Here is a 57671-nt window from a genome sequence, read left to right on the forward strand (position 1 = left end):
GGTAAAACGTGGATAAGTGACCTTCACCACCAGCAACTCATGCAACTCGCGCAAACGCAACGCTGCCATATCCATCAGGGCCCGGTTCCCACCATGTCCATTGAACATGACGAGGCGTCGAATACCGGTACGCGCAACACTTTCCCCCAGGGACTCGATCCAGCTCATCGCCACTTCCGGTGTCAGACTCAAAGTTCCCGGAAAACGGTTGTGCTCGGGACTCAGCGCGACGGTCATGGTGGGCAGTTGCAATACCGGGCCGCTGCCGGGCGACAGCTTTTCCAGCGCGGCATGCAGAATCCCTTCGGTGATATCGACATCCGTGGAGAGCGGCAGGTGCGCCCCATGCTGCTCGATGGCTGCCATGGGCAGTACCGCTACGCTATCGTCATTCACCAGTTGCCCGAGTTCGATACTGGTCAATGACGACCAGCTCTTCCAGCGTTCGATCATGAAAGTGCCTTCCCGTTGTGCCGCATCAGCTCAAGGGTGGAAAACCGCAGCTTGGCTGCCATTCCTTTACTACTCTTGTACAGAGAACGCTCTTCATATCGCAGATCGGCTCGTTGAAGGGTTGCATCACGCATCGCTCACGGAGGAGAGATCGTCATGTCCAGCAACGAAATCACCCTTGTACGCAATACTCCCCTGACGGCCATTCATCATCTTCCCGATGAACTGCTCGACCGCTATCTGGCCATCTGTTCGCCTGCAGTCCGTGAACCGTTACGCAGGCTCATGACACATTGAATGCCATCTGACACTTCTGTCATGACGACAGTCCGGCTGCTGCCTGCAAGCGCTCGCGAATGTGGGAGGCTCGATGTACCCGCCGTGCCGTGGCATGCACCAGCGCCTCATCGAAGGCGCTGACCAACTGACAATGAGAGCGGGCGCGTGTTACAGCGGTATACACCAGCTCCCGTGTCAGAATGGGGTTGGGGCGATCGGGGAGTACGAACAGGATCCGCTCGAATTCGGAGCCCTGTGACTTGTGCACGGTCATGGCCCAGGCCGTTTCGACGCTATCCAGTCGCCCGGGCAATACTGCCCGTGCACGACGCCCCTTCTGATCATCGGCCACTTCGAAAAACACCCGCAGTCGCCCCTCGGCCCGAGAGTCCGGCAGAGTAATACCGATATCACCATTGTACAAAGCAAGCTGCGGATCATTGCGTGTAATCATGACCGGTCGCCCGGCGTACCAACCCGAGGTGGCCGCAATCAACCCTTCACGCTCCATTGCCTCGGCAATCCGCTCATTGAGCCCCTCGGTGCCCCATGGGCCACGTCGCAGTGCACAAAGCACCTGGAAGCGACCCAGGGCATCCAGAATCTCGAGTGGATCACCGCCTTGCTGCATCAATTCAAGGTAATTGCGATAACCCTCCATGATCAGGCCGATCAGTTGCCGGTCCCCGGGACCGGAGAGACGCTGCCACGCAATGTCTTCGTAACCTGCCGACCAGAGCCGCCGCACGCCGGCGGTATCGCCGGCATTGATACATTCGGCCAGACGCCCGATACCACTTCCCGCCTCGAAACGATAACTCTGCCGTAGTACTACGACGTGATCGCGCATGGGGTCGGTCGCAGACGCCGCAGGCTGTTCCCGCTCAAGACAGGTACCGGTCATTGTCTGTAGATAGGTCATCAGTTCATCGCTATAACCGACGCGTTCCGCCCCCTGGCAGAGATCCCCGAGTACTGCGCCAGCCTCGACCGATGCCAGCTGATCCTTGTCACCCAGCAGGATCAGCCTTGCCTGGTCCGGCAGCGCTGCCAGCAGCGCCGCCATCAGCTCGAGATCAACCATCGAAGCCTCATCCACCACCAACAGATCCAGGCTCAGGGGATGCTGCCGATCATGACGAAAATGTCGGCTGTCGGAACGCGCCCCCAGCAGGCGATGCAGTGTGGTGGCCTCTGCCGGCAGTGAACGGCGTATTTCAGGCGCCAGTGTCAGGCGCTCCAGAGCCCGACCAATGGATTCGGTCAGGCGCGCGGCAGCCTTGCCGGTCGGTGCCACCAGTCGAATGGCAAGCGGCTGGCCTTCACTGGCCAGCGCATTTTCCTGCAACAATGCCAGCAATCGAGTTACGGTAGTGGTCTTGCCGGTGCCGGGACCGCCGGAAATCACGGTCAAACGCTGATACAACGCCAGTGCACAGGCCAGTTGCTGCCAATCGGGCGTCACATGGTCTGCATTGCGCTGGAAAAGCTCTGCCAGTCGCGGTCCGAGCAGCGCAATATCCAACGAGTCGGAGATGTTCATACGGCGTCCGAGCTGCAATGCAACATCGCACTCACAGCGCCAGAAGCGATACAGATACAGCCGCTGCTGCTCCAGCACCAGCGGCGTACTCGCCCGGCCATCTCCGATCAGTGGCGAGGCAGCCAACTGCTCTGTCCAGAGACCCACACTGCTGACACCCAGACGCGCCAGGACATGAGCCGGCGTCTCGATAACACCCATGCCATCGGCCGCTCTCACACTCCGCTCCTGTGGCGGCAACGACAATACGGCATCGGCATCCGTCAGCGCCTGTTCGAGATCAAGGCAGACATGACCGCGCCCGAGCTGATGACTGACCAGAGCAATCGACAATCGCACCAGCGGGGACATGGTTGGCTCGTGCTCGGATAGAAAGCGCGCGAGATGGGCATCCAGCGGACGCAACCACTGCATCTCTACCCATTGATCGAGTAGCTCATCAATCGCCAGCGATCCCGTCACTTCAGTGGTTATGTCTGGCGGCGCCCCTTCTTCCTCGAGCAGAGAATCAAAAGAGAGCTGACCCGGGGAGATGCGGTGCTTCATGGCTCTCGCTCTGTGTAGAAGGTATCAATCCCCCCTGCCTCACGACCTGATACGTCACCCTCCAGCCAGCGATCAAGTGTCTCTATCAGTTCACGGGCAGGTCGTCGATAAAGAACACCGCGCCCATCACCTGCTCCATCCATACCTCTCACAAACGCATAGAAGACCCCACCGCAGTGGTCATCGTAGTCGTATTCCGCCAGTCGGGTACGCAGCAGGCGATGCAGTGCCAGGGTATACAGCACATATTGCAGATCATAACGATGTGCCCCGATGGCGCCCAGCATGGCGGATTCATCGTAATGCTCGGGTAAATCGCCGAGATGGTTGGATTTCCAGTCCAGCAGGTAGTAACGGCCGTTGTATTCGAACAGCAGATCAATATAGCCCTTGAGCATGCCGGTCAGCTCACGCTCTGGCAGTATCGGTCGAGGCACCGGCAGATACTCATGCTGGCGCACCAGGGCATCAAGGCGTTGGCTGTCAGCATGTCGCGCAGGCAGCCAGAATTCCAGCTCAATACGCCAGTGACCAGGATACGCCAGAGACAGGCCGGGGATCGCCGGATGCAGCGGCGCAGGCAGGACCTGCGCTATCCATGAAAGCAGAATATCTCTCCAGTGCGGCTCAAAGCCACGTCTTGCCAAACGTGCCGTGATCAACCCGGCCAGCGCGCGGCGATGAGTACTGTTCGGGTCATCCAGGGTAGCCAGTTGCCCGAAATCGATCTGTTCGAACAGGCCATGCAAAAAAGTACCGGCACGCGGCCCACGCGGGAAATCGATCAGACGCCGGGCAGATGGCAGCGGTACCGGATTGCGCTCGGCCAGCACCTCCAGATCAATGCCGGGCTGCTCGTCCATGGCACCGAAAGACTCTGTTTCCTCATCCCCTTCCTGCAGATGGGCGCCGCTCATCAATGCGGTATAGGAAGCAATCCACCAGTTGCGGTCGATTCGCCCGGTAAACCGGCGCGCCGGGGTGATTTCGCGATTTTCCACCGAACCAGGCAGCGACTCGGACGCCGGCTGTGGCGGAGGTGACAGTGTTATGACGTCACCATCACTCAGCTTCTCCAGTAGTGCGCGCAAGTGACCTGCTTCCAGCGATTTATCCGTATGGCCATTCATCAGGCTGCCGAACGCCGAGCGCAGGAGGGTGGTTGCTCCCTCGGGGGCCTCCTTTTTGCGAGCCCCCTTGTACAGCGGCGCAATACCCAGTCGACAGGCGTAGCGCGCGCGCGTCATGGCGACATACAGCAACCGCAGATCTTCGGCCAGACGCTCCCGATCAGCCTGTTGTCGCTGCGCCGTGGTCGGCGCCATGACAGTTGCCCTGCCTCGTTCGTCATCATGCAGGCGAAAATGTGTGGCCCGACCATCGATCTCCCGGTAGTCACAGGCAAACGGCAGATAGACCACGGCATACTCAAGCCCCTTGGACTTGTGAATGGTGATCACTCTGACCAGCGTTTCATCGCTCTCCAGCCGCTGGATCAACGACTCCGGATCGAGCCCGGCTTCAAAACGACCCGACAGGGCCTGATGGAGCCAACGCAGCAGTGCCTGCTCGCCATCAAGATGCACACTCGCCGCCTGGGCCAGCTCCCCGAGATGCAGCAGATCAGTCAGAGCGCGCTCCCCCTCATCGCGAATAATCAGCCGCTTGCCGATATCAAAGTGACGCATCACCGCGCGCAGCATCGGTAATACGCCATCACGCTGCCAGAGCCGATGGTACTCGCCAAAACGCTCGACCATTGTCTCCCAGGCCAGCTCATCAACCTCGAGCTCGGCCACGGTATCCAGCGAATCGGACAGCAGCCGGGTAGCCAGCGCGGCTCTTAGCCTGCGGTCGTTATCGGGCTGGGCAACCGCCTCGAGCAGCTGCAACAGGTGGAAAGCTTCCGGCGACTGAAACACCGAGGACTTCTGACTGAGATAGACGCTTCGGATCCCACCCCGTGCCAGCGCTTCGCGCACCAGTTCTGCCTCGCGTCCGGTGCGTACCAATACCGCCAGATCCGAGGGCCGCAGTGGTTCAAAATGGCCCCTGTCGTCACAAAACCCTGTCGTTCCATCGAGCCCACCTGTCAACAGACGCTGAATATCGGCTCGGGTCGCCTCTGCCATGCAACGGGCATAGGTCTCCCGTCCGACAGATACCTCTCCCGACATCAACCAACAGCTCAAGGCCGGCTCTTCACCATACTCTCCCACCAATCGTTGTTGCCGCCCCTGTGCTGCCACCGGCTCGAACGGAATTTCATCCAGCAGAAATGGCGCCGAACACTGACCGAAGAAGCGATTGACAGCACTCACCATCGCCTCGGTCGAGCGGAAATTGGTGGCCAGCGTATAGTGCGCCGTAACATCACGACGCGCGGCAAGGTAGGTATGGATATCAGCCCCACGAAAGCCATAAATGGCCTGCTTGGGATCACCGATCATCAGAAGGGTCGTGGCCATGTCATCGACTGGCACCGCAGGATAGATCGAGGAGAAGATACGGTACTGTACCGGGTCCGTGTCCTGAAACTCATCGATCATGGCTACCGGCAATTCACGGCGAATTCGGCCTGCCAGACGCTCGCCTGCAGGTCCCGATAGTGCCACATCAAGCCCGTTGAGCAGATCATCGAAATCCCAGAGTCCCCGCCGACGCTTCTCCTGCTCCAAAGCGGCAGAGACCGTATCCCGGGCATGCGCCAGAATGTACGGCTGTACCTCCGGCAGCGCCTGCCGAGCCTCGGCCAGCGCATCAAGCGCTGAAAAGAACGCGTGTTCGGGTGTATCAGCCCTCTTTTTCGTAGCAGCCTTCAATCGTTGCTGCCCACACCAGGGCTGGCCGGACACCAGCAAGCCAGACTCCAGCAGTGACTCACCACGTGCACACCACTGCGCCAGTCGATCAAGACGCTCGGCCAGCTCATCCCCCTTGAAACGATTGGCAGCCAGCCGGCCCTGCTCAATAGCATCACGTAGCAGTGTCGTGATCTCTTCACCCGAGGAATACCATAACTGGCGTACCCGCTCGGCCTGCTCATCAAGCCTCTGATGGGCTCGAGTCAGCGGTAGTAGCGCCTCGGCCAGTGTTCCCGGTGCTTCGATCGATTGTTCGTTCCAGATCAGCGGCTGGGGTCGACCGCCATGCAACAGTGCCTGTAGTGACCGGGCCAGTGCCGCCGGGGATTCCCAGTAATCAAGCAACATCCCCTGCTGTTCGGGCTCGAGCGGGTAGAAGTGACAACGCCAGTAATCTTCAACCAGGGTTTCAAACAAGCGCTCGGTTTCATTGGTCAACTCGGCAGCAAACAGCGTGCCGCTGTCAAAGGCATGGCGCTTGAGCATGCGCTGACAAAAGCCATGAATGGTAAAGATGGCGGCATCGTCCATGACACGTGCCGCTCCATCCAGTCGACTGGCCTGAATCAAGCGGTGTTCGGGCTCGACCTCCGCCAGCAACCGTTCCAGCACGACATCAACGGTTTCACGTCCCAGCAAGGCATCGCGCGCCTGACGCAACCTCAGTCGAATGCGTTCACGCAGCTCTTCCGTTGCGGCCTCGGTAAAGGTGACGACCAGGATCTCGGGCGGCATCAACGGCCGGGGAAAGGCACAGTCCGAACCGCCATGTCCGAGGATCAGTCGTACATAAAGTGCCGCCAGGGTGAAGGTCTTGCCGGTACCGGCACTGGCTTCGATCAGACGACGACCGATCAGTGGCAGGGTGGCGATATCGAGATGTTCGCTCATCGACGCATTAGATCACTGTTATCAGGTGAGCGGCAAAATCTGCCGATTGCGGCAAGGGACTCGACGCCAGCGCAAACGCCCGCCATGCTGTGAACAATACGCATGAGCACCAATCATCGAGGAGAGCGGCATGGTCAAGCACATCGATATCCAGGGGACGCACCATGAGATCGGCGAAGCGCACGGTCAACAGGCGGCCACGGAGATCGAGCGCAGTCTGGCGACCTATGAGCGTCTCTTCCGCGAGCTGGCCGGCCTCGAATGGGGCGATGCTCGCCATGAAGCGGAACGCTTCAAGGCTGCCATCGAACATGTCTGTCCCGAACTGCTCGAAGAAATGGCTGGTATCGCCCATGGTGCCGGCATTGATCCACTGGATGTGCTGGTACTCAATGCCCGCAGTGAAATCGCGCTGACGCACACCACCGCCGAGTCCGGCGAAGCCTCGCAAAGCGATGGCTGCTCGTCCTTGTCACAGCGCCACTCGGAAACCGGTGAACAGTGGCTGGCGCAGAACTGGGACTGGAAAGCCGAGCAACGCGATGCGCTTGTGCGCATGACCGTGCGAGCTCCGGACAAGCCCGCGATTCAGATGATTACTGAAGCCGGCATCATCGGCAAGATCGGCTTCAATGACAATGGCGTGGGGGTTTGCCTCAATGCCTTGCGCACAGCCATCTGCCGACCCAAACTGCCGGTCCACGTCATGCTCCGTCGGGTTCTGGAGAGCGACGGCGTCGAGCACGCGCTGGATATGATCGATGAAGTCGGTGTGGCCTCTCCGGCGCACTTTCTGATCGCCGATGGTCTGGGCAATGCAGCCGGTGTCGAAGTATCACCAATGGGTGATAGTGCCATGACGCCCCGGCATGGTCGCCTGTGCCATACCAACCACCTGATCGCCCGGCACCTCCCCCCGGGGCTGGAAGACTTCCCGCGGGAAGACTCCATTTCCCGACTGACCCGACTGCGCGAACTCATCGCCGACAGTGAACCTTCCTTCGAAACACTGCGTGCCCATCTCAGTGATGAGCAAGGGGCCCCTTCAGCCATCAATCGCCATGAAGACCCCGCTCAGCCTGAGGGAGAACGCATGGAAACCCTGTTTACCATCATCATGAATCTGAGCCGCAAGCAGGCACAGGTCAGTCTTGGTAAACCCTCGGATAATCCCGAAGTGTTCGAGATGCGTTTCTGAGCCGCTTTTTTTGCAACATCCATCACGCATTTGTAGCGATTAGTAGAGCGCTAAGTCTCTACTAAGCTATTCTCGGCATGCTCCGCCTGACCTGTTCAGGCAAGGCATGTCGCAGATGCTCGCACTCCATCGCAGTTATCGTTATTGCACCGAACGCTTCAGAGGTCTGAAGCGTTCCGATAGAAGGGAAACCCTTCGCCAGTTTCACAAACGCTTTGCGCATGTGCCCCATCTTGACCACCCGCGCTCCTTCAGTGAAAAGATCAACCGCTTCAAGCTAGAGGCAGATCGACCACTCTATCGGGAGTTGGCCGACAAACTGGCCGTACGGGACTTTGTCCATGATCGACTCGGCGAAGAGGCCCTGATTCCCCTGCTGGCCTCGGGGGACCGACTCACTCGCGAACTATATGCTGACCTGCCCTATCGCTTCGTGATGAAGGCAACACATGGCAGTGCCATGAACCGCCTGGTCTTTGATCGCGATGAGTGCCATTTCCAAACCCTGCGTCGTGAAAGCGATCGATGGTTATGTCGCAATTTCTATTATGGCTCCCGTGAACGCCAGTATCGTCGCATCAGGCCTCGCCTGGTATTTGAACAGCTGATGCTCGATGCCAATGGTCAGGTGCCCGCGGACTACAAGGTGCACTGTTTCCAGCGTAATGGGCAGCGGCATACTGTTATTCAGGTCGATAGCAACCGGTTTGGAGAACACACACGCGACTACTTCACTGCTGACTGGGAACGCCTGCCATTGGCAGTCAAATTTCCCAATACCTCATCAGGAGCAGAACCTGAGCGCCCGACTCGCCTGTCGGCTCTGATCGAGGCCGCCTGGCAGCTGGCAGAGGGGTTTGCCTATGTCCGTGTGGATCTTTATCTCATTGATGAAAAAATTTATTTCGGCGAGATGACTTTCACGCCCGGTAGTGGTTTTGAGCGTTTCCAACCGATTGACTTCGATCATCAATGGGGCAGCTGGTTCGACCTGGATCATCAGCTTTCGCTGTACAGCCGACGCGATCTCGAGGCGGTGCGTCGTGCCAGCTGATGCCATGTTCTGAGCTTCATCCTGCCTGTCAATTCAGCAAGCAGCCGGAAAGGCGGATTTGGCGCTGAAACCAGTCCCGGGCGCGTCGACTTTCGTCAACGCCCCGGGCCTGTTTGCTGTCATGATCTTTCAGAGATGGCCTGTCCGGTAGCCTTCGCTGAAGAGCGTGTAGTGGCCCCGGATGGCATAAGCGCATTGGCAGTAAACAAAAGCGATACCACCCGACTGCGATTATTGAGCCAGGCCAGCAGTGCGCTGATGCCAAGCACCACGGCAAAGTAGAAGGGAAACACCAGATCGGGATCGCTGTCGATAAAGCGGGTCATGAGAACAGGCGCCACCCAGGTAAAGGGGAAATGCACGAGGAAAATGGCCAGCGAGTTACGGCCGAACCATTGGAAAGGCCTCAGCAAAGGCGCCACCGCAGCGAGCATGGTCACCTTGAGCAATAGCGTGATCACGATGAAGGCCATGGACATCTGCAACAGATCATAGCCGTAGACATTATCGATCACGCCTTCGTGAACCAGCCATACCCATACGCCCATGACCCCTACTGGTAGCAACAGACTCCAGCCGGCACGCTCGATGAACTGCCTGAACGCTTGCAGCCTGATACCAAGCAGCCCTCCGACCATGAAAAACACCATGTAATAACCGAATTTCTCAAAACCGAAATAGTACATCGCCGTATAGCTGCTCATGACCAGAGCAAAACATAAAAGACGATTTGTTTTAAGAAGGAAAAAGGCAATTACATAATAGATCATTATGTAATAAATGAACCAGAGATGCATCATGGGGTGGAGAAAGAATGAGGACCAGAAGTCAACAGGCTCCTTTCCCAGATAATGAGCTCTCAAGATATATAAAACGTAACCGATCAGTGACCATATGATATAGGGATAAAGAATATTAACTGCCTTGCCACGAAAGTAACGGCGGCTTCCCTTCCCCATGGAACTGAAAACCAGCAGACCTGATAGAAACATCAGCGCCGGCATTCTGAATGGCGTCATGATGGCGTTGAACTGCAGGAAAGCTGATGATAACTCGGGAAATTTGATAGACATTGAATCTGCACTGTGCAGATAAACCACCATGAAAATCGCAATCCCGCGGAGCGCGTCCATCCACTCGAAACGACCGCTACTCGCACGCGTGACACTACTGGACATAAGCAATATCCATTTCGATTCGGGAAAAGTTGAACAGCCAATATAATATATAATTGCAGCGTTAATTCTGTGCTGATACACCCCGCAGCATGTTATTTTATTTCACAGCAGGCATATTTGATTATTAATCATTACCGAACACAAACTTTCAATCGAATCTGATACCAAAACCAGCTGAAAAAAGAATGACTCCCGATATTAAAAAAACAGGAAAAGTATTAATCTTTTAGCCAGAAAAAATTACCAGTAGTGAGAGTAGAAGCTTTTCAGCTCATACTCGTGCCAGCTCAGTGCCTGACAGAAAAGGCGACGAACCGTGCTCACAAAAGGCAGGGATGGTGAAGAAAGGGGTATAGTGCCTCCGGAGCTGGCAGTACTGCCAGCTCATATTCGAGCATTCACGTGTTATTGGAGCGTTTCAGCGCGTCTCGGCCGCCAGAGCCCGTTCAACCAGCGCCCGTGATCGCCCGGTCAGATGAATTTCGCCGGCCAGCTGATGACCTCGCTCGGACATCTTGCGCCAGGTCCGTCTGAGTATGGTAACGACCCTTTCATCCTCGTGCTTCGCTGCAAACGCATCGAATTCGTACTGAAGGAAGACAAGACAAGCCGTATCTTCCAGCGCACGGGTGTCAACGTCGTGCCGCAAATCCTCCTTGCGGACCAATGCCGCTACTCGTTCAGCGGTCTCACGGTCATAACCACATTCCAGCACTATTTCCTGTGCCAGGTCGGCCTGACGCTGTTTGAGCTCGGTTCGCCAGGCATGGTAACCGGGCCGATCCATGGGGTAGCGATCACGCGGAATCTCCCAGCGGCGCAGATGCTGGGCACAAACCGCCAGACGCAAATAATCCGGTGCCTCAGGGTGAACCCGCTCAAGCCAGGCACTCATGCGTTTGGCGTAAAGCAGTTCGTGAGGCACCGATTCCCCCTGTTCATTGACCGTCGAACGCGGATCGTCGGCGTGCTCGCGATTCAGACGCGCCATGGCATTTCGAAAACGATCACTGTCACTCATGTCTACCGATTTCCTCTGTTATCGTTCTGCCGTTTGCCGTCATGCTCTCATGAGTGCTCCAGGAGGCACCAATGCGTTCTTTTCCTACCAGCCGAGCCAGCTCAAAACTTGAAGAGCGCACCTTTCGGGCTATAACTGAAGGATCGCTTAATGCACATAGCGGCATTTATATCGTGATGATAACGAGGTGACATGTACCGCCAACTTTTCTATCTGTTAACCCCTCTCAGCCTGGCTTTGATCGCAGTGCTGTCCATATTCTGGCTACCGGCCCTCTGGCTGCTGATCATCTGGCTTCCGCTGGCATTGATCGGTCTGCATGACCTGCGTTGCCCGACCAATGTCCTCAACAACTATCCGGTTATCGGGCACCTGCGCTACATGCTGGAGTTCGTGCGGCCAGAACTGCGCCAGTACTTTTTCGAATCCGAAACCAGCGGCCGCCCCTTTTCACGCGAAAAGCGCAATCTCATCAATGCCCGCGCCGATGGCGGCTCCGATACTTCCCCTTTCGGCACCATTCGTGATGTTGAAGCGCCCGGCTACAATTTTTCCGGCCACTCCATTCAGCCCGGCGAAGTCTCCGAAGAGAATCGCCGTATTGTTGTCGGCGGTCCCCAGTGTCGCCGCCCTTACAATGCATCACGACTCAACATATCGGCCATGAGCTTCGGCTCACTTTCCGGCAGCGCCGTTGAGGCCATGAACCAGGGCGCTCGGATGGGCGGCTTTGCCCATGATACCGGGGAAGGCGCCATCAGCCCCTATCATGAAAAGCATGGTGGCGATCTGATCTGGGAACTGGGCACGGCCTATTTCGGCTGCCGTACCAAAGAGGGGCGCTTTGATCCGGATACCTTTCGCGACAAGGCGCAAGGCGATCAGGTCAAGATGATCGAGATCAAGATCTCCCAGGGGGCCAAACCCAGCCACGGCGGTCTGTTGCCCGCCGCCAAGGTCAATGAGGAAATCGCGCAAACCCGACAGATCGAAGCGGGGCAGGACTGTCCTTCACCAGCCTCGCATCCGGAATTTTCCAATCCACGCGAAATGCTCGAGTTCGTGACTCGCCTTCGTGAACTTTCCGATGGCAAACCGGTTGGCATCAAGCTCTGCATAGGCAAGCGCAGCGAGTTTCTGAGCATCTGCCGGGCGATGGTCGAAACCGGCACTCTGGTCGACTTCATCACCGTTGACGGTGCAGAGGGAGGTACTGGCGCAGCGCCCCAGGAGTTCTCCGACAGCCTTGGCGCCTATATCGATGAGGCACTGCCCTTTGTCGATAACGCCCTGCGTGGGACTGGGCTGCGCCAGCATATCCGCCTCATTGCCAGCGGCAAGGTGGCCCTGGGTTATGACATGGTGGTCAAGACAGCGCTGGGCGCCGATATGTGTAACGCAGCCCGAGCCTTCATGTTTGCAGTTGGCTGTATTCAGGCCCGGCGCTGTCATACCAACCGCTGCCCCACCGGAGTGACCACTCAGGATCCTAAACGGGCACGGGCCGTGCATGTGCCCACCAAGGCCGAACGTGTTCGGCAGTATCACAAGGCCACGCTCGACTCTTTTGCCGCCCTGACCGGCGCCATGGGGCTCTCACGATTCGAGGATCTGAGTGCCGAACATATTCAGCATCGCAGTGAATATGCGCCCTCACAGCCAGCCAGTCGCTTCAGCTGGCCGGCACTGAGCGATGGCCAGCTACTGGGAGATGAGATCCCCGCCCCCTGGCAGGAGTGCTGGCAGGCAGCCGGTGTGGATCGCTTCTAAAGCGGTATATTGTTGCTGGCAACAGCAGATCGCCCTGTCGTGATAAACGACAGGGCGATGGCATGCATTGCTCGGATTTGATACTCGAATCCGGGGTCAGTCCCAGATCTCATCAGCCAGTTCGACCACCAGGCCCAGCTTGGCCCACTGCTCATCTTCACTGAGCTGGTTGCCTTCTTCAGTCGAGGCAAAACCGCACTGTGGACTCAGGCAGAGCTGATCGAGTGGCGCATGGAGGCTGGCCTCCTGAAAGCGGCGCCTGATGTCCGACTTTGCCTCCAACTCGCCATTCTTGGTCGTAATCATGCCCAATACAGCCTGCTGATGCCCCCGGGGCAGAAAGCGCAGCGGTTCAAAGCCTCCGGCACGATCACTGTCGTATTCCAGGAAAAAGGCATCGACATCAACACCGCCCAGCAATGTTTCAGCCACCGGCTCATAGCCCCCTTCGCTGATCCAGGTCGAGCGGAAATTTCCCCGACAGACATGAAGGCTGACATGCATATCCGCAGGCCGGTCACGTAACGCCCGATTGAGGACCTCGGCATAGCGATACTGCAGTTGCTCGGGTTGCTCCTCACCTCGCTGGCGTGCGGCTTCCAGCTCCCTGTCCGAACACAGATAGGCCCAGACTGTATCATCGAGCTGCAGATAGCGGCAGCCAGCTGCGTGGAAGGCATGAATGGCTTCACGCCAGGCCTCGGCAACATCATCAAAGAAAGCATCCAGCTCAGGATAAACCTCGCGACTGATCCGGTTTCTGCCAACACGAAAATGCAGCACGCTGGGGCTGGGAATGGTCATCTTGGCGACCGAGTGCTGCGTGATCCCATCCAGAAAGCGAAAATCGTCCAGCATCGTATGATCGGGGTTGAAACGTACCCGATCCACTACACGAATGCCGCGAGAAGGCGTCTGGCGCCCCTGAAACTGAATGCCCTGCTCGGGTGTATACCCTTCCACACCATGAAGTTGTTCAAGAAAATCAAAGTGCCACCAGGCACGCCGGAACTCACCATCGGTCACGGCCTTTAATCCGAGCGACTCCTGATGCGCCACAACACGGCGAATCTCTTCATCCTCCACCCGACGCAGCTGATCGGCACTGATCTCATCTGCCTGATACTGTTTCCGGGCCGATTTAATGGCATCACTACGCAGCAGACTGCCCACCATGTCGGCCCGAAACGGAGGACGTAACGGTTCGGATTGACTCATGTTTTACTCCATCGTGGCTTATCGGGATGGACGCATATTCTGAAGACCTGTCATCCTGAAAACCATCGATTCACAATCAACATGATCATGAAAACCGCTCATGGCAAAACGAGGCATTACTCTTCGCCATTGACCGTACCTGGCGGGTGACCATACTTCGCCTCGAATTGCTCGATCATTTCCTGACAGCTGTTACGACGGTGATGGGCCACGGCATCATCGGCAGTTTCGCGGGTCTGTTGCTGGCACTGTCGAATCGACTGCAGCTCATTAACCTTCTGCTCATCGGTACGATGAGTCGTCATATAGGCAATGATGATCCCATAAACCAGTACAATGAATGCCAGCGCTGCCAGCATCAGGCCCAGGCACCCTTTCCTGCTCGTTTTCTGTTCGCCATGAATGGACGAATCCTGCTGCTTGTTGGCACTCAATGCGACCACTTCCCTTCCATCGTCAATCATCGGTCATCGCTGCGGTTCAAAAGCGATCGTAACAGCGGCATTGTGCCCATCAGGCCACCTTGCGCCTACCGGTTTTCACCGACCGCTCTCAAACTGGCAGGGTATGCCTGTAGAGGATGCTCAATGAATCACGCCAGGCCTGCTCCTCTATCACAAGAGCACTATGGTATATCATGGGCGCCGATTTCAGCGCTCGGCAGGAGAAGATCTACTCAGGTCAGTGTCCTGACCCGCTTGCCGTTCGGTAGCCGCGAGGCGGCGACTTTGCTGATAGAGCAGAAGACAGAGTGCGCCACCTGAACAGGCTGACAGGGCTGCACACAGAAAAATGGCCGAATACCCTGCATGTCCGGCGATGAAACCGGCAAGCGGCCCGGTAACACCTACGGCAGCATCCAGAAAGACCGAATAGGCGCCCAGTGCTGCACTACGACTCGCAGCATCAATGCGGTTGACCGCTACCACGCCCAGAGCCGGAAAGATCAGTGAGACACCCAGTCCGGTCAGGGACGCGCCAGCCATCGCCATCACCGCAGAATCCGCCAGCCATAGCAGCAACAATCCCAGCGACTCCACACCAAAGCACACCAGAGCGACAGGATAGCCACCAAAGCGCCCGATACTGCCGGCAAACAGCAGCCTGGCAATGATGAAGGAAATGCCGAAGACCGCCAGGCCCCAGGCTGCATGATCCCACTGCTCGGCTGCAAAATAGAGCGTGATAAAGGTCGCGATCACACCATAGCCGATCGAACTCAGTGCCAGCCCCAGGCCAAAGGGGGCAACCCGACCAAAGACCCGTGAGAAAGGCATACGCTTGCCTGCAATCACCGGCGATGCCGGCCGCCGCCAGGCCATGGCCAGCGAAGTCAGTGCCAATAAGGCGATCACGATACCCACACTACCGACACCGCCCAGATCGACAATCAACGCGCCCAGAGGTGCGCCAATCGCCAGTGCCCCGAAACCGGCAATACCGTTCCAGGAAATCACACGGCTCATGTGGACCGGGCCTACCAGGCCGATACCCCAGCTTAGCGAGCCGGTTCCGATCATGCCCTGGGCCACCCCCAGAATCAGTCGACTGAACAGCAGAATCAGCAGGCTGATCAGCGGCTGAGCCTGTAACGTTACTGCCAGCACTACCAGCAAACCATTCAGGGAGCAGCCCGCCATTCCAGCCATGACAATGCGCTTGGCACCCAGCCGATCGGCAAGCTGTCCCGCAAACGGCCGCGATAACAGCGTGGCCACGAATTGCGCACTGATGACCACGCCCACGGTCACAGCACTGAAGCCCTGCTTGCCGGCCAGCCAGGGAGGCAGCACCGTCAGTGTCATACCGATACAGAGCATGCTGACAAAGGTGGAACTGACGATGGTGATGATCTGGAGCTTGAGCTTCAACGAGGTACGGGATGGATCGGATTCAGAGGACATGGGCACCACGAATGGGCTAATAAAGACAACACATCATACAACTGTAACAGGAATACCAGTGCTCGGTCCCACTCAACCGGTACCCGGCTGCACACCGTTGCCTCCCCGAATAGCCATGTCGAGTGGCGATTGCCCCCGCAGCGAAACGCCGTTCAGACCGAGAAAATGTGCCAGTCGCTCCAGCTCCATACCCAATGCTGCACCGATCGCTTCGATATCTACCCCGGGTTCAGGATGCGCAGCGATTACCTCCAGCAGGCTTCTCATACGATCAGCACGTAAATCCAGCCTCGCCACCAGCTGCCCATCATGCAGAAAGGGCAACACATAGTAGCCATGCCGGCGCTGAGCGGCGGGCGTATAAATTTCAATGCGATAGTGGAAGTCGAACAATCGCGAAGCCCGATCACGATCCCACATCATGGGATCGAAGGGGGCCAATAACGCCTGTTGACCAGCCATGGAGGCTGGGCGAGCACGAACATGACGCCAGGCCTCACTCCGCCACCCTTCGACGCTGACCGGTTCCAGCAGGCGCTGCTCTACCAGTTCATCGATGCGCGCCCGCGTTTCACCGGCACCGAGGCGAAAATAGCGCTGAAGATCATGGCGAGTGGCAACACCCATCGCGCCGGCGGCCCTTTCGACCAGAGCACGCTGCGCGTCATCAGTCCGCGGGGGCGTCTGTTCGTACAGCGAGCGTCCCACGACTCGTTCGGGCAGATCATAGACGCGCTCGAAGTTGTTACGCCGATGGGCCACCAGGATACGCCCGGACCAGAAGAGGTATTCCAGTGCTGTCTTGCCCTCGCTCCAGCCCCACCAGCTGCCCTTCGAGCGTCCGCCCCCGGCCAGCTCCGAAGCAGCCAGTGGACCGGCTCGCTCGATCTGCGACAGCATCTGCTCAATGAATTCCGGATGCGCCTGCGAAAAGCGTTTCAGGCGGCCCCAAAGCCCACCGCCGCCCTCTCGGGCACGCGCCATGCGCCAACGATAGAGCGGGTAATCCTCAATGGGAATCAGCGATGCTTCATGCCCCCAGTATTCAAACAATCGGCGACGTGACGGCGGGCCCTGATTGAAACCATCAAGCTGATCGCGATCATAGTTACCCAGGCGAGAAAATAACGGCATGTAGTGCGCCCGGCACAGAACATTGACACTATCAATCTGTACGACCCCCAGGCGACGCACTGTTCGCAGCAGCGCTCTGCCATCAGCTGGTTGCACCGTGCTGCTGCCTCGAAACCCCTGAGCGCCAAGCGCCAGCCGGATAGCCTGCTGCCTTGAGAGGGAGACCGTCATGATGACCTCAATGAGGTTCTCCGGCACCGCCTGCAGGACGCAGCAGTAAATCACCTTCGATGGCAGTAAAGTGATTGGCGGCCTGGATAAGCGCTTCCGCCGTCAGCATCCGCACACCGAACACTTCGACCCGGCAGCCATGACGCTCACGCAGACGCTGTGCCAGCAGAGCAAAGTCTCCGTCGCCGGAAGCCAGAACGATGCGATCCACATCAGGCGCTACTTCCACGGCATCCAGCGCAATGCCGACATCCCAGTCCCCCTTGCTGGAACCATCACGACGCTGAATATAGGGTTTGAGACACACTTCAAAACCAATATCGCGCAGGATGCCCTGGAAACGGCGCTGGCGTTCATCGCCACGATCAATGGCATAGGCTCGCGCCATGGCCACGTCATCTTCCCCTACCATGGCCTGCCAGAGTTTCGGGTAGTTGACGTGGCAGGCAAAGGCCTGACGCGCCGTGTAATAAAGATTCTGGACATCCACCAGCAGGGCGACCCGGCGCATGAGCTCCTCATGAGAGTGAAACAGCAATAATGGTAATCCGGTCAGCTTCCCGGCGTCTGTTCGAGATCAGTTGGATAGTCGACATCCTGATGAATGGCAGCATCATTGACCGGCACATCGACTACCCGGTCACGATAGCGCTCTATCACGCTGCGCCCGCCGGCATCCCCCCCCTGCTCGCCAAGGCGTGGCCAGAAATCGCGACCGAACAGTACCGGATGCCCGAAACGATGACCGCAAACCGGCCGCACGATCGTGTGTGCGCTTGCATGCGCCACCAGTGTCTCGAATGTGCTCCGAGCGATCCACGGCATATCGCCCAGCATGACTGCCAGCGACTGCGCAGTACTGTCAGCAGCATGGGATAACAGCGCTGTCACACCAGTGGCCAGGCTCGCCCCCATGCCTTCATCGGCGCGTTCAGCGTACACCAGTCTCACACGCGGCGGCAGGGCAAGTGTATTGAAGTCCTCATCGCGCCTGATCACCAGCAGAATGTCATCGAACACCGGGGCGAGGGAGTCGAGTGTGGCCACCAGTAATGGCCGCCCATCAGCCAGCTGTGCACGACGCTTGTCACTGCCGAATCGACGGCTGCGTCCGGCCGCCAATACCAGCGCCATGACGCCATGCTGTGCATGTTCAGGCAACATCGCTGACCTGCGATCGGGTCCGATCGACCATGGGTTCGGCGCGGCCGTTATAAATGCGCATGACATCCGCTACGACCGAAAGTGCGATCTCGGCCGGCGCCTTGCTGCCAAGGTCCAGACCAATCGGCATGTGAATACGTGCAATCTCGGCCTCACTCAGCCCACCTGAGCGCGCCAGACGCTCGGCACGACGCTGTGAGGTGCGTTGCGAGCCCATGACTCCGATATAAAAGGCCGGGGTTCGGACCGCCTCGATCATCGCCAGATCATCAATGCGTGGGTCGTGAGTCAGCGCCACAACGGCAGTGGCTTCATGGCAGCCACCGGAGGCAATGAACAGTGAGGGCAACACCGACTGCACCTCAATGCCCTCGGCCTGACCACTGGCGAGAAAATCCTGACGCACATCATCTCGTGCATCGCATACGATTACCTCGTACCCGAGTGCCCGGGCAAACTGGGCACAGTACCCGGCTACTGGCGAAATACCGGCCAGAATCATCCGTAATGCCGGGCCGATACGAATCAGAACGACTGCCTGCTCCCCCGCTTCTTCACGTGCGACTGCCGGACCACCGGCGCTTTCATCCAGCGTTACCCGATAGCGACCACTGTCGGGATCGACACGACGCACAAGACGCTTCTGGCCCAGTAGCGTCGCCTCCAGTACCTCCAGGTGCGTTATCAGCTCATCGCTCGACTCACGTCGTTCAACCAGCACTTCCAGAATACCGCCACAGGGCAGTTGCAACCGCTGGCTTTCCTCCTGGCTTTCGCCGTAACGCACAATCGAAGCGACCTGTTGAAAGGCACCATCCTGCAGGCTCTCTATGAAGGCCTCTTCAACGCAGCCACCGGAGAGCGACCCCACATAATCGCCACTGTATTTTGCCACCAGCATCGAACCGGGGGCACGGGGTGAGGAGCCATAGGTCGACAGTACCGTGCACAGCCAGATGGGCTCCCCCGCCCGCGCCCATGCCAGGGCCTGGGAAACTACCCGAAGATCAAGATGACGCATGCGCTATTCTCCCAAAATTCACCCGACCGATGGCTGTACCCGATGAGCAGAAAGACCGGAAACCAGTGTAGTCATCACGCACGAGAAACGTCATTGGCTCGCAGAAGCGTACCCTGTAAAGAGTGCCTCATGCCCGGCTCGCACGGCCGGCGCTTTGGCGCCGTTTCAACAAGGCCAGTGCCCACAGCGTCAGGATAACCACAAGACCGGCAAACAGAATTGCTGCCAGGCGAATACCCGACATCATGGTGACCAGCCCGATGCCCACGATCGGCAATGAGATGGCAACATAGAATACGATAAACAACGTCGAGGCGACGCCAGCGCGCTGTTCGGCAGGGCTGGCAGCAGTAACGCTTCCCATCCCGGCCCGAAATACAACCCCCTGGCCGGCCCCGGCCACCAGTGCACCGAGCAGAAGCAGAGTCATGGAGGCCAGGGCGATGCTCCCACCCACCAGCGCCGTGCCCACGGCCAGCACCGTACACCCTGTGGCCAGCCTCACTCGATCACGCTGATGTGTCTGTAGCCACTGCCCTGCAATCGAGCCGAGAAACAGCAACAGCACCACGGCACCCACGATAGCACCATTGTGAATCGCAAGGACCTCACCCATAAAGGCTGGCGCACTGGCGGTAAACAGGCCAAGCACATTGAACCCGGCGAATCCGGCAATGGCAGCCGGGATGAAGACGCCACGCACCTCCTCCGGCAGAGCCAGGCGCTGCGGTCGCAGACTGATTCGAGCCGGTTGAGTCACTGTCTCCGGCGCCCGCTGAACGGCGACCATGGCGAGCACGACCAGGCTCAGATGCATCACATAGCACAGGCGCAATGACCAGGGCAGATACTCCCCCGCTACCCCGGCCAACAATGGCCCCATACCGAGACCGCCCATGTTGGCCGCAGTGGCAATCAGTGTAGCGTGACGCTGCCAGCGCTCGGGTACAGCTTCTATCACGGCCACCGTTGCAGTCCCGGTAAAGATGCCAGCCGAAATACCCGACAGCAGCCGGCCGAGCAGCAGCAGACCCAATCCCTGGGCCATCAGAAAACAGAAGCTGCTGAGCAGTGCTACGCCCAGCCCTGCCAGCAGCATCGGTCGTCGCCCCAGGCGATCGGACCAGCGCCCGGTAATGAGCAGTGCCCCCATGACACCCAACGCATAGGTGGCAAAGATCACCGTGATCATCACCTCGGAGAACTCGTAGCGTTGTTGATAGATCGGATAGAGTGGCGTTGGCAGCGTGGTGCCGATCATGGTGACCAGAAAGGCCAGCGTGATGGCCAACCAGCCTCGCGACATCGAGGATGCCCTGTCGGTCATGAATCACTTCCCTGTGGTTGCTGAAGACGGATGACTCGGCCGCTGATGGCAAGAGGTATCAGCGACTACCGGCCAACAGACGTACAGCAGCATGAAAGTCACCATAAAGCGCTTCGAGATGGCTTTCGAAACCGGCCTGCCAAAGCTGCTCGAAGGTCGGCCACAGCTCACCCAATGCAGGTTCACGGGAACGCAACGCTGCACGACCATTGAAGCCATCCTCTTCATAATGGCGACGTACACGCTCCAGTGCTTCATTGCGCTCATCATCGCTGGCACCGCCCGTCATGCCGGCAAGATAGACAAAGGCAAGTTCGGGATGGGCCGCCATCGGCTGACGATAAGCCTGCCACCATAATCCCAGTAATCGGTCCAGGCGCTGTTGTGCCTGTTCAGGCACCGGAGGAGAAAGACGCAATACGCGATCCTCGAACACCAGCCCGATATGGAGCGGTGTGCCCTGGGCAGTGACGGCCTGCTGCATCAGCCAAGCCCGTAACAGCCGTATCGGCTTGCCGTACTGGATCAGGCGACCCGCACGATCACAGCGCAAATGGCCATAGTGCGAGGGCGCCAGCGCCCACCACCATAAGCGACCCTCATTGTCATGATGAAGCTCATCAATGCGCTCCTCGAAGAGTAGTTCATCCTGCTCTTGCGAGCGCCAGCGCACGGTTACCGGCTCGGCCGGTAGCAGATCGTTCATGCCCTCCTGCCAGCTGGCCAGTTGTGCTTTCAATGGCGGCAACAGTGCTTCGATCATGTGAGAACCAAATCCCAGCGCCGGCAGTTGCCCCGTCATGCGAAACGACTCCGCAGCACTCTCGAGAGAAGGCGCCCCCTGACGGACTGCCTCGATCAGTGAACGCTTGAGTTCGAAACGGTCCAGCCCATCCAGCGCAAAGGGTTCGGCATCATCCACCGGTGCTTTCGGCTGCTGAAAATGGACACCCAGCCGGTCTCCCAGGCAGAGCATTACCGGTTGACGAAGCAACCGGGTCAGCGCCTCCAGGCCCAGCGCATCGGCCGGAGGCTCTACCACATCGCTCGAACCTTCAACACCTGGCCGCGAAGTCCCGTCATGAACGCCCTCCCAGGCACTTTCATAAGTGAACAGCATCGAATCCGGTGCGAAATAGCGCTCGGAGAAGGGCTGCAGCGGATGCTCGGTAATCAGCCGTTCGCGCAGTGTCTGATCGTGGTCGACATCCGCAGGATCAACCTGCCAGCCCAGCGCCAGGGTATCGAGCAGTTCGCTGACCAGAATCGAGGGAGGCCGCGGTGTGTTATCGCGCTGATCACGCCCGACCCAGGAGATATTCAGCCGATCGCGAGTCGATAGCAACGCTTCGAGAAACAGATAGCGGTCATCATCACGACGGGAGCGGTCGCCACTCCGGTGGCGCTGCACCATCAGATCGAAGTCCTGGGGCAGACGCACGCGTGGATAGTCACCATCGTTCATGCCCAGAAGCCAGGTCTGACGAAACGGAATGGCACGCATCGGCATCAGTGTCGCAAAATTGACCCGACCCGCCAGAAAGCGTTGCGACAGCCCCCCCTCGTCAAGCTCGGCCGTCAGCGCATCACGCACTACCGACAAGGGCAGCGCCGAGGTGAAATGTGCATGCCTACAGGCCTCGAGCCAGCTGTCGATAGCCTGCTCGAGGCGCTCGCGAATATCGAACTCCTGCTGCTGCTCGGGAGCGATCAGATCATCCAGCAGTGCGTTGAGTCGGGTGCCCCAGGTCACAGGGTCGGCAGGTGAACTCATTTCCTGCCGCCGCCTCTCCAGAGTGCGTACCAGCGAGGCCAGCCGGCCGGCCAGATCAGCCTCCAAGCCGCCGATCTCATCATAGGCGGCAATACCCTCGAAACAGGCATCCCCCATGGCATAACCGAGCAACATACGCTCCAGTCCGAACTGCCAGGTATTGTCATGCAACGCAGGCAACCCGAGTGCAGCGCGATGATCACCATCCAGTCCCCAGCGCACCCCACTACCCTGCAACCAGCGTTGCAGCGTTTCCAGCTCACGTGCCCGGATACCGAACCGGCGGCGAAAGGCTGGCACATCCAGCCAGTCGAGCAATTCGGTAACACCCAGTCGACGCTCCGGCAGTTCCAGCAGTCCCAGCAGGCACTGCATCAGCGGGTCGGATTCGGAAGCCAACCGATCGGCTACGGTAAACGGAATATATCGTGGATCCGCTCTCGAAACCTGGCCGAACACCGCTTCGATGAAGGGCGCATAACGATCGATGTCCGGTACCATCACGACGATATCGCGTGGCTTGAGTGTAGGATCACGCTCGAAGGCATCGAGTAGCTGATCGTGCAGGATCTCGACTTCGCGCATTGGCGAGTGGGTCGAGGTCAACCTCAGAGAATCGTCATCGGGTCCCAGGGTACGCCGCCCCGACTGTTCCGCACGCTCGGCAGGATGCGCAAGATCGAGAATGTCCTGCTGAATCTGGTGCAGCAGCGAAGCCTCCTCGGGCTGTTCGATCCAGTCACGAAAGACATCGTGCTCCAGATCAAAGGCGTTGTCGGCCTCGAATTCGTAAAGCGCTTCGATGAAATCACGCCCGTGAGCCCCCCAGCTGGCCAGCAGCGGATTGGCACGCAAATGAAGGGTCTGCTCATCCAGTCCTGTCAATCGCGGATGCTCGGCATGGCGCTGACGGTGCGTGTCGGCCCGCATTTGCGCGCGCAACACCTCACGATCGGCAACAATATCACCCCAGTAATAGCGACACGGATTGGCGATCATCAGTACCACGTCCATGACGCCTGAAAGCGCATGCAATGCTTCCAGCAGTTGATGGGGCAACGCCGAGATACCGAATACGACCAGTCGTGGCGGCAACATTGCCGGGCGGCAGGTCAGTTCCCGGCTGGCGTGTAGAAAACGATCATGCAGTGCAGCACGATGGCAGTGACGTTCTTCCGGCGATGCGTCCTCGAGCAGTGCTCGCCAAAGCCGGGGTTGCCAGGCCTCCTCTGTCGGCAGGTCGGTAGGCGCTCGCTCTCCTCGCTCCCAGGCGGTGATCCAGTCAGGACGATACACCAGATACTGGTCGAACAGATCCGCGAGGCGCCCGGCAAGCTGATAGCATTTGCGATCACCACAGGGCACGTCTCTCTCTTCTGCCCGAGTCCCCTCGGTAGGCAGCTCATCGGCCAGATAGTGCGCCAGCGGTGTAAACTCGGGCTCATCGAGCAGCGTCGGTAACAATCTCATCAGCCGCCAGGTCATTGGCTGCTTGTCGAAGGGAGATTGCTCGGGAATTTCGCTGCCCAGAACGGCACGATAGGCCCGCCACACGAAACTCGAGGGCAGTGGAAAATCGTTGGCTGCCGCCACCCCCAACCGTTCGGCGAGCGACAACTGCAGCCATTGGGCCATGCCATTGGACTGCACCAGAAACGTTTCGTTATCCAAAGCGGCCAGCGGCTGCCGGGTCGAGAGTGATAGCGCCAGATCGCGCAGATCCTCGAGGTGGTTGGCATGCAAAACAGTAAACAAGCGTTTCTCCGGCGCGCTTCAGAGGCAGAGGGCGGCGCCAATCGAGGCGAGCGGCATGCTCGCCTCGATCACCGGCCCATGGCAGGAAAAGCGATTGTCCGGTGCAGGCCGGAACACTGCAAGTACCGGCTCCCCGTATTCAGGAAATCTCGTCGTGCCCCGGTCGTTCATCATAACGCAGGGTATTGTGCATGTAGCCGCCATCGATATAGAGCGTGGTGCCAGTGATATAACGGGCCTGATCGGAGCAGGCAAATACCACAGTACCGGCCACATCCGCGGTATCACCGACATGACCCAGCGGAATCCAGCTGTTCATGCGTTCACGCCCAAGTGATTCGATATCCTCGTGATTGATATCAGTCTCGATCGCCCCCGGTGAGATGCCCACCACTCGAACGCCATACTCGGCCCATTCCAGAGCAGCGCTGCGAGTCAGCATCTTCAATCCGGACTTGGCAACGCCATAATGCGTCACGCCCTTGCGCACAACTTCATCATGAATGGACTGAATATTGATGATGGTGCCGCCGTGGTGGCCGCCGGCACGCATTCGATGCAAGGCGCGCTGACTGCACATGAAGGGCGCATCGAGATTGACACGTATCACGTCCCGCCACACCTCCAGCGGCATATCCTCCAGCGCATGCGCATTCTCGAATCCGGCGTTGTTGACCAGGATCTCGAGATGATCGAAATGGGCATCAAACTGGGAGAAGACCGAATCAATGGCCTGTTCGTCACTCAGATCTCCGACGAGTACCCGGGTCCTGATGTTATAGCGCTCGGCCAGGGACTCGGCAAAAGTATTGACCTCATCGCGTGCCTTCCGTGAATGCAGCGCCACATCCGCACCTGCTTCGGCCAGGCGCTCGGCGATTGCTGCGCCAATGCCTCGATTGGCACCGGTCACCAGCGCCACCCTGCCCTTTAGTGAAATTTCCATACGACCTCCCTGGATCGGTCATCCCTGTATGCCCACAGAGCCTGGCTGTTTAATGGCTCGACAGCCAGCGCCCGGCGCCCATGATGAGCAACGCCCCGCTGAACGGGGCGTTGAAGGCAGCGCTGAGCGGGCTATCAGCGATCAGGAAGCAGCCGCTGTCACTCGACGATAGCGATAATGTACGCGCATCAGGCCAAGACCGATCAGCGCACCTACCGTACAGACAAATGCCACATAGATGGCCGGGGACATTGGCATGGATTTGATCGAGAGGGTCACGACCATCGGAGTCAGTCCGCCGAAGATGGCGTAGGCCACGTTGTAGGAGAACGACAGCCCGGTGAAACGAATCGCTGCCGGGAAGGCCTTGACGGCAATGGCGGGCACCAGCCCGGTCAGACCGACAAAAAAACCGACTACGGCATAGAGCGGGAAAATTGCGACCGTACTGACATACATGTGGCTGAAGAAGTACCAGAAGCTGACCCCCAATCCTACGCTCCAGATCAGCAGCATCAGCCCGTCGCCGAACCGATCGGCCAGTCGACCGGCAACCAGGCAGCCGATCATGACACAGATGATTGCCACGATGTTGGCTTCCAGCGTCAGGCCTCGATCGACGCCGGCAAAGTTCTGCAACAGGGTGGGTGTCATCAGAATGGTGACGACCACGGCAGCCGTCAAAAGCCAGGTAACCCCCATGGCCAGCATGACGCCACGCAGATGATCACGAAGAATCAGCTTCACGGGCAATTCGGTAGAAAGCGATTGACGCTGCTGCATTTCGGTAAAGACCGGCGTCTCGTGCAGCCAGCGACGTAGATAGAGGGTCACGAAACCGAGCACACCACCGAGCAGGAATGGCAGCCGCCAGGCCCAGGCCGAAATCGTGGCATCGGTGAACAACGCATTGACCGCCGTGGCCACCAGTGAGCCGAGCAGAATGCCACCCACCAGACCGGCAGATAGCGTGCTGGTGGCAAAGGCCGTATGACGCGCCGGCACATGCTCGGTCACGAATACCCAGGCACCCGGCGCTTCTCCGCCAATGGCAGCACCCTGCAGTACACGCATTAACAGCAGTAGAATGGGGGCCGCCACACCGATGGTCTCATAAGTGGGCAGTGAGCCCATGACCAGGGTCGGCACAGCCATCAAAAAGATACTCAGCATGAACATCTTCTTGCGCCCGAGCAGATCACCGAAATGCGCCATGATGATGCCACCCAGCGGTCGGGCCAGATAGCCGGCGGCAAAAATACCAAAGGTCTGAACCAGCCGTAGCCAGTCAGGCATTTCGGAAGGAAAGAACAGCTGCCCCACGACCGTGGCAAAATAAACGAAGATGACAAAGTCGTAGAACTCCAGTGCCCCCCCCAGAGCGGAGAGGCCCAGAATACGGATATCACGGCCGTTCAGGGGACGCGAAGCTCCCTGAGTCCCGTGATCGGCGCCCTTGAAAGTTTCCATTTGGCTATCGATCGCTGTGATAACGCCCTGTCAGAGACAGAAAGCGCAATGATTCGTTCGTTATGAGAGGAAATCGCAGGTCGCGGATCACGCGATCGGCCGGATGACAGGGCATGGATCACACGCGTGGAGAGGCATCCGGGCGATGCTGTCATCCTGACAGAAAATCGACGGGTGGGGAACTCGTCGATCTCATCATGCCATCGGGCGCAGACAGGACATCGGCAAAGCTGCTACAACAGGTAGGGAAAACAACAACAGCATGATGTTGCTGTCATGTGCAGAACCCCACAACAAAGAGTCTGCTGCCATGTCCGAAACCTCAGCACAACGCTGGTATGAACGAGTCCCCCACCCGGCGGTACTGATCGTCTCGATCCTGATAATGACCTGGGGTCTGACCTGGCTGATCCCTTCCGGTGAATATGAACGTCACGAAGTCGCCGGGCGCGAGGCCGTTATTCCCGGCACCTTCAATCTGACCGATACACCACCCCCTTCACCGCTGGCCATTTTTCATGCCGTCCCACTGGGCATGGTGGAAGCAGCCAGTATCATCTTTGCCGTTTTTATCGGCGGTGGTCTTTTCAGAGTGCTGGAAGCCACCGGCGCGCTGGAAAACCTGATCGGCAGCCTGGTGAATCGGTTGGGCCATGACCGGCCTGCCATACTGGTGTGGCTGATGACCTTCGTTTTCGGTGCCCTGGGTGTGGCGGTGGGATATGAAAACAATATTGCGCTGGTACCGATCGCCGTACTGCTCGGCACTGCCCTGGGAGGTGACCGACTGGCAGGTGCCGGTATCGCCATCTGTGGCGTGGGTATCGGCTTTGCCACCTCGCCGATCAATGTCTATACGGTGGGCGTTGCCGATCAGATCGCCCAGTTGCCGCTGTTCTCCGGTGCCTTGTTGCGAAGCGTGCTCTGTCTTGGCGCATTGGCCATCGCAGCACATCACGTCAATCGCTATCTCGGCCGTGTACGCAATCGTCCCGAACGCAGCCTGATGGCTTCGAAAGACACAACGGCGGAAGAAGACGATACACCACCGGCCATCCATACCCACCGTCTCGGGGTGCGCGACTGGTGTGTGCTGGGCGTTTTTGCACTGGGCCTCGCCATCATGCTTTACGGTGTCTTTGCTCTGGGCTGGTATATCAACGAGATTGCTGCCACCTTTTTTGCCATCGCTGTCGTGGCCGGACTGGTCGGTGGCATGCGCCCCGAGACGCTTAATGCCCGCTTTTTCGAAGGGGCAGCCTCTGTAACTACCGGAGCACTACTGGTCGGGTTGGCCCGAGGCATTGAGGTACTGCTCAATGAGGGGCATATCGCAGATACCATCGTGCACGGTCTTTCGGCACCGCTCTCCGCCCTTCCCGTGCTGGGCTCGGCGCTGGCCATGACGGTCGTGCACGCCATCATCAATTTTTTCATCCCCTCCGGCAGTGGCCAGGCCATGGTCACCATGCCAATCATGATTCCGCTTTCGGACCTGCTGGGCATGACCCGGCAAACGGCCATTCTGGCCTTTCAGGTCGGTGATGGCCTGACCAATATGATTGTACCGACCTCGGGCGGCACCCTGGCCATGCTGGCTATTGCCGGTGTGCCCTTTGATCGCTGGGTGCGCTTCTTCTTCCCGCTGCTGCTGAAGCTGTTCCTGTTGAGCTGGCTGGTACTGACCATCGCCGTCTTTATCCAATGGGGGCCGGCGTGACCGGGTTCACACCCACAACTCCTTTCCGACACAAGCGAGGTGCTGCATGAAGGCAACAGAGGTCCCTCTCGACGCCCAGGCTATTCTGGGCAAACTGGTCGCTTTCAATACCGTTTCCAGTGTTTCCAATCTGGAGCTGATCGAGTGGGTCGAACAATTTCTGCATCGCCATGACATCCCGACAGAGCGGGTGCCCAATGAAGATGGCAGCAAGGCCAGTCTGTTGGCGCGGATCGGCCCTGATGTGGCCGGGGGTGTGGTGCTCTCCGGTCATACCGATGTTGTCCCGGTCGAAGGACAACCCTGGCAGACCGAACCCTTCACGCTCAGCGAACGTGATGGCCGTCTTTACGGTCGCGGCAGTTGTGACATGAAAGGTTTTCTGGCCTGTGCACTGGCTACAGTGCCTCATTGGCAACAACTCGACCTGCAGAGACCGATCTGGCTGGCGCTCTCCTACGATGAAGAGATCGGCTGTCTGGGCGCACCAGACATGATCGAGCAACTGATGGCCCATCATCCCCGACCCGACAGCGTGATCATTGGCGAGCCGACACTGATGGCGCCGGTCACCCAACAAAAGGGTATTACCAGTCTGCGGACCACGGTCCATGGCGTTGAGGCTCACTCCAGCCAGATCCCCCAGGGTATCTCTGCCATTCACGCCGCCGCCAGACTCATCGAGCGCATCGAAAACATCATGGGTGAGCTGGAAGCCGAAAAGCGGCTTAATAACGCCTTCAATGTGCCCTACTCAAGCCTTCATGTCGGCCGGGTACAGGGCGGCACCGCCATCAACATCATGGCGCGCCAGTGCCGCTTCGACTGGGAGATCCGGCATCTGCCGGAAGATGGCTTCGATGAAGTGTTCGAGCGTTTCACAGCCGCCAGTAACGCACTTGAGCAGGAACTGACTGCGCGCAATCCTCATTTCGCCCTCGAGACCGAGCGACTCACCCCCACGGTACCGGCGCTGGCCGACCGCAATAATGAGCGGGTGCTGGCGCTGTGCGACACGCTACTGGGCGCTCGGGAGCGCGAGGCAGTGGCTTTTGCGACCGAAGGCGGCCAGTTTCAGAACGCCGGGCTTCAGGTAGTGATCTGTGGCCCCGGCAGCATTGCCCAGGCCCACCAGCCCGACGAATATATCGAATCCGATCAGCTCAAACAGTGCGCCATTTTCATGCACCGACTGGGAGAACAGCTGACGGAGCTCAACTGATCCACTCGGCACAGCGGAATCCGGGAATATCTTCCAGGCTGTGACAAAGTGTAAAACCGTCCGGCATAACGTTACCGGACGGTGGCCTTGGAACTACAGGGAGGTAATCATGAATCCATTCCGGCGTCGCTCGCGTCAGCCCCGGACTGTGGTCGAAGCGGACTTGACCCATTCCAGTGACGATATGGAAGACATTCCCAATCTGATCACCCTGAGCGACCTCAAGCGTCGTCAGCAGCGTATCGAATGGCGAATGCGTCAGGAGCATTTCAAGCGTTACGGTGTAGCCCCCGGGCCAACGATCATTCGTCATGTGAACTGAGTTATTCAGTCTGCGTAAAAATCGCTGCGAGGGCGCTATTTGTTCGCCGCATACGCCCTCCCGAAGCTGATTTCGACGCGATGCGGAAGAATGCTGACATTACTCGGGCAGGTCCCGATGGGGTTCAGGGCATGCGGCCATCACTTCGCGCCACCAGTCATGGCCGCGCTGTCTCAGCAGCTCGACATTGCGTTCGGGAATCCGCTCTGGATGGGCAAAACGTTCAAGCGCCGATTCGATGGCGGCTTCACGCAGCAGATGTAATACCGGAAATGGCGAACAGTTGGTCAGATTGGCCGGATCATCGGCCGGCGCATCCCCGAACCGATAATCGGGGTGAAAACTGGCCAGCTGGTAAATGCCTTCGTATCCCTCAAGCTGTAGTAATTGCTCGGCCAGCGAGAGGACATCGAGATAATCCTCGAAGCTCTCCAGTCCCGGCGTCACAATCAGCAGTGTGGTCGCTGTCCGTGAATCGGCATCAAGATGACGGCACTCCTCAAGCAACTGTTCCAGCAGAGCTTCGGTATCATGTCCGCTGACACAGCGATAACGTACCCGATCGGCATCGAATTCACGGCGCGCGAAGGGACAGATGTCATGACCAATCACGAAATGGCGTAACCAGCATCGTGTGGCTGCCACGGGATCAGCCTGTATTTTCTGCTTCATGACGCTCCGGTAGAGAAATACTTCCTGATGACTGAAAACCCCTCTGACCAGGCAGAGGGGTGATTCAGCATCATGCTACTACCAAAAGCTCAGCTTTCCAGTCGAGCGTCCAGCGTGATCTCGGCGTTGAGCAGTTTGGAGATCGGGCAGCCTGCCTTGGCATCATTGGCAGCCTTTTCGAAATCGCCCTGATTGGCGCCGGGGATCCGGGCAACCGTCTCCAGATGCACCGCGGTCACGGTAAATCCGCTGTCATCCTGTTCAAGCGTCACGGTCGCTTCGGTTTTGATGCTCTCGGGCTCCATTCCCCCTTCGCCCAGCATCATCGACAACGCCATGGAGTAACAGCTGGCATGGGCGGCACCGATAAGTTCTTCCGGATTGGTACCTGCCTGTCCTTCGAAACGGGTCTTGAACCCATAGGGATTCTGATTGAGCGCACCACTTTCGGTTGAAACGGTGCCCTTGCCCTGTTTCAGGCTACCCTGCCATTCAGCGGAGCCTTTCTTTTCGATCGCCATGCTTCCTCCTTGTTCGGGTACACGTGGCGGTGCCTGCGGCACGCAACACGTTCAGCATAGATGATTCATGCCAACTTGCCGATCAGAGTGCCTCCAGGGCAGCATCATAGTCCGGCTCATCGCGGATCTGGTCCACCAGCTGGGAATGAAGCACCCGATCGTTTTCATCGAGCACGATCACGGCTCGCGCGCACAATCCGCGAATCGGACCGCTGGTCACCCCAACACCGTAACTGTTGGTGAATTCATCATGATGACGGAAAGTGGAGAGCATTTTGACACTTTCGAGCCCTTCCGCCCCGCAGAAGCGAGCTGCCGCAAAAGGCAGGTCGGCAGAGATAACCAGTACCACGGTATTGTCGAGAGCTGCCGCGCGCTCATTGAATTTGCGCGTCGACATGGCACAGGTCCCGGTATCCACACTGGGAACGATGGAAAGCACCTTGCGCTGACCGGAGAAGTCACTGAGCTGTACATCCTCCAGGTCCTGACCGGTCAGGGTGAAGGGGCTGGCCGTATCGCCCGGCTGAGGGAAGGTGCCCTTCACATCTACCTGGGTGTCACCGAATTTCACCTGAGTCATCGTATGGCCTCCCTTGCCATGATGGATGCCGGCACAAGTATCCGGACATCACTGGATTCACCATCACAATATCGAGGCCATGTCAGCGAAATTCAATCGACCACCGCTACCGACAGAGTCTGGAAGCGACCGCGTATGGCTCAGATCGCTGCTACAGGACAGGGCAGCTCACCCAGAACATCAGCCGTCAATGGCTCAAGACGCCAATGGGGGTGTCCTGCATTCGGTGGTCGACAGAGAATCGGCTCGACATTGCCGACCCTCGGGCCGAGCGGGCTCCCCTGGGTCAGCGCCCGAATAACGCGAAAAACCCCGGAATGAGCCACGATCAGTGGGCATTCGAAATCATTCAGCACCCGTACAAGCGCTTGGCCGACACGCCCACTGAACGCTTCCCATGACTCGCCCGTCGCGGGATGTTCAAAATAAGGCATCGGTTCACGTATGGGCTGGTTCTCCCAGCAGCCCCAGTGACGCTCACGCAAATCGTCATGACAGCAAAAAGTACCTGTCGAGACAGCCAGACGGGCTGTCTTGCGAGCGCGGAACATCGGGCTGACAGCCACGCACGACCAGGCAACACGCTCCAGCAGCGGACGCGCAGCACGCGCCTGAGCTTCACCTCGAGGTGTCAGGGGTACATCGAGGCAGCCGGCAATCAGCCGTACGCGATTGTGAAAGGTTTCACCGTGACGAAGAAAAACAAAGGGTTTCGGAGGCAGACCGTCCATTGGGATGTCCGGAAATTCGAGCTTGAATTACAGTTTAACGCCCCGGAGGACGCAGCGTCATATGCTCTATCGGCCATCGCTGCAATGACTGAACGACCACTTCTGGGCTGATGTTCCTGCAGGAAGTATCGAGAGAGGATGTGATACCCCTGCCGCCATGTCGGAGAATAGCGTCATTATACCTGCATGCACTGCGTGCCCGGTGCAGGCACCGGGCACGTCTTCTTGCCGCCTTACGGCTAGCGGTCGTGACGCTCCCAGTTGCGATCCTCGGGTTGCGGTGGCACCCACTGATACAACCAGGTTTCCGTCAGCGTCTGCTCGCCCTGCTTGAGATAAAGGCGCATGGTGACCGGTTCGGTCGAATCGCTGGCAGGATACCAGTCAAACTGAACGCGCCACTGGTCAAGGGGCCCAAGCTTGCCAATCGAGACCACTTCAGTGCGTCCTTCGGATACGCTGATTTCGGCCTGGATCTGGGTATCGGGTGCCATGGAAGCCAACGGCTCCCCACGGAAATCAACGGCAAAGCGTTTCGCCCAGGTTTCGGGCGGGTGCTCACCGGGAATCCAGCCGGGTCTTGAACCTCCAATCCCGCTGAACGTCTTGTCGACCTGACTCAGCGAAGGTTTGAATGGAGGCCGTGGGCTCCAGTAAAGCCTGTAGGCATAATGCAGATCATCGCCCGCCTTGACCGGCTTTTCTGGCTGCCAGAAAGCCACGATGTTATCCACCGTCTCTCCCATGGTGGGCAACTCGACCAGCACGATGCTGCCTTCTCCCCAATCGCTGGTAGGCTCACACCAGAGGCTCGGCCGATTGCTGTACCAGTTGACAGTATCGCGGTAGTGCTCGAACTCGTGATCATCCTGGACCAGTCCGAAGCCCTGGGGGCTCCCGGCCTTGAACGCGTTGTATTGCAGGTGTTTGGGATTGTAGAGCGGACGGGAGATCCATTCGCCATCATCCAGCCACATCGACAACCGATCGGAATCATGGACCTGCTCGACCACGGTATCGCGTGATGACTGCTGGCTGGAGCCGGTGAGAAACATGCTGGTCATGGGTGAGATGCCCAGCCGCTTGATCGGTTTGCGCGGATAGACGTGTGTATCCACTGCCATGACGACTCGATCGGACTGGCAGTCAATGTCAAAACGATAGGCACCGGTGGTACTGGGCGAATCAAGTAGCGCATAGACGGTCAGCTGCGCCCGATTGGGATCGGGATGTTCAAACCAGAAGTGAGTGAAGGCAGGAAATTCCTCACTGCCCTTGTCAGGTGGCATCGCCGTATCGATCGCCAGTCCTCGGGCCGAAAGGCCAAACTGATCATTCTTGTCAATCGCCCGGAAATAACTGGCCCCGAGGAAAGCCACCACATTGGCCAGTGCAGAAAAATTCGGGCTGCGTGACACTCTGAAACCGGCAAATCCCAGATCCTGCCCCTTGAGCTGGCTGGTATCCACTCCGCTACCCTGATAGTTGAACAGATCGGGTTTGAAATGGATCTCGCGTGCCTGCCCATCATTGACGCTATACATGCGTACGGGCTGATTGAAATGCATGCCAACATGGAAGAACTGCACCTGAACATCAGCGTCGGCATCATCCGACCAGAGGGCATGATTCTGGTCATAGCTGATGTTGGAGTAATGATGCGGATCAAGACTGGCCAGTGTCTCGGGCAGCTTTTCGGTACGATCCTGATAAGCTGACCTTGCCATCTCACGAGCATGACGTTTCAGCCAGTCATGGCTGAATGACTGCGCCTGGTCGTCAAGGGCAATGTCCACGCCCTCGCCCGGCGCTTTTGATCCGGCACGTGCCGAGAAAGCAGCCGGCGTCATTCCCAGTGCCGACAGGGCCAGCGACGCCTTCAGCAGTGTTCTTCGATCCATGAGCAAGCCAATCCTTCTGATTGCAGACCATCACCCGGGCGGACATGGCCACGGGTCGTTGGTGAAGTCATCGATCGTATCGGACAGGGACGTCACGATACGCCACTTTCGTCGAATCGAGTCGATCATCGCAGCACGGACAGCGAGAGGCAGTTACACTTCGTGGTCTTTTTGTCATGTATGCCGTAATGCCCGACACTGACCAGGCCGTTCGCTGGCCACTCGTCATGGCCGGATACCGCGATCGATTCACCCTATACCATAGTCATTTGTCAGTGTGACCGACCCGAAATGAAACTGATCCATACTGCCGACTGGCACCTCGGCCAGCAGTTGCATAACCAACCTCGCGATGAGGAGCACAGCCGCTTTCTCGACTGGCTACTCGAAACACTGATCGAACGCCAGCCCGATGCTCTGCTGATTGCCGGTGACATTTTCGATGTGGTCAATCCGTCACTCTCGTCCCAGACCCTGCTCTATGACTTCCTGGTTCGCGCCCATGAGGCGTTACCCCGGCTGACAATTGTCATGATCGCCGGCAATCATGACAGCGGCGCACGCATCGAACTGCCGGCGCCACTGCTCGAACGACTGCGCACTCATGCCATTGGTCGCCTGCACTGGCTTGATGAGGACACACCGGATAGCCAACGGCTGGTCATACCACTCGAGGATGCCAGCGGGAAGATTGCTGCACGCTGTCTGGCAATTCCCTTCCTGAGGCCTTCGGAGATCAGTGCCCGCTACCGCACCAGTGAGGCCGGGTTCGATGCCGAGCATGCCTATGTCGAGGGGATCAGCCGTCTTCACCGCGACCTGATTACAGCCGCTGAACGCGAACTCGAACCGGGTCAGGCACTGATTGTCATGAGCCATGCTCATCTCCATGGCGCCAGCGTCTCCGAACACTCGGAACGCCCCATTGTCATCGGTGGTGAAGAGTCTTTATCAGCCAGCCTGTTCGGTGACACGGCAAGCTATGTCGCACTCGGCCATCTGCATCGTCCCCAGCGGGTCGGAGCCGAGCATATCCGCTATGCAGGTTCACCGATTCCGCTCGATTTCAGCGAACGCCACTATCCTCATCAGCTCATCGAGGTCACGCTGGAAGACAAGCGGATGGTACATCACGAAAGTCTGGCCATTCCCCGCTTCATCGAACTCAGACGTATCGGTCCGGCATCGCTGGATACCGTACTGGCAGAGCTCGAGGAACTGCCCGCCGCGAGCGACACTCCCGGGGAGAACGAACAGTGGCCCTGGCTGGAAGTGCGGGTACGTCTTGATGCCCCCTGTGTCGATTTGCGCGCCCGGATCGAGCGGGTACTGAATGCGCGCGCAGCACGACTGATGTGCATTCATGTCGAACGCCCCACGGTTCGGCCGGAGACCAGCGATCCCATACGACAAACCCCCGATCCACGAACCCTGTTCAGCGATACCTGGCAGCAACATCACAATACGCTACCGGATGAGCAAACACTGGCGGATTTCGATGAACTTTATCAAACCGTTCTGGATCACCCCGAAGGCAATGAGTCGTCATGAAGATTCTGACCATCCGGCTGAACAATCTGGCCTCACTGCAAGGGTTTCACTGTGTCGAGCTGACCACAGGCACCCTGGCCGGTCACAATCTGTTTGCCATTACCGGGCCCACGGGCGCCGGCAAGAGCACGCTACTCGATGCGCTCTGTCTGGCACTTTACGGCAATACACCCAGATTGCGTCAGGCCCCTTCGAAAGCCTCTACCACCCCTGATGTCGGCAGTGAACAGCTGACGACAGCCGATCCGCGCACCCTGTTGCGTCGCGGCGAAGGCAGCGGATTTGCCGAAGTCGATTTCGAGGGCTGCGACGGTGAGCACTATCGCGCCCGCTGGTCGGTGCGCCGGGCACGCCAACGTCCCGATGGCCGTCTGCAATCTGCTGACCAGCAACTGACCCGGATTGCCGATGGCCGAGTGCTGGCCGATAACAAGCGCGAGTTCGAGCAGCAGATCAATGAACGCCTGGGACTGAGTTTCACGCAGTTCACACGTGCTGTACTGCTGGCTCAAAGCGAGTTCAGCGCCTTTCTCAAGGCGGATGACAATACGCGCAGTGAGCTGCTTGAGCGTCTGACCGATACGGCTCTCTATTCCAGACTGTCGATTGCGGCCTATCAACGCACTGCAGCAGCCCAGGGCGAGATAGAACGGCTTGAAGCGCGACTCGATAGCGCCCTCCCGGCCGATGCCGAGCAGCGTCGGGAGCTTGAGCGCGCCGCTGAACACAGCAGCGCCCTTTTGAGCACACATCAGCGGAAGCTTGAAGTCCAGCAGCAGCGACATCAGTGGCTGGCGGAAGATGAACGTCTTGAACAGCACTGGCAAGAAGCGCAGCAGCAATGTATCGCTGCCGAAGCCAACCGGGAGGCGCTGGCCGATACCCGCCATCAGGTCGCCCAATGGCAGGCGCTGAACAGCGTCCGACATGATTTCGAGGCCCAAAAGGAACAATCCCGCCAGTTAAGTGAACTGCAGCATACCCATACCCGAACAACAGAACGGCTGGCTACGGCCGAAGCCAGTCTCGAACAGGCCATTGCGATCCTTCAGGAGCGGACTCAGACACAGCTGGCAGCTCGCGAGGCACGCCAGACCGAGCAGCCAGTGCTTGATCGTCTGTTCGCAAGTGAACAGCGACTGGCCCATCTTGAAGAGACCATTCGGGATGAACAGCAGCACAACGAGGCGCTTGAAACACGCATTGATGCGCAGCGCCATGAGCTCAATCGCCTGCGCTATCAGCGCGATACGCAGCAGCAACAGCTCGATACCCTGTATCAGCGCTTCCCCGGGAATATCGAGGAAGGCGCGTATCACCAACAGTTGTTAACGGCAGCGCAGACGAGCCATCAGCAGTGGTTGTCACTGCAACAGCTGGAGCAGCAATGGCAGCAATGGGCCACTACCCGCGACCGTTATCAACGCACACAAGAAGAGATCAGCGAGGCTGAATATCGCCTGGAGAAATTACAGGTGTGCAGCCGCAAGGCTCAAGAGCAGTGCGAGCAGCTTGCAGAGCGCTACAACACGCTTGAGACCAGTATTACCCGTTTACGTGATGCACGTTCGGATGTCGTTGAGCGGCTACGTGAACAGCTTACCCCCTCAACACCCTGCCCGGTTTGTGGAAGCCTCCAGCATCCGTGGGAGGATCAGCCCCCGGTACACCCTGCCGAAGCTCAGCTCGAATGCACGCGCGCAGAAGAAGACCGTCAGCTCGAAGAGGCTGCTCAATCACTGGCAGCAGCCGAAGCGGAAGAACGACATTGCAGCGAAGCCTGTCATACTCTGCAGTCCCGGCTGGCGGGCATGCATGACACCCTGGACGCACTGAAACAGGACACCGCTACCTGCGAACGCCCCTTGCAGGACCAGCCACAGGGCCCGGCATTACTTGCGCAAGACAGCGAGCAGGGACGCCAACAACTTGATCACTGGCTCGCCACTGCTCAGAAAGAGGCAAACGCTCATCAGCAGGCGCTGACACACTTTGAGCAGGCCCGTCGACAACGTGCTCCCCTGGAAGAGGCAGTCACTCGACTTCAACTTGATATCGAGCGACAGGAAAGCTCGCTCGAACAGCTCAACGAACAGCACAGGGTCCTGACGGAGCAGCTCACCCGGCACCAGACACAACACCACCAGCAGCACGACAGTCTGAAAGATGAGCTGAGCGGAGATGTCAGCACTGCCGCAAGACGCCAGCGGCTGGATGAAGCGCTGGAAGAACAGAATCACGCTCTGGAAACGGCTCGTGAGAGTCGGGATCGCCATCAGCAGGCGGTGACCGAACTTCAACAACAGCTCGATCGCCTGCAGACACGCATCGATACCTTGCAGCAATCACTGGCGACCCATCAGCAGCGCATTGCACACTGGCGTGAATGGCATCCGCAGATCGATGATGAGCGGCTCGAGGAACTGCTGGCCCTGCCCTCGAATACCATTGGGCAATGGCAGGAACAGATCGAGGCAGTCGAACAGCACTACCACGAAAGCGAGGTATTGCGCCGCGAACGTTTCGAGACCCTGATGCGCCACAGGCGCGATAAGGTAGGCAGGGAACTGCTGGGGCCAAAATTCAATCAGGATCAGGGCCCGAGTCGCTGGCGCCCTTGTCTCAATGAAGAAAAGGCTCGCGTCGATAGTCGGCTCGGCGAACTGCAGATCGCAATACAGGAGGCCCAGCAGCAACGTGACAGCGATATGCAGGCACTGGGAGAGGATGATCGACGGCGCCGCGAAGCCCTTGCTCTGGAAACCGAGCTCAACGAGGCACGTACGCGCCATCAGCGCCACGGTCGTATCTCGGCATTGATCGGGTCCGCCGATGGGCGAGCCTTTCGTCGGATCGCCCAGGCCTGGAATCTCGAACGTCTGATCGAACATGCCAATCAGCATCTCAATACCCTGGCGCGTCGCTATCGCCTGGTTCGCGGGGGCAGCCTGCTGGGCCTATTGGTGATCGATACCGACATGGGCGATGAGCAGCGATCCGTGCATTCACTTTCAGGTGGAGAAACCTTTCTGGTCTCACTGGCGCTGGCGCTGGGGCTGGCCTCGATGGCCTCGGATCGGCTCGCCATTGGTACGTTGTTCATCGATGAAGGGTTCGGTAGCCTCGATGCCGCATCGCTGGCACAGGCCATGGATACACTGGATGGCTTGCAGGCCCAGGGACGTCAGGTAGGCATTATTTCGCACGTCAGCGAAATGCATGAACGGATTCCGGCTCAGGTACGGGTTACACCACGTGGCAATGGGACCAGCATGATCACCTGCACACGCACCTGAACCGGGAACGTTACAGCATTCGATCGGAATGACCGACCGCATCCCGAATCGGCGCCAGCATGGCTGCCGTTACCATGGGCGTGCGAGCATGTACGGCATTGCCGGCCCCGCAGCGTCGACAGCACACGTAGTAACCATCATCACGCAATCGTGCCACGGCAAAACCGAAAAAATGGTACCAGTCGAAATAGCGCTCACTGCGAACCGGTTCACACTGGGTACAACAGAGTTCAATCAGACCATCTTCGCGAATGGAAGCCACAATGGGGGACAGGCTCATGGCGGAGTTCTCCTGAACGGTTCGGACCGGTTATTGTCATTTTCCACCTTCCATCAGGAGTCTAGAGCGCCTTTCCATCCTTCACAACATTTGTACATTACAGCCAGAATCTCCGACCATTATTGGACAGCGTTTTCTTTCGAAGCAAAGTAATCTTCACTAAATCAGCGCCTGCTGTCCCTGTATGCTTATGTACTTCATCAGGGGCTTCTCCTGTTCTGAAAGAATGTCTCTCCCTGCACTTGTTGTCATGGCTTCGACATTGACAAGCCAGTCACTGACACCATAGTTTTGTTCGACCGCTGCACCGCTCCGGCCCATCCCTGCGGGCAGCACATAATGACAACACCCGAAAAAACAACAGGGTCTCTACATGATCAATACCGGAGTTTCCCGCCTGGCACTGATGGGTGCGGTAATGCTGGCTACCGCTGGCACCGCACAGGCCAAAATGCTGACCTATTGCTCGGAAGGCAGCCCCGAGGGCTTCAATCCGCAGCTCTACACCACCGGCACCACTTTCGACGCCTCTTCCCAGACCATTTATAACCGCCTGGTCGATTTCAAGCCCGGGACTACCGAGTTGAGACCCAGTCTGGCGAAATCCTGGGAAGTCTCCGACGATGGCAAGACCGTAACCTTCCATTTGCGGCATGGCGTCAAGTTTCAGTCGACCGATTACTTTACGCCATCGCGTGAATTCAACGCCGACGACGTGCTCTATTCCTTTAACCGGCAGCTCAATGCTGACGATCCGTGGCATGACGTCAATGGCAGCTATGAGTACTTTGCTGGCATGGGACTCCCCGATCTGATCGATCATGTCGAGAAGGTCGACGACTATACGGTCAAATTCCATCTGAACCGCCCCTCGGCCCCCTTCCTGGCCGATATGGCAATGGACTTTGCCTCGATTCTTTCAAAAGAGTATGCCGACCAACTGATGGAGGCCGGCCATCCCGAGCGGATGAATCAGCAACCGATCGGCACCGGTCCCTTCACCTTTGCCGGCTATCAGCAGGATGCTTACATCCGTTATCGAGCCAACCCCGATTACTGGCGTGGCAAGGCACCACTGGATCGACTGGTATTCTCGATTACCCCCGACGCCTCGGTACGCCTGCAAAAGCTCAAGGCCAATGAGTGTCAGATCATGGCCTACCCCAACCCGGCTGATCTGGGCGAGCTGAAGAACGACAGCAACATCACCATGAAGTCTGCCCCCGGGCTCAATACCGGTTATCTGTTCTTCAATACCACCAAAGCACCTTTCGACAAGCCGGAAGTCCGTCGTGCGCTCTCCATGGCGGTCAATCGCGAAGCGATCATCGACTCCATTTACAAGGGCGCCGGAACGATTGCCAAAAATCCGATCCCTTCCACCATCTGGAGTTATGACGAATCGACCCAGCCGATCGCTTATGATCCGGAGAAGGCAAAAGCGCTGCTCAAGGATGCAGGGGTCAGCAATCTGAGCACCGACATCTGGGCCATGCCGGTACAGCGCCCCTACAACCCCAATGCTCGCCGCATGGCGGAGATGATCCAGGCGGATTGGCAGAAGATCGGGGTCAACGCGAAAATCGTCTCCTACGAGTGGGGCGAGTATCTGCGCCGCCTCAAGCAGGGCGAGGCGCAGACCGGTCTGATGGGCTGGACCGGTGACAATGGCGATCCTGACAACTTCCTGTACACCCTGCTCTCCTGTGATGCTGCGAAGGATGGCTCCAACTACGCCAAGTGGTGTTACAAGCCCTACGACAAGGTGGTCACCGAAGCACAGACCATCAACGATCGCGACCAGCGCATTCAGCTTTACAAGAAGGCTCAGTCGATCTTTCGTGACCAGCTGCCATGGATGCCCATCGCACACTCGGTGGTCTACATGCCCATGCGCAGTAACGTCACGGGCTATACCATTCAGCCAACGGGCAGCCATGATTTCTATGGCGTTGACCTGAAGGACTGACACGCATCGATCTCGCTGCACCGGCCACAAGCCGGTGTGGCGAACGGGCGTCACATCGGACAGCCCATCATGAGCACCCGAATGACTCAGCTATTCGTTCCCGCCCTGTCCCGGTTGTCTGGCAGCGCCATGACTCTGCTTTCACCGGCCGGTGTGGTGGCTCCGGAAAGAGCGCACGCCACCATGGAAGTACTGCATCAGGCCGGCATTCACGCTGAACTGATGCCACGAGCACTGAATCGACATCGTTATCTGGCCGGTACAATCGAAGACCGACTCGAAGATCTGCATGCGGCCTGGCATTCCCCCGATCTGCGTGGCGTCTGGTGTTTGCGTGGCGGCTATGGCAGTGCTCAGCTGCTCGACGGCATCGACTGGTCACGGATTGGCAAAGCCCCGCTGATCGGTTATTCGGATATTACCGTGCTGCTGGAGGCCTTTCGTCGACATGGTCGCCACGCCATTCACGCGCCAGTGGCCACCGAGGCGGTACTCGACTGTGGTGACGTCGGCGCCAACCAACGCCGGGAACACTCACTCGCTTCACTCGCCACGGTGATAGCCGGCGAACCAGGGGCATGGTCACTGCGTCACGTCGCCGGGCCGGATAAGCTCTGCGAAGGCATATTGGTCGGGGGCAATCTGACCACTCTGGCCAGCATTGCCGGCACACCGGCGGCGCTGACCCTTGATCAGCCGGCCATCCTGCTGCTGGAAGACGTCGGCGAAGCCGAGTATCGCCTTGAGCGCAGCTTCCATCAGTTGCTTACAAGTCTCGACACCGATCGGCTGCAAGCGGTCTGTCTGGGCAGTTTCGAGCGCTGCCAGCTGACAGAGGGACAATCGTCGCTCGAGGCCATTTTTCGTGAGTGGCTGGAACCACTTGGCATCGCACTGTATGCCGAGGCTCCCATCGGTCATGGCGCCGATAATCATGCCTGGCCCTACGGACGTTCAGCCTCTCTTTCCGCCGAAGTTCTGCGCTGGTCAGCTGACCATGAGTGACTTTCGCGCTGTCCGGCCCCTTCGGCTTTTAATGTTCATCTTCATGCGGTGGATTCCGGCATGCTGAATTTTCTGTTTCGCAAACTGTTGATGATTGTGCCGACCTTCCTGGGCGTCACGATCATTACCTTCGCTCTGGTCCACATGATCCCGGGTGATCCGGTGGCCATCATGGCTGGAGAGCGGGGGCTCTCCCCGGAGCGACACGCCCAGATGATGGCCCAGTTGGGTCTGGACCGGCCGCTGTGGGAACAATACATGGATTTTCTGTGGCGCTTGCTGCACGGCGATCTGGGGCAGTCACTGGTGACCCATAACGCCATCCTGAACGAGTTCATGTCACGCTTTCCGGCGACCCTTGAGCTATCGATCTGTGCGCTGATCTTCGCTATCGGGCTCGGTATTCCACTGGGCGTCATCGCCGGCATCAAGCGCGGCTCGATTATCGATCATGGCGTCATGGGGACCGCACTGACCGGTTACTCGATGCCGATCTTCTGGTGGGGCCTGCTACTGATCATTCTGTTTTCCGGCATTCTGGGCTGGACACCGGTTTCAGGCCGTCTCTCTTCTTCGTTCTGGATCGATACTCCCACCCACTTCATGCTGATCGACACGCTGCTTTCCGATGCGCCGGGTGCCTTTCCGGATGCGCTTCGGCATCTGATTCTGCCGGCCGTCTGTCTGGGTACCATTCCACTGGCGGTAATCGCTCGCATGACGCGCTCATCGATACTCGAGGTTCTCGGCGAAGACTATATCCGCACCGCACGAGCCAAGGGACTCGCGCCATGGCGCATTATCGCGATCCATGCCCTGCGTAACGCCATGATTCCGGTAACCACGGTTATCGGCTTGCAGATCGGGTTGCTGTTCGCCGGCGCCATCCTGACCGAAACCATCTTTTCCTGGCCGGGTATCGGCAAATGGCTGATCGACTCTGTCAGCCGGCGTGATTATCCCGCACTACAGGGCGGTATTCTGCTGATCGCCACCATGGTGATGATCGTCAATCTCGTCGTTGATCTGCTTTATGGTCTGATCAATCCCCGTATTCGACATCAGGCCGAGTGAGGACTTTCCATGACCCAGGCCAATACCCACACCTCACCGGATAATCCGACCACCTCGGAAGTACCAGCCGCTCCGCACCCGTTGCGCGAGGTCTGGAGTGACTTCTGTGAAAACCGGGCCGCCCTGGCGGGACTGATCATCATCGCCATCATTATTACGCTGGCATTGTTGGCCAGTGTCATTGCGCCACACACGCCCATCGAGCAGTTCCGCGACCACGTTCTTCAGCCCCCTTTCTGGCAGGAAGGCGGTTCTCTGCGCTTTCCGCTGGGGACAGATGATGTCGGGCGTGATGTGCTGTCACGCATCCTGTTTGGTGCCCGGCTTTCCATGATGATCGGCGTCATTGTGGTCACCCTGTCACTGGTATTGGGGGTACTGCTGGGGCTGATTGCCGGCTATGTGCGCGGCTGGGTAGACACCACCATCATGCGCCTGATGGATATCATGCTGTCGATCCCCAGCCTGCTGCTGGCGGTGGTGGTCGTCGCCGTTCTCGGTCCGGGCCTGTTCAATGCCATGCTGGCCATTGCCATTGTCTATCTACCGCACTATGTACGCCTGACCCGCGGCTCGGTTATCACCGAACGCAACCGCGATTACGTTGTCGCATCACGCCTGGCCGGTGCCAGCCCGTTGCGCCTGATGTTCGTGGTGATTCTGCCCAACTGTCTGGCGCCACTGATCGTGCAGGCCACTCTGAGTTTCTCCAATGCCGTGCTGGATGCTGCCGCACTGGGCTTTCTTGGGCTGGGCGCTCAGCCCCCCACACCCGAGTGGGGCAGCATGCTGGCCAATGCCAGACAATATGTGCTGGATGCCTGGTGGGTGGTCACCTTCCCGGGGCTCGCCATACTGATCACGGTACTGGCTTTCAACATCATGGGCGATGGACTGCGCGACGCCCTCGACCCCCGACTCAAGCGGTGAACCCGATGACCTCCATGACGACAACACAGACAAAGGGGAACGGACCGCTGCTGGATATTCGTCGCCTCAGCGTTTCCTTCCAGACTCGCAGCGGCCTCTTCCCGGCTGTCAGCGACATCGATATGACCCTCAACGAGGGAGAAGTACTTGGCGTGGTCGGTGAATCGGGCTCGGGCAAGAGCGTGACCATGCTGGCGATGATGGGCCTTTTGCCCTTTAACGCCAACATCGAAGCCGATCGTTTCGCCTTTGCCGACAACAACATGCTGACGCTTTCCGATCGTGCTCGGCGCAAGTTGACCGGCAATGACATCGCCATGATCTTTCAGGAGCCGGCCACCAGTCTTAACCCGAGTTTTACCATCGGCTATCAGATCGACGAGACACTGAAGGTGCATGAAGGAGGCAGCCGTCGCCAACGTCGGGAGCGAGCCATCGAGCTATTGGACCGGGTCGGCATCCCCGCCCCGACCAAACGACTGGGGGATTACCCCCACCAGCTCTCGGGTGGCATGAATCAGCGTGTCATGATTGCCATCGCGATCGCTTGTAATCCTCGGCTGCTGATCGCCGATGAACCTACCACGGCACTGGATGTCACCATTCAGGCCCAGATTCTCGATCTCCTGCTGCAACTGCAGCAGGAGCGTGGCATGGCAATGATTCTGATCACCCATGACATGGGCGTAGTGGCCGAAGCTGCCGAGCGCATTTCCGTCATGTATGCCGGTCAGCTGGTTGAAACGGGCTACGCTGGCGAAGTCTTCCATTACCCTCGTCACCCTTATACAGCGGCACTGCTTGATGCCCTGCCGGAACGCCATCCCGGCCAGACGCGCCTGCCTACTATCCCCGGCGTGGTACCCGGCATTGCCGATCGGCCGAGCGGATGTCTGTTCAACCCTCGCTGTCGTTTCGCCCAGGAAGATTGTCGGCAACAACGGCCCGAACTATCGCGTGTCGGAGAAGATGACGATCATCGGGAAAGTACCGGGCATTCCGGTGAGCATCAGGCCCGCTGTTTTCATCCTCTGGACACCAATGGCCCTACCGAGCCTGTCATGGGAGCCCGCTCATGAGTACCGAGCAATTGATGCAGGCCGAGCAGCTGGTACAAACCTATACGGTCCGTCAGGGCCCATTTCATAGCGCCAGCCTGCGCGCGGTTCAGGGCGTCAGCTTCACGCTGGACGCGGGACAGACGCTGGCCGTGGTGGGTGAATCGGGCTGCGGCAAATCAACGCTGGCGCGTATGCTGACACTCATCGAGCAGCCCACCAGCGGCACGCTGAGTCTTTGCGGACGTGATGCGACCCACCCTGATCGGGCACAGCTACGTACATTGCGCCGCGAAGTTCAGATGGTGTTCCAGAACCCCTACGGCTCACTCAATCCCCGCAAGACCATCAGCACCATTCTCGAAGAACCGCTGGTTATCAACACCCGCCTTGCTCGCGCCGAACGGCGACGCCAGGCAAGGGAAATGATGGAACGGGTCGGATTACGACCGGACCTTGCCGACCGCTATCCGCACATGTTTTCAGGCGGTCAGCGCCAGCGTATTGCTGTTGCCCGAGCGTTGATGCTTCGTCCGCGAGTCATGGTGCTGGACGAGCCGGTCTCGGCGCTGGATGTCTCGGTACAGGCCCAGGTACTCAATCTGCTCAATGACCTGCAGGATGAATTCGGTCTGGCCTATCTGTTCATTTCGCACGATCTGAGCGTGGTACGCCATGTCGCCGATCGCATCATGGTGATGTATCTTGGGCGACCGGTCGAAATCGGCAGTCGTGATGCCGTTTTCAAGTCACCGCGCCACCCTTATACACGGGCGCTGCTATCGGCAACCCCCTCGGTCGATCCCGATGCACGTCATCAGCGGGTAGCCCTGAGCGGTGAGCTGCCCTCGCCGCTTGATCCGCCACCGGGCTGTGCCTTCCACCGTCGCTGCCCCTGGGCTACCGACCATTGCCGCCAGCAGGAACCACCGCTACGCGATGTCGAAGGCGTCGATGTGGCCTGCCATCATGCCGAGCGGATCATGGCAGAAGATCGCGTTGGCGTCTGATCGATCAATTCGGTAGAGAGCGTCTTTTTCCCCTAGAATGATGACTCTGCCCGACATTCGGGCAAGTCATCACCCATCGGTAGAGTCGGCAACACGGTCATGGCAAGGTTTCGTCTGCGAGATCCCTTTTTCAATTACCGCTATCGGCACTACCTGCACACCCTGCGCGCCACCCTAGCCCTGGCCGTCACATTTGCCATTGTCCTGAGCTGCGATATTCCTCACAGCACCTGGGCGCCTGTCAGCACCCTGATGGTCATGGGCAACCTGCCCCATGTGGGCGGCGTCATCGACAAGGGCAGTCAGCGGCTGCTCGGCACACTGCTCGGTGGGCTCTGGGGCATCATGATACTGCTGATTCCGGCACCGCCGCCCGGTGCAGTATTGACCCTGACGCTGGCAGGCATCGCCATCGCACTGCATACGACCTTTACCGGTCGTTTCGGCTACAGCGCACTGATGTTCGGTATTACGCTGCTGATGGTAATCGGCAATGGCAACCACGATCTTTCGGTGGCCCTGTGGCGAGCATTCAATGTGCTGATCGGCACACTGGTGGGAATCATAGCCACCATGACGATTCTGCCGCAGAAGGCTACGGATCTCTTCAGGTTCCTGCTGGCGGATAATCTCGACAAGCTTGCCCGGCTCTATCATGCACATACCAGCGCCCCTCGACTGGAAGCCAGCGACCAGGGCGAGCTGATGAAAACCGTCACCAGTCAACTGGTTCAGCAGCGTAATCTGATCGATGCCGTACATCGCGAAGGCAGGCTTCGTCGGGGCGAACTTGGCAGTCTGATCTCACTGGAACGGCGAATGATCTCGACCGTCGAGCTACTGCTGGAAACCCATTGGGCTACCCGCGATGGCCATGACATCATCGAATCCCTGACTGGCCTGCGCGATGCCCAGCACCGGCTGGCCCACGACCTGGGGACGCTTGCCTATCAGGTCCGGACCGGTCAGTCCATCGAGATCAACATTGCCCAGTTTGACCTGGATACGCATGCAGAGGCTGCCTTCAATGCACGCAGCCAGCAGGGGCGCGCGCTGTTCAGCCCCGGGGGCTACCTCTGGCTCAATCGCGAGCTGGCCCGCCAGACCAGTGCCCTGGTCGGTTATCTCTCCAATCTGCAGCGACTACCCAGTCAGCGGCTGCGCAAACGAGCGAGAAGGCATCATCTTGTCAGCGATACGCACCGCCTGGCAGTCAAGGGGGATCCTCATGCGCGCTCTACAAGCAGCGAAACGCATTCTGACTGAACTCAATCATCCCGGCGCTGCCACCAGCGTCTGACCCGGCCAGACCAGTCGGTGGCATCGACTTTGGTGTGTTGACCAGCCTGACGCAGTAACAGACGACGCAGGCGCCGGCGTGTCTCGGCATCAGCACTATCCGGCCAAAGAGCCTGGCCCTGCCCATCGATCACGAGCTCGATGATGCCTGCGCCCAACCGTTTAATGCTCAACGTTACCGGTTGCCATGCCGCAGCGTCTTCACCACGTTGACGCGCTTCCCAGCGAGAGCCATCCATACAGCGCAACTCGGGCGGTGGTCGAAACCAGTGAAGCCAGAACGCCATCAGAAGCGATGGTAGCGCCATGGCACTCCATGAAGCCCCCCACCAGTACAGCAACACACCACCCAACCCCAATGAAAGCGCCCCACGAGCGAACAATGCCAACCACGAGGCTTTCAGTGGCACATATAGTGCTGTCTGTGCCAGGGCGACATGAGTTACACCATTCTCCCTCACCGCATCATACCGGGCGGACTTCAGCGGTGCGGGTACGTTCGGCATAGGCGATGATCTCATCAACGATGGTGGCCAGCGACGCATCCATGGGTCTTCCACGACGCATCAACCAGCTGAAAAGATCCTGATCCTCTTCCGCCAGCAGAGCGGTATAGGCCTGCTGACGATCGGCATCGAGCTGATCGAAACAGTGCTCGAAAAAAGGCATCAGCATGAGATCCAGCTCCCACATACCGCGACGGGAGTGCCAATAAAGCCGTTTCCTTGCAGTTTCATCCATTGCAGAAGCCTCCTTGAAATGCCGTTGCACTCATGATGACACTCCAGTCATTGTCATGTAGAGCGTTGTTTTTCCGATATTTGATCGCTATGCTGGAATCAAACAACAATCCCTGTCGGGATGCCCGAAGCAGCATGGAGAAGACCCGATGACCAAATCCGAATTGATCGAACAGATTACCATGTCCCAGTCCTCCCACTCTCTCAAGGAGGTCGAAGCGGCCGTCAAACTGATTCTCGACGATATTACCGATGCCCTGGCCTCCGGCGGTCGAGTGGAAATTCGTGGCTTCGGCAGTTTCTCGTTGCACTACCGTGCCCCTCGTGTCGGCCGTAATCCCAAAACCGGTGATCCGGTCACACTCGACGGCAAGCATGTGCCTCATTTCAAACCCGGCAAGGAATTGCGCGAACAGGTCAATGCAAGTCGCGCGCTCGGTTACTGAACATCGCGCCCGCCCTCGGGCGAATGATACACTGCCGATCCTCCCATGAACCAACAAGGAACCTGCCATGCGCTGGCTCAAGGGCATTGTACTGGCCGTGGTCACCCTGATTCTGTTGATCCTCGGCATGCTGTTTGCGGTCCGCAATCAGCAGACCATTCCTCTGGATGTCGTCTGGGCGCAGCTGCCTCCTGCTTCGCTGGCTCTCTGGCTGCTGCTGGCGCTGGTCGTGGGCGTACTGCTTGGCATGCTGGCCATGTCCGGCCTCTATCTGCGACTTCGTACCGCGTTGATGCGCGCACGCCGAGACAGTCAGCAACAGCAACGGGAACTTGATCGACTGCGGGTTCAGGAGATTCGGGAAGTGCCCTGAATGTTCGATCCGCTGCTGCTGGCGCTGCTGACAGCCGCTATCGCCATCGGGTGGCTGCTCGGGCGCCATGAGCGCCGTCATGCCCGGCCGGAGAACCAGGGCCCGCGTACCCTGTCACGGGATTATTTCGTCGGCCTCAACTTTCTGCTCAATGAGCAACCCGATCAGGCCATCGAGACCTTTACCCAGGCACTCGAGGTCAACAGCGAAACCATCGATACTCACATCGCACTGGGTAATCTCTTCCGCCTGCGTGGGGAAGCCGATCGTGCCGTACGAATCCATCAGAACCTGCTCGCCCGCCCCGCCCTGTCCACGCTGCAAAGTGATCAGGTCCAACTCGAACTGGCCCGGGATTTTTTCCATCTTGGTGTACTCGACCGGGCTGAACGACTTGCCCGTGCCGTGGTGGAGAACACGGCCAATCAGGAGATGCGACAGGCCGCCCGGCGGTTACTGGTCGATCTCTTCGAGCGTGAACAGGAATGGCAGGCTGCGCTTGATATTGCACAACCGCAGCTCATTCGACAGGACGAACGTATACAACGCGCCGCAGCGCACTGGCTATGTGAACTGGCTGCGATCGATATCGACCAGGGTAGCCCGAGTCTCGCCCGACGCCATCTCAAGCAGGCGCTCTCGATTGATGAGCAATGCGTACGCGCCACCTGGCTACTGGCAGATATCGAACATCGAGCCGGACGCTATCGAGACGAGATACGTACGCTCAAGCGTATCCGCGACCAGGACAGTGCTTTCACGCCATTGATACTCGAGCCAGTGCGTCGGGCCTTTGAGCTGCTCGATGACCAGACCGGCCTGATCAGTTTTCTGCAGGAACAGATCGAGCGTGCCCCGTTTGTCACCGCCATTGTCATGCTGGCCGAGCAGTTGCGTCGTCAGCAGGGCACCGAAGCCGCTGTGGCGCTGGTCAGCGAGCAGCTGGAGCATCACTCCAGCCTGCGTGGCATCGATTACCTGACGTCGCTCTACATTGATCAGGCCACCACCGATAATCGCAGCCACCTGACCCTGCTCAAGCGGCATACCGGTCAGTTACTTGATCAGCGATCACGCTTTCGCTGTCATCACTGTGGTCTGGAGGCCGATACGCTCTATTGGCAATGCCCGCGATGTCGCAACTGGAGTTCGGTCAAGCCCATTACCGGACTCGAGGGCGAATAATTCGGCACGGCTAGCGTCTCACCGCTCCCCGAGACTTACCCGCTCTGCTTCGGCCAGCTCCTTCTCGATCGCAGCCAGCGCCGCCATGGGCTCTTCGGCACGGGTGACCGGACGCCCGATCACCAGGTGCGTACTGCCGGCCTGAAAAGCCTGTCCCGGGGTCATGACACGCTGTTGATCGTCTTGTTGTGCAAACCCCGGGCGAATCCCTGGCGTGACCTTCAGAAACTCCTGGCCGAATCGATCGCGCAAAGCGGAGGCTTCCCGAGCAGAACATACAACACCGTCCAGGCCGGCATCATGGGTAAGCTGCGCCAGCCGCATCACCTGATCGACTGCCGGGCTATTCACCCCGATTTCAGCCAGCCCTGCATCATCCATGCTGGTCAGCACCGTGACAGCGATCAGTCGGGTTTTCAGGCCATGGCGGTCAAGCACATCACGCGCAGCATGCATCATGGCCCTGCCCCCGGCGGCATGGACATTGACCATCCATACCCCCTGTTCGGCAGCAGCGTGTACCGCAGCAGCAACCGTGTTGGGAATATCGTGGAACTTGAGATCCAGAAAGATCTCGAATCCACGTTCGTGCAGGGCCTGAAGAGCCTTCGGCCCCTCACGCGTAAACAGTTCCTTGCCTACCTTGAGTCGACAACGACGCGGATCGAGCGCTTCTACCAGCGGCAGAGCGGTCTCCAGGTGGGCATGATCCAGGGCAATAATCAATGGGGCGGTCATGACGACTCCGATAATGTGGCACGAGCATTATAAGGATGAGTCGTCCACAAAATGAATTCGATACATCTTATTAAGAAAAAGTTAAAATAAACCGTTGAACGGCCGATACCTGTCATGACGACAGCAAGTCGTCACCCCAGTAACCTGATCAAGGAATGAAGTAATGCGCAAGATTCTGGCTGCGATCATGACCCTTGTCGCGCTTGGACTGATGACCCCAACCGCACTGGCCGATGACACCTCACCGGCATCTCGGGTATCGGTCAATATCAATACCGCCACTGTCGAAGAGCTGGCCTCCCTGCCCGGCATCGGCGAGAAGAAAGCAGCCGATATCATCGAGGATCGCAAGGCACACGGCGAATATGACAGCGTTGACAGCCTGACCCGTGTCAAGGGCATCGGTGAAGCCACAGTCGATGGACTGCGCGACAGGGCCGATATCTGATCGTCATTTCGGCCCACGCCCTGTGGGCCGAAATCTGCTTTTCTCTACTTCATTCAGGTCACCATGAACGTCCCTGCCTGCCGCGGCATGGTGGTATACGGATACAACCGATACCATGATGGGAAAATGACCAGCTTCCGAAGTGGAGTTCCGATTCTCATGCCTTTTCTACTGTTGCTGCTGATATTTCTGCTGTTCGATTTCAGTACCCTGTTCATGCTCGGACACTGGATTGGGGGCCTCTATGCCTTTCTCATCATGGTGGCGACCGCCGTTATCGGCGTGCAGTTGATCCGCCATGAAGGCATGACGACGCTACGCCAGGCTCAGGCACGCTTTCTCGCCGGCGAGAACTCTTCAGATGAAGTCATGCGCGGCGTCTCGGTCATCTTTGCCGGCATGCTTCTGATGCTCCCCGGGACGCTGACAGACCTGCTTGCCATGGGTTGCCTGCTACCGATCACCAATCGACTGCTGACTCGGCGCATGCTGGGTCGTACTGCGCGTAGCGGTATTTTCAGTGGTCGCTTTCAGGATATCGGTAGCGGCCCGGGGGAACACCGCGAACCAGGCTTTGACGAAGGTCATCCTCATGATGAAAAGTCTCGCCAATCGCCCCATGGCAAGCCGCTCGAAGGCGACTACATAGAGAGTGAACGTCACCGCGATCAATGAAAAAAATTTGTCTTCCCCCCTTGAAACAGAAGCACTCGACCGCATTAAGTTTCGCACGCTGAACTTGTGCCTTTCAGTAATTGAGGCCTGAGGGCACGGCTTCTCAGCACTGGTGAGCAAGGCTCACAGGTTTCATGAACCATCAGGAGAACGTGAGTGATGAAAATCCGTCCTTTGCACGATCGCGTTGTCGTTCGTCGCGTCGAAGAAGAGCAAAAAACAGCAGGCGGAATCGTGCTGCCGGGTAATGCCCAGGAGAAGCCGACCCGTGGCGAGGTCATTGCCATTGGCAAGGGTCGAATTCTGGAAAACGGCGACGTTCGCCCGCTGGACGTTCAGGTTGGCGACAAGGTGATTTTCAAGGAAGGCTTCGGCGTCGAAAAACAGAAAATCGACGGCGAAGAAGTCCTGATCATGAGCGAAACCGATATTCTCGGCGTACTGGAAGGCTGAGTACTCGTCCCATCAGAGAGACGATACTTCGGTCATCGGGTTAAACGTTCACAGTTTTCGAAGGAATCACTGCAATGGCAGCAAAAAACATCCGGTTCTCCGACGATGCACGCAAGCGCATGGCGCGCGGTGTCAACACGCTGGCTGACGCCGTCAAGACAACACTGGGCCCGAAAGGCCGCAATGTTGTGCTGGAAAAGTCCTTCGGTGCACCTACTGTCACCAAGGACGGCGTCTCTGTCGCCAAGGAAATCGAACTGAAGGACAAGTTCGAAAACATGGGCGCGCAGATGGTCAAGGAAGTCGCTTCCAAGACTTCCGATGTGGCCGGCGATGGCACCACCACTGCTACCGTGCTGGCGCAATCCATCGTCAATGAAGGCCTCAAGGGCGTTACTGCCGGCATGAATCCGATGGATCTCAAGCGCGGCATCGATTACGCCATCACGGCTGCGGTCGAAGAAATCCGCAAGATGTCAGTACCGTGCACCGACTCCAAGGCCATCGCTCAGGTCGGCACCATTTCCGCCAATGGCGACGCTACCATCGGTCAGATTATCGCCGATGCCATGGCCAAGGTTGGCAAGGAAGGCGTCATCACCGTTGACGAAGGTCGCGGTTTCGAGGATGAGCTGGAAGTCGTCGAGGGTATGCAGTTCGATCGCGGTTATCTGTCGCCCTACTTCGTGACCAACAACGAAACCATGTCGGTCGAGCTGGAAGACCCCTACATCCTGCTGGTCGACAAGAAGATCTCCAATATCCGTGAACTGCTGCCGGTACTGGAGAATGTCGCCAAGGCTGGCAAACCGCTGGTCATCATCGCCGAGGATATCGAAGGCGAAGCGCTGGCCACGCTGGTCGTCAACAACATGCGCGGCATCGTCAAGGTGGCAGCCGCCAAGGCGCCCGGTTTCGGTGATCGTCGCAAGGCCATGCTGCAGGATATCGCCATCCTGACCGGTGGCACCGTGATTTCCGAAGAAGTCGGCCTGACGCTTGAGCAGACCACTCTGGATCATCTGGGCAGCGCTCGTCGCATTACCATGTCCAAGGAGAACACCACCGTCATCGACGGCAACGGTGTGGAATCCGACATCGAGTCGCGCGTCAGCCAGATCCGCACTCAGATCGAGGAGACCTCCTCCGATTATGATCGCGAGAAGCTCCAGGAGCGTGTAGCCAAGCTGGCTGGCGGTGTTGCCGTTATCCGCGTCGGTGCCGCGACCGAAGTGGAAATGAAAGAGAAGAAGGCTCGCGTTGAAGACGCGCTGCATTCGACTCGTGCTGCCGTTGAGGAAGGCGTGGTGCCCGGTGGCGGTACTTCGCTGGTAAGGGCTGCATCGAAACTGGTCGGCCTCAAGGGCGACAACGAAGATCAGACCCACGGTATCCAGCTGACCATTCGCGCTCTGGAAACACCGCTGCGTCAGATTGTCACCAACGCCGGTGAAGATGCTTCCGTCATCCTCAATCGCGTTCGTGACGGCGAAGGCAACTTTGGCTATAACGCCCAGACCGGTGAGTTCGGTGATCTTTTCGAAATGGGCGTCCTGGATCCGGCCAAGGTAGCACGCAGTGCACTGCAGTCCGCCGGCTCCGTGGGTGGCCTGATGATCACCACCGAAGCCATGGTCGCCGAAGATCCGGACGAGAAGGACTCCTCCGGTGGCGGCGACATGGGTGGCATGGGCGGTATGGGCGGCATGATGTAAGCCGACCCGCTGCCCACCTGACCTATCCGTGTCAGGTATGCTGCAAGGCCCCGCTTCGGCGGGGCCTTTTTATTGTGCCGGTCAACGGATACGGAAAAGCGCATGTCTTCCGATCAAATGATGCGGCCTTCTGGCCATACACCTGCAACTGCTTAAGAATGCGGTATCAAAGGCCTCCTGCCAGGCTCCATCCGCTGACCAATGCCTAGGGCACCGAGTGGGCACAATAATGCATCGACTCATGCACTCTGCTTTTTCAACCATTCCACTTGGTTGGAACAGCCAGCTCTCTCTATATCAGGCACCGTTCAGCGAGGAGTCGCACAAAGCAATGCCGCCGGACGTGTACAATGTCTGCCTTAACCGCTATAGCCATTGATACAGCCGTGATCATATAAAGCGGTCGACATTGAACCGGGAGGATTCAGTCATCCAACCCAATGCAACACAGCCAGTGCCTACCAGCAGAGCTGGCTACCCTTTCCATCCGAGCGGTTTTGCCCTGGAATAGCTCGCCAGGCGGGCCTCAAGCGAGTACCCCATGCTCAAGAATGTTCGTATTGTTCTGATTCAGACCTTCCACCCCGGTAATATAGGCTCCGTCGCACGCGCCATGAAAACCATGGGTCTAAGTGAGCTTATCCTGGTGAATCCGCGTTCCTTTCCGGATGAGGAAGCGACCCGACTGGCGGCCGGCGCCACAGATGTGCTGGACAACGCTCAAGTCGTCAATGAGATCAGTGACGCCGTCAGTGATTGCGTTCAGGTGACAGGGGCCAGCGCTCGGGTGCGCGGCCTGCCCCTGACACACTATGATGAAGCTGATGTCATGGCGCGTGAAATGGTGAAAACGGCTCACTCGGGTCCAGTCGCACTGATATTCGGTCGTGAACGGTTCGGTTTGACCAACGAGGAGTTACGCCACTGCACTCACCAGCTGACTCTGCCAGCCAACCCGGACTACCCGGTGCTCAATCTTTCACAAGCGGTACAGGTCTGTACACATGAACTCTTTACGGCCTGGCGACGTCAACCCGAAAGCGGTTTTCGACAGGCGCGTCCGCGTCACGCCACACTCCCCACTCAACAGCAGATGCAGTACTTTCAGGAGCATCTGGAAACGGCATTAAGTGAGGCCGGTTTTTTCAATCAACCGCATGCTCGCACCCGTGATCGTCTGCGCGCCTTTTTTCAGCGCGCCCGCCCCAGCCGCAAGGAGCTTTCCTTGTTAAGGGGAGTCATCAATGCCCTGAATGGTAGCTCGGGTAAGCAACCAGCCTCTCAGGCTGATTCGCATGATGCGTCACGGGAAAAGAAATGAAAAAGGCCGCTGCCCAATGGGCAGCGGCCTTTGCATCATGTCAAATCATGATGTGGTGAGCGCTTATTCCTGACTGAGCTTCTGCTTGATCAGGTCACCCACGGTCGTCGGACCAGAGGTATCACTCTCCTGCTCACGCATGTTGCGCATGGTCTGGCGTGTCTCGTTCTGATCCTTCGCCTTGACAGACAGGTTGATGACACGGTTCTTGCGGTCAACGCCCACAATACGTGCTTCAACACTGTCGCCTTCATTCAGGACATCACGTGCATCTTCAACACGATCAGCGCTGATCTCGGAAGCCTTCAGAACGGCCACAACATCAGTCGCCAGCTCAACATAGGCTTCGCGTGCATCAACCTCAGTCACGCGACCGGTAACGACAGAACCCTTGTCATTGACTGCCAGGAATTCGGAGACCGGATCACTTTCGAGCTGCTTGATGCCCAGCGAAATACGCTCGCGCTCAGGATCGATCGACAGGATTACGGCCTCAGCCTCTTCACCCTTGCGATAGCGGCGTACGGCTTCTTCGCCGGTTTCCGCCCAGGAGATGTCGGAGAGGTGCACCAGACCGTCGATGCCGCCTTCCAGACCAATGAAGATACCAAAGTCGGTAATCGACTTGATGGTCCCGGCGACACGATCGCCCTTGTTATAATGCGAGCTGAATTCTTCCCACGGGTTGGGCGTGCACTGCTTGATGCCCAGTGAGATACGACGACGCTCTTCGTCGATATCGAGCACCATGACCTGCACGTCATCGCCAACCTGTACCACCTTGGAGGGATGAATGTTCTTGTTGGTCCAGTCCATTTCGGAGACGTGGACCAGACCCTCGACACCTTCCTCGAGCTCGGCGAAGCAGCCGTAGTCGGTCAGGTTGGTGACGCGAGCATCGACCTTCATGCCTTCCGGGTAGCGATCCTTGATGTTGATCCACGGATCTTCGCCCAGCTGCTTGAGACCAAGCGAAACGCGATTGCGCTCGCGATCGAATTTCAGCACCTTGACGTTGATTTCGTCACCCACGGAAACGATCTCACTGGGATGCTTGATACGTTTCCAGGCCATGTCGGTAATGTGCAGCAGGCCATCAACACCACCGAGGTCGACGAAAGCGCCGTAGTCGGTCAGGTTCTTGACGATACCCTTGATCTGCTGTCCTTCCTGCAGCGTAGCGAGCAGCGCTTCACGCTCGGCGCTGTTTTCGGCTTCAAGCACTGCCCGGCGCGAAACAACCACGTTGTTGCGCTTGGGATCGAGCTTGATCACCTTGAAATCGAGTTCCTTGTTCTCGAGGTGAGTCGTATCGCGCACGGGGCGAACGTCCACCAGCGAGCCCGGCAGGAATGCCCGGATGGAATTGACATCGACGGTGAAGCCACCCTTGACCTTGCCGTTGATCACGCCCTTGACGATTTCGTCTTCTTCGAAGGCCGCTTCCAGCTCTTTCCACGCCTCGGCGCGCTTGGCCTTTTCGCGCGACAGACGGGTTTCGCCAAAGCCGTCTTCCACGGCTTCGAGGGCCACCTTGACTTCATCGCCGACGCCAAGGGTAAGCTCACCGTTCTCGTCCTTGAACTGGGATGCCGGAATCTGGCCTTCCGACTTCAGCCCAGCATTGACGGTAATCCAGTCACCTTCAATATCCACCACAGTGGCCATGACGATGGCACCGGGCTCCATATTGATGTCCTGGAGGGACTGCTCGAACAGTTCTGCAAAGCTTTCGCTCATGAGATTCCTATC

At 58.2% G+C, this 57671-nt stretch carries 50 protein-coding genes (1 of these 50 only partly in view); 24 read left to right on the forward strand and 26 right to left on the reverse strand.

Going from position 1 to position 57671, the window contains the following annotated elements:
- A protein-coding gene (locus tag FY550_RS09540) for a creatininase family protein (protein WP_070977701.1) crosses the window boundary here: on the reverse strand, positions 1–453 show its 5' portion. The gene continues 360 nt to the left of window position 1, outside the view; 453 of the gene's 813 nt are visible here — the first part of the coding sequence; it begins with the start codon at positions 451–453; the stop codon falls past the left edge of the window.
- 156 nt (positions 454–609) lie between these two features.
- On the opposite strand from FY550_RS09540, the gene FY550_RS16885 reads away from it, so the two are divergent.
- Positions 610–750 (forward strand): hypothetical protein, encoded by a 141-nt coding sequence (locus FY550_RS16885; protein ID WP_168169298.1) that lies wholly within the window; start codon positions 610–612, stop codon positions 748–750.
- Between the two features lie 19 nt (positions 751–769).
- Here the strand turns inward: FY550_RS16885 and recD are convergent, their stop codons facing one another.
- Together recD and recB are read right to left on the reverse strand one after the other, a co-directional pair.
- Positions 770–2821: an exodeoxyribonuclease V subunit alpha gene (gene recD, locus FY550_RS09545; protein WP_139148664.1), complete on the reverse strand. Its 2052-nt coding sequence runs from the start codon at positions 2819–2821 to the stop codon at positions 770–772.
- Positions 2818–6576, reverse strand: a complete 3759-nt coding sequence (recB, locus tag FY550_RS09550) for an exodeoxyribonuclease V subunit beta (RefSeq protein WP_070977702.1) — start codon at positions 6574–6576, stop codon at positions 2818–2820. The genes recD and recB overlap by 4 nt, the downstream gene beginning before the upstream one ends.
- 130 nt (positions 6577–6706) lie before the next feature.
- On the opposite strand from recB, the gene FY550_RS09555 reads away from it, so the two are divergent.
- Together FY550_RS09555 and FY550_RS09560 are read left to right on the forward strand one after the other, a co-directional pair.
- Positions 6707–7774 carry a C45 family autoproteolytic acyltransferase/hydolase gene (locus FY550_RS09555; protein WP_070977703.1) on the forward strand — a complete coding sequence of 356 codons (1068 nt, stop codon included), beginning with the start codon at positions 6707–6709 and terminating at the stop codon, positions 7772–7774.
- 106 nt (positions 7775–7880) lie between these two features.
- Positions 7881–8828, forward strand: coding sequence for an ATP-grasp fold amidoligase family protein (locus tag FY550_RS09560; protein ID WP_070977704.1), 948 nt, complete (start codon positions 7881–7883; stop codon positions 8826–8828).
- A gap of 119 nt (positions 8829–8947) precedes the next feature.
- Here the strand turns inward: FY550_RS09560 and FY550_RS09565 are convergent, their stop codons facing one another.
- Positions 8948–10006 carry an acyltransferase family protein gene (locus tag FY550_RS09565; protein ID WP_070977705.1) on the reverse strand — a complete coding sequence of 353 codons (1059 nt, stop codon included), beginning with the start codon at positions 10004–10006 and terminating at the stop codon, positions 8948–8950.
- Between the two features lie 418 nt (positions 10007–10424).
- Positions 10425–11027: a DUF4202 domain-containing protein gene (locus FY550_RS09570; RefSeq protein ID WP_070977706.1), complete on the reverse strand. Its 603-nt coding sequence runs from the start codon at positions 11025–11027 to the stop codon at positions 10425–10427.
- 192 nt (positions 11028–11219) lie between these two features.
- Between FY550_RS09570 and FY550_RS09575 the strand changes: the two genes are divergently transcribed.
- Complete coding sequence (locus FY550_RS09575) at positions 11220–12797, forward strand: FMN-binding glutamate synthase family protein (protein WP_149054499.1); 1578 nt, start codon at positions 11220–11222, stop codon at positions 12795–12797.
- 96 nt (positions 12798–12893) lie between these two features.
- Here the strand turns inward: FY550_RS09575 and FY550_RS09580 are convergent, their stop codons facing one another.
- The 11 genes from FY550_RS09580 to FY550_RS09630 form a co-directional block, all read right to left on the reverse strand.
- Positions 12894–14015, reverse strand: coding sequence for a cobalamin-independent methionine synthase II family protein (locus FY550_RS09580; RefSeq protein ID WP_070977707.1), 1122 nt, complete (start codon positions 14013–14015; stop codon positions 12894–12896).
- Positions 14016–14131: 116 nt separating this feature from the next.
- Positions 14132–14479, reverse strand: a complete 348-nt coding sequence (locus tag FY550_RS09585) for a hypothetical protein (RefSeq protein ID WP_139148666.1) — start codon at positions 14477–14479, stop codon at positions 14132–14134.
- A gap of 186 nt (positions 14480–14665) precedes the next feature.
- Positions 14666–15919, reverse strand: a complete 1254-nt coding sequence (locus tag FY550_RS09590) for an MFS transporter (protein ID WP_070977709.1) — start codon at positions 15917–15919, stop codon at positions 14666–14668.
- A gap of 72 nt (positions 15920–15991) precedes the next feature.
- A complete protein-coding gene (locus FY550_RS09595) occupies positions 15992–17224 on the reverse strand; it encodes a winged helix-turn-helix domain-containing protein (RefSeq protein WP_070977710.1) in 1233 nt (410 codons plus the stop codon).
- A 7-nt stretch (positions 17225–17231) separates the two neighbouring features.
- Complete coding sequence (locus FY550_RS09600; protein WP_070977711.1) at positions 17232–17735, reverse strand: LabA-like NYN domain-containing protein; 504 nt, start codon at positions 17733–17735, stop codon at positions 17232–17234.
- A gap of 41 nt (positions 17736–17776) precedes the next feature.
- Entirely contained in the window at positions 17777–18388 is a 612-nt protein-coding gene (locus FY550_RS09605; RefSeq protein WP_070977712.1) for a nucleotidyltransferase family protein, read from the reverse strand.
- Positions 18378–19409: an XdhC family protein gene (locus FY550_RS09610; RefSeq protein WP_070977713.1), complete on the reverse strand. Its 1032-nt coding sequence runs from the start codon at positions 19407–19409 to the stop codon at positions 18378–18380. The genes FY550_RS09605 and FY550_RS09610 overlap by 11 nt, the downstream gene beginning before the upstream one ends.
- Positions 19410–19536: 127 nt before the next feature.
- Positions 19537–20736, reverse strand: a complete 1200-nt coding sequence (locus FY550_RS09615; protein ID WP_070977714.1) for an MFS transporter — start codon at positions 20734–20736, stop codon at positions 19537–19539.
- 58 nt (positions 20737–20794) lie between these two features.
- Positions 20795–24265 carry an exodeoxyribonuclease V subunit gamma gene (gene recC / locus FY550_RS09620; RefSeq protein WP_070977715.1) on the reverse strand — a complete coding sequence of 1157 codons (3471 nt, stop codon included), beginning with the start codon at positions 24263–24265 and terminating at the stop codon, positions 20795–20797.
- Positions 24266–24404: 139 nt separating this feature from the next.
- On the reverse strand, positions 24405–25211 hold the full coding sequence (locus FY550_RS09625) for an SDR family NAD(P)-dependent oxidoreductase (protein ID WP_070977716.1): 807 nt from the start codon (positions 25209–25211) through the stop codon (positions 24405–24407).
- A gap of 141 nt (positions 25212–25352) precedes the next feature.
- Positions 25353–26681, reverse strand: coding sequence for an MFS transporter (locus tag FY550_RS09630; protein WP_070977717.1), 1329 nt, complete (start codon positions 26679–26681; stop codon positions 25353–25355).
- Between the two features lie 310 nt (positions 26682–26991).
- On the opposite strand from FY550_RS09630, the gene FY550_RS09635 reads away from it, so the two are divergent.
- From FY550_RS09635 to FY550_RS09645, 3 genes are all read left to right on the forward strand, one after another.
- Positions 26992–28401, forward strand: coding sequence for a YfcC family protein (locus tag FY550_RS09635; RefSeq protein WP_149054500.1), 1410 nt, complete (start codon positions 26992–26994; stop codon positions 28399–28401).
- Between the two features lie 46 nt (positions 28402–28447).
- Entirely contained in the window at positions 28448–29623 is a 1176-nt protein-coding gene (gene argE / locus FY550_RS09640) for an acetylornithine deacetylase (protein WP_070977719.1), read from the forward strand.
- Between the two features lie 109 nt (positions 29624–29732).
- Positions 29733–29945 (forward strand): hypothetical protein, encoded by a 213-nt coding sequence (locus FY550_RS09645; RefSeq protein ID WP_070977720.1) that lies wholly within the window; start codon positions 29733–29735, stop codon positions 29943–29945.
- 99 nt (positions 29946–30044) lie between these two features.
- On the opposite strand, the gene FY550_RS09650 is transcribed toward FY550_RS09645, so the two are convergent.
- The 5 genes from FY550_RS09650 to FY550_RS09670 form a co-directional block, all read right to left on the reverse strand.
- Positions 30045–30617, reverse strand: coding sequence for a DUF1415 domain-containing protein (locus tag FY550_RS09650; RefSeq protein WP_070977721.1), 573 nt, complete (start codon positions 30615–30617; stop codon positions 30045–30047).
- 89 nt (positions 30618–30706) lie between these two features.
- Positions 30707–31138, reverse strand: coding sequence for an OsmC family protein (locus tag FY550_RS09655; RefSeq protein ID WP_070977722.1), 432 nt, complete (start codon positions 31136–31138; stop codon positions 30707–30709).
- Between the two features lie 82 nt (positions 31139–31220).
- Positions 31221–31721: a thiol peroxidase gene (gene tpx, locus FY550_RS09660; protein ID WP_149054501.1), complete on the reverse strand. Its 501-nt coding sequence runs from the start codon at positions 31719–31721 to the stop codon at positions 31221–31223.
- 140 nt (positions 31722–31861) lie between these two features.
- Positions 31862–32452 (reverse strand): histidine phosphatase family protein, encoded by a 591-nt coding sequence (locus FY550_RS09665; RefSeq protein WP_070977723.1) that lies wholly within the window; start codon positions 32450–32452, stop codon positions 31862–31864.
- 239 nt (positions 32453–32691) lie between these two features.
- On the reverse strand, positions 32692–34353 hold the full coding sequence (locus FY550_RS09670) for a glucan biosynthesis protein (RefSeq protein ID WP_070977724.1): 1662 nt from the start codon (positions 34351–34353) through the stop codon (positions 32692–32694).
- 291 nt (positions 34354–34644) lie between these two features.
- Between FY550_RS09670 and FY550_RS09675 the strand changes: the two genes are divergently transcribed.
- Together FY550_RS09675 and FY550_RS09680 are read left to right on the forward strand one after the other, a co-directional pair.
- Complete coding sequence (locus FY550_RS09675; protein ID WP_070977725.1) at positions 34645–35904, forward strand: exonuclease SbcCD subunit D; 1260 nt, start codon at positions 34645–34647, stop codon at positions 35902–35904.
- Positions 35901–39200 carry an AAA family ATPase gene (locus tag FY550_RS09680; RefSeq protein ID WP_070977726.1) on the forward strand — a complete coding sequence of 1100 codons (3300 nt, stop codon included), beginning with the start codon at positions 35901–35903 and terminating at the stop codon, positions 39198–39200. The genes FY550_RS09675 and FY550_RS09680 overlap by 4 nt, the downstream gene beginning before the upstream one ends.
- Before the next feature lie 10 nt (positions 39201–39210).
- Here FY550_RS09680 and FY550_RS09685 read toward each other — a convergent pair whose 3' ends face one another.
- Positions 39211–39480 carry a hypothetical protein gene (locus FY550_RS09685; RefSeq protein WP_070977727.1) on the reverse strand — a complete coding sequence of 90 codons (270 nt, stop codon included), beginning with the start codon at positions 39478–39480 and terminating at the stop codon, positions 39211–39213.
- A 373-nt stretch (positions 39481–39853) separates the two neighbouring features.
- On the opposite strand from FY550_RS09685, the gene FY550_RS09690 reads away from it, so the two are divergent.
- The 7 genes from FY550_RS09690 (at position 39854) to FY550_RS09720 (ending at position 47792) form a co-directional block, all read left to right on the forward strand.
- Positions 39854–41449 (forward strand): ABC transporter substrate-binding protein, encoded by a 1596-nt coding sequence (locus FY550_RS09690; protein WP_070977728.1) that lies wholly within the window; start codon positions 39854–39856, stop codon positions 41447–41449.
- Positions 41450–41518: 69 nt separating this feature from the next.
- Positions 41519–42454 (forward strand): S66 peptidase family protein, encoded by a 936-nt coding sequence (locus tag FY550_RS09695; RefSeq protein WP_070977729.1) that lies wholly within the window; start codon positions 41519–41521, stop codon positions 42452–42454.
- Between the two features lie 60 nt (positions 42455–42514).
- Positions 42515–43528 (forward strand): ABC transporter permease subunit, encoded by a 1014-nt coding sequence (locus tag FY550_RS09700; RefSeq protein WP_070977730.1) that lies wholly within the window; start codon positions 42515–42517, stop codon positions 43526–43528.
- 9 nt (positions 43529–43537) lie between these two features.
- A complete protein-coding gene (locus tag FY550_RS09705) occupies positions 43538–44458 on the forward strand; it encodes an ABC transporter permease subunit (protein ID WP_070977731.1) in 921 nt (306 codons plus the stop codon).
- Positions 44459–44463: 5 nt separating this feature from the next.
- Entirely contained in the window at positions 44464–45537 is a 1074-nt protein-coding gene (locus FY550_RS09710; protein ID WP_233350192.1) for an ABC transporter ATP-binding protein, read from the forward strand.
- Positions 45534–46526, forward strand: coding sequence for an ABC transporter ATP-binding protein (locus FY550_RS09715; protein ID WP_070977732.1), 993 nt, complete (start codon positions 45534–45536; stop codon positions 46524–46526). The genes FY550_RS09710 and FY550_RS09715 overlap by 4 nt, the downstream gene beginning before the upstream one ends.
- A 99-nt stretch (positions 46527–46625) precedes the next feature.
- On the forward strand, positions 46626–47792 hold the full coding sequence (locus FY550_RS09720; RefSeq protein ID WP_070977733.1) for an FUSC family protein: 1167 nt from the start codon (positions 46626–46628) through the stop codon (positions 47790–47792).
- Positions 47793–47794: 2 nt separating this feature from the next.
- Here the strand turns inward: FY550_RS09720 and FY550_RS09725 are convergent, their stop codons facing one another.
- Together FY550_RS09725 and FY550_RS09730 are read right to left on the reverse strand one after the other, a co-directional pair.
- Entirely contained in the window at positions 47795–48331 is a 537-nt protein-coding gene (locus tag FY550_RS09725) for a hypothetical protein (protein WP_168169299.1), read from the reverse strand.
- Entirely contained in the window at positions 48291–48566 is a 276-nt protein-coding gene (locus tag FY550_RS09730; RefSeq protein WP_070977735.1) for an FAD assembly factor SdhE, read from the reverse strand. Before FY550_RS09730 ends, FY550_RS09725 begins: the two co-directional genes overlap by 41 nt.
- Positions 48567–48714: 148 nt before the next feature.
- Here FY550_RS09730 and ihfB point away from each other — a divergent pair, with 148 nt between their 5' ends.
- The 3 genes from ihfB (at position 48715) to lapB (ending at position 50569) form a co-directional block, all read left to right on the forward strand.
- On the forward strand, positions 48715–49011 hold the full coding sequence (gene ihfB, locus FY550_RS09735; protein ID WP_070977736.1) for an integration host factor subunit beta: 297 nt from the start codon (positions 48715–48717) through the stop codon (positions 49009–49011).
- Between the two features lie 67 nt (positions 49012–49078).
- A complete protein-coding gene (locus tag FY550_RS09740) occupies positions 49079–49384 on the forward strand; it encodes a lipopolysaccharide assembly protein LapA domain-containing protein (RefSeq protein WP_070977737.1) in 306 nt (101 codons plus the stop codon).
- A complete protein-coding gene (gene lapB, locus FY550_RS09745) occupies positions 49385–50569 on the forward strand; it encodes a lipopolysaccharide assembly protein LapB (protein WP_070977738.1) in 1185 nt (394 codons plus the stop codon).
- A gap of 18 nt (positions 50570–50587) precedes the next feature.
- Here the strand turns inward: lapB and pyrF are convergent, their stop codons facing one another.
- A complete protein-coding gene (pyrF, locus tag FY550_RS09750; protein WP_070977739.1) occupies positions 50588–51307 on the reverse strand; it encodes an orotidine-5'-phosphate decarboxylase in 720 nt (239 codons plus the stop codon).
- A gap of 163 nt (positions 51308–51470) precedes the next feature.
- Between pyrF and FY550_RS09755 the strand changes: the two genes are divergently transcribed.
- From FY550_RS09755 to FY550_RS09775, 5 genes are all read left to right on the forward strand, one after another.
- Positions 51471–51755, forward strand: a complete 285-nt coding sequence (locus tag FY550_RS09755) for a ComEA family DNA-binding protein (protein WP_070977740.1) — start codon at positions 51471–51473, stop codon at positions 51753–51755.
- A gap of 159 nt (positions 51756–51914) precedes the next feature.
- Entirely contained in the window at positions 51915–52430 is a 516-nt protein-coding gene (locus tag FY550_RS09760; RefSeq protein WP_168169300.1) for an FxsA family protein, read from the forward strand.
- Positions 52431–52589: 159 nt separating this feature from the next.
- Positions 52590–52883, forward strand: coding sequence for a co-chaperone GroES (locus FY550_RS09765; RefSeq protein WP_070977742.1), 294 nt, complete (start codon positions 52590–52592; stop codon positions 52881–52883).
- Between the two features lie 74 nt (positions 52884–52957).
- Positions 52958–54598 (forward strand): chaperonin GroEL, encoded by a 1641-nt coding sequence (groL, locus tag FY550_RS09770; protein ID WP_070977743.1) that lies wholly within the window; start codon positions 52958–52960, stop codon positions 54596–54598.
- A 541-nt stretch (positions 54599–55139) separates the two neighbouring features.
- Complete coding sequence (locus FY550_RS09775; RefSeq protein ID WP_070977744.1) at positions 55140–55919, forward strand: RNA methyltransferase; 780 nt, start codon at positions 55140–55142, stop codon at positions 55917–55919.
- A gap of 63 nt (positions 55920–55982) precedes the next feature.
- Here FY550_RS09775 and rpsA read toward each other — a convergent pair whose 3' ends face one another.
- On the reverse strand, positions 55983–57659 hold the full coding sequence (gene rpsA / locus FY550_RS09780; RefSeq protein WP_070977745.1) for a 30S ribosomal protein S1: 1677 nt from the start codon (positions 57657–57659) through the stop codon (positions 55983–55985).
- Between the last annotated feature and the right edge of the window lie 12 nt (positions 57660–57671).

This window comes from Kushneria phosphatilytica (genome assembly GCF_008247605.1).
Taxonomy (GTDB): Bacteria; Pseudomonadota; Gammaproteobacteria; order Pseudomonadales; family Halomonadaceae; genus Kushneria; species Kushneria phosphatilytica.

Bases quoted from the DNA above. Each gene is read 5' to 3' on its own strand.
- FY550_RS09670 (WP_070977724.1), bottom strand. From the start codon at position 34,353: ATGGATCGAAGAACACTGCTGAAGGCGTCGCTGGCCCTGTCGGCACTG.
- FY550_RS09645 (WP_070977720.1), top strand. From the start codon at position 29,733: ATGAATCCATTCCGGCGTCGCTCGCGTCAGCCCCGGACTGTGGTCGAA.
- FY550_RS09760 (WP_168169300.1), top strand. From the start codon at position 51,915: ATGCCTTTTCTACTGTTGCTGCTGATATTTCTGCTGTTCGATTTCAGT.
- FY550_RS09600 (WP_070977711.1), bottom strand. From the start codon at position 17,735: ATGCGCCGGGTCGCCCTGCTGGTGGATGTCCAGAATCTTTATTACACG.
- FY550_RS09565 (WP_070977705.1), bottom strand. From the start codon at position 10,006: ATGTCCAGTAGTGTCACGCGTGCGAGTAGCGGTCGTTTCGAGTGGATG.
- FY550_RS09655 (WP_070977722.1), bottom strand. From the start codon at position 31,138: ATGGCGATCGAAAAGAAAGGCTCCGCTGAATGGCAGGGTAGCCTGAAA.
- pyrF (WP_070977739.1), bottom strand. From the start codon at position 51,307: ATGACCGCCCCATTGATTATTGCCCTGGATCATGCCCACCTGGAGACC.
- FY550_RS09560 (WP_070977704.1), top strand. From the start codon at position 7,881: ATGTCGCAGATGCTCGCACTCCATCGCAGTTATCGTTATTGCACCGAA.
- FY550_RS09695 (WP_070977729.1), top strand. From the start codon at position 41,519: ATGAGCACCCGAATGACTCAGCTATTCGTTCCCGCCCTGTCCCGGTTG.
- FY550_RS09610 (WP_070977713.1), bottom strand. From the start codon at position 19,409: ATGCGTCATCTTGATCTTCGGGTAGTTTCCCAGGCCCTGGCATGGGCG.
- FY550_RS09685 (WP_070977727.1), bottom strand. From the start codon at position 39,480: ATGAGCCTGTCCCCCATTGTGGCTTCCATTCGCGAAGATGGTCTGATT.
- FY550_RS16885 (WP_168169298.1), top strand. From the start codon at position 610: ATGTCCAGCAACGAAATCACCCTTGTACGCAATACTCCCCTGACGGCC.
- FY550_RS09580 (WP_070977707.1), bottom strand. From the start codon at position 14,015: ATGAGTCAATCCGAACCGTTACGTCCTCCGTTTCGGGCCGACATGGTG.
- FY550_RS09595 (WP_070977710.1), bottom strand. From the start codon at position 17,224: ATGACGGTCTCCCTCTCAAGGCAGCAGGCTATCCGGCTGGCGCTTGGC.
- FY550_RS09675 (WP_070977725.1), top strand. From the start codon at position 34,645: ATGAAACTGATCCATACTGCCGACTGGCACCTCGGCCAGCAGTTGCAT.
- recB (WP_070977702.1), bottom strand. From the start codon at position 6,576: ATGAGCGAACATCTCGATATCGCCACCCTGCCACTGATCGGTCGTCGT.
- tpx (WP_149054501.1), bottom strand. From the start codon at position 31,721: ATGACTCAGGTGAAATTCGGTGACACCCAGGTAGATGTGAAGGGCACC.
- argE (WP_070977719.1), top strand. From the start codon at position 28,448: ATGAAGGCAACAGAGGTCCCTCTCGACGCCCAGGCTATTCTGGGCAAA.
- FY550_RS09715 (WP_070977732.1), top strand. From the start codon at position 45,534: ATGAGTACCGAGCAATTGATGCAGGCCGAGCAGCTGGTACAAACCTAT.
- FY550_RS09710 (WP_233350192.1), top strand. From the start codon at position 44,464: ATGACCTCCATGACGACAACACAGACAAAGGGGAACGGACCGCTGCTG.
- FY550_RS09690 (WP_070977728.1), top strand. From the start codon at position 39,854: ATGATCAATACCGGAGTTTCCCGCCTGGCACTGATGGGTGCGGTAATG.
- recD (WP_139148664.1), bottom strand. From the start codon at position 2,821: ATGAAGCACCGCATCTCCCCGGGTCAGCTCTCTTTTGATTCTCTGCTC.
- FY550_RS09615 (WP_070977714.1), bottom strand. From the start codon at position 20,736: ATGACCGACAGGGCATCCTCGATGTCGCGAGGCTGGTTGGCCATCACG.
- FY550_RS09755 (WP_070977740.1), top strand. From the start codon at position 51,471: ATGCGCAAGATTCTGGCTGCGATCATGACCCTTGTCGCGCTTGGACTG.
- FY550_RS09635 (WP_149054500.1), top strand. From the start codon at position 26,992: ATGTCCGAAACCTCAGCACAACGCTGGTATGAACGAGTCCCCCACCCG.
- FY550_RS09720 (WP_070977733.1), top strand. From the start codon at position 46,626: ATGGCAAGGTTTCGTCTGCGAGATCCCTTTTTCAATTACCGCTATCGG.
- FY550_RS09705 (WP_070977731.1), top strand. From the start codon at position 43,538: ATGACCCAGGCCAATACCCACACCTCACCGGATAATCCGACCACCTCG.
- FY550_RS09665 (WP_070977723.1), bottom strand. From the start codon at position 32,452: ATGGACGGTCTGCCTCCGAAACCCTTTGTTTTTCTTCGTCACGGTGAA.
- FY550_RS09650 (WP_070977721.1), bottom strand. From the start codon at position 30,617: ATGAAGCAGAAAATACAGGCTGATCCCGTGGCAGCCACACGATGCTGG.
- FY550_RS09625 (WP_070977716.1), bottom strand. From the start codon at position 25,211: ATGGAAATTTCACTAAAGGGCAGGGTGGCGCTGGTGACCGGTGCCAAT.
- lapB (WP_070977738.1), top strand. From the start codon at position 49,385: ATGTTCGATCCGCTGCTGCTGGCGCTGCTGACAGCCGCTATCGCCATC.
- FY550_RS09605 (WP_070977712.1), bottom strand. From the start codon at position 18,388: ATGTTGCCTGAACATGCACAGCATGGCGTCATGGCGCTGGTATTGGCG.
- FY550_RS09680 (WP_070977726.1), top strand. From the start codon at position 35,901: ATGAAGATTCTGACCATCCGGCTGAACAATCTGGCCTCACTGCAAGGG.
- FY550_RS09740 (WP_070977737.1), top strand. From the start codon at position 49,079: ATGCGCTGGCTCAAGGGCATTGTACTGGCCGTGGTCACCCTGATTCTG.
- FY550_RS09590 (WP_070977709.1), bottom strand. From the start codon at position 15,919: ATGTCCTCTGAATCCGATCCATCCCGTACCTCGTTGAAGCTCAAGCTC.
- FY550_RS09585 (WP_139148666.1), bottom strand. From the start codon at position 14,479: ATGATTGACGATGGAAGGGAAGTGGTCGCATTGAGTGCCAACAAGCAG.
- FY550_RS09730 (WP_070977735.1), bottom strand. From the start codon at position 48,566: ATGGATGAAACTGCAAGGAAACGGCTTTATTGGCACTCCCGTCGCGGT.
- FY550_RS09725 (WP_168169299.1), bottom strand. From the start codon at position 48,331: ATGCCGAACGTACCCGCACCGCTGAAGTCCGCCCGGTATGATGCGGTG.
- FY550_RS09630 (WP_070977717.1), bottom strand. From the start codon at position 26,681: ATGGAAACTTTCAAGGGCGCCGATCACGGGACTCAGGGAGCTTCGCGT.
- FY550_RS09765 (WP_070977742.1), top strand. From the start codon at position 52,590: ATGAAAATCCGTCCTTTGCACGATCGCGTTGTCGTTCGTCGCGTCGAA.
- rpsA (WP_070977745.1), bottom strand. From the start codon at position 57,659: ATGAGCGAAAGCTTTGCAGAACTGTTCGAGCAGTCCCTCCAGGACATC.
- FY550_RS09555 (WP_070977703.1), top strand. From the start codon at position 6,707: ATGGTCAAGCACATCGATATCCAGGGGACGCACCATGAGATCGGCGAA.
- FY550_RS09575 (WP_149054499.1), top strand. From the start codon at position 11,220: ATGTACCGCCAACTTTTCTATCTGTTAACCCCTCTCAGCCTGGCTTTG.
- FY550_RS09700 (WP_070977730.1), top strand. From the start codon at position 42,515: ATGCTGAATTTTCTGTTTCGCAAACTGTTGATGATTGTGCCGACCTTC.
- ihfB (WP_070977736.1), top strand. From the start codon at position 48,715: ATGACCAAATCCGAATTGATCGAACAGATTACCATGTCCCAGTCCTCC.
- FY550_RS09570 (WP_070977706.1), bottom strand. From the start codon at position 11,027: ATGAGTGACAGTGATCGTTTTCGAAATGCCATGGCGCGTCTGAATCGC.
- groL (WP_070977743.1), top strand. From the start codon at position 52,958: ATGGCAGCAAAAAACATCCGGTTCTCCGACGATGCACGCAAGCGCATG.
- FY550_RS09775 (WP_070977744.1), top strand. From the start codon at position 55,140: ATGCTCAAGAATGTTCGTATTGTTCTGATTCAGACCTTCCACCCCGGT.